Origin of the sequence: uncultured Tateyamaria sp. (genome assembly GCF_947503045.1) — a bacterium.
Taxonomy (GTDB): domain Bacteria; phylum Pseudomonadota; class Alphaproteobacteria; order Rhodobacterales; family Rhodobacteraceae; genus Tateyamaria.
The window spans coordinates 393,135-450,805 of record NZ_CANNCF010000003.1 but is presented as its reverse complement, the minus strand read 5'-3'; the positions used below and the strand labels follow the sequence as shown (position 1 = coordinate 450,805).

Sequence of the window (57,671 nt, the reverse complement as noted above, 5' to 3'; positions counted from 1 at the left end):
TGTCACCGCTCCTCCACCAATGTCTATTCCCAGACGCTGCTGGCCTCGGTCATCGAACATGCGGGCGAAGATGCCGCGCGCGACTGGGCGCAAGGCGTGGTCAACAATTTTGCCCGCAAGCCACAGGGCGGTGACACCGACCAGTTGCGGGGGCTGGTGTCGGGCGAGTGCGCGATCTCGATCTCGAACACCTATTACTTTGCCCGCGCCATCCGCACCGAAGTGGATGGCCTTCCGGCTGACGCGCGCGCCAATATCGGCTGGGTGTTCCCCTCCCAGAACGGTGAAGGGGCGCATATGAACCTCTCGGGGGGCGGTGTGGCCGCCCATGCGCCGAACCGCGACAACGCGGTGAAGTTCCTCGAATACCTCGCCAGCGATCAGGCGCAGCAGTATTTCTCGGCCGGGAATGATGAATACCCCGCCGTGCCCGGCGTCGCGCTCAGCCCGTCTGTGGCGCAGCTGGGGCTGTTCAAACCTGACGATGTGGACCTGAGCGCCGTGGCCAAGAACGTGCCTGCTGCGCAGCGCATCTTTAACACGGTCGGCTGGGAATAATCCTGCCCAGCATTGAGTAAAAACAGGCCCGGGCATCGCTGTCCGGGCCTTTTCCTATGGCGCGACCCACGTGCCTTGCCAGTCCGTCGCTGCGGTGTAGATCGCGCGCCGGTGTTGCGTGCCAAGATGCACCAGATCCATCTCGACCATGTGGCAGCGCAACACGGCAAAGCGACTCCGTTCGCTGGGCTTTTCATAGGCATAGACCGACGGGATCGGCGTGCCGGGCACTGGCATCGTGCCATAGGACACCCGCGAGGCAGGTGGTACACGGGCCCATTGATCGTCGATCTCGGCCCCCGTCAGCACCTCGACATCTGCACTGATCCGGATTTGCACATCCGCGTCCGCCAGCCAGATATGCAGGCCCGCGCGGGGCAGAACACGCAAGGCTGCGATCTTGGGTGTTTCGATATCGGTATGCACCTCCAGCACGCTTTGCGCGCGCGCGGCATGGCGCAGCGCCACGGTGCGCACCTCGGGCCGGCCACCGGGTGAGACGGTGGCAAAGGTCGGCAAGCGTGCGGGCGATTTGGCATCCGCCACGCCCCGCTCCAGATGTTGCCAGGCCTCGTCCAGAAAGGCGCCCAGATCGTTTGGATCACTCATATCCCGTCATCTCCAGATATCCCCGGCCCGTGTGGCTGCCCGTGATGTCCACCGGCCCTTCCCAATAGTGGATCGACAGGTCCATCCAAGCGTCGCGGTTCATTGCATTCACCGTCACATCTACTCCGCGTTCAGGCAAGGTGACCTGCCAGCGTGTGGGCAGGCTGCGCCCTGCGACCTGCGTTTCACCCAGTGGACGGGCTGTAAATGCGCCGTCTGCATAAGGCGTCGTGGTGCCATCCGCTGCGATCCACGTGGCCGAACTGAAGGTCGTTCCATCCGTCTGGCGTAACTGAAACCCCATCAACTTGGTGCCCGCATCAAAGGACAGCGAAAACCAGTCCCAGCCGGTCTGCGTCTCGCTCAGCGGTTGCGAGGACCATTCGCGATCCAGCCATGCCTGCCCGCTGACCGCGACCTCACCATCCGGCAGGGTCAGCGTGCCGGTGATGTCAAAGAAAGGCTGGGAATAATAGTAACTTGCCTGCCCCTCGGCGGATTTGACCGAGTATCCATCTTGCCCGTGAAACACCAGCGGACCTTGCGCGGTCAGCGCCATGTCATAGGCGAAATCGGGGCCTTGGGCGGTCAGGATCAGAGTGTCGAAATCGGGGCCCTTCAGCACCCATTCGTCGATCCATGCACGGAACGGTGCGGCCTCGACACCCGCCTGTCCAATGCCGCCGCGGGCAAAGCGTTCGGTGGCCAGATGGGTGTCGGGCGTGGTGACAGCGGCATGGGCGAACCAGATCTGGGGCGAGGCCCAACCGTCGCGCTCGCCAGGCGCAAGGGCGGTGCGAAACAGTGTCCATTGCAACCCATAGGGCGTGCCATCCGCATCCTCGAGCGTGGCGGTCAGATACCACCATTCGATCCGGTACTCCGGGTGCGGGCCGTGATCGGCGGGAAAGTTAAAGGCCGGGTCGGGGGCCGGGTTGGTGAACTCCGCATCTGCCTCGGAACCCAGACCGGAAAAACCCTGCGCCATGGCGGCGAGCGGCCAGAGACACAGCAAGAAAAACAGCCTAGCGTTCATTGGCAAACACCTTGAGGAGGGCAGCAGGCGGCGTGCGGATCAGCCGCAGCGCGGGCCATGCAGCGGCCAGCGTGACGGCACCAAGTGCATAGGCCCCGAGGCGCAGATATTCCAGCGGAAACAGGAACATGGGCAGCTGCCAGCCAAACGCCTCAACATTGACGAGGGTCAACAGCACCCAAGCCAGCGCAAGGCCAAGCGGGATGGCAAAGACGAACACCAACCCCGCCAGACCCAAGGCGCGCAACAGCTCCAAACCACCAAGGCGGCGGCGCGTCACACCCATCGCCCAAACAGGCGCAAGCTGCGGGACGCGCAAGTCGGCCAGCGTCAAAAGGCTCATCAGGATGGCAAATCCAGCGACCCCGAGGGTCAGAACGTTGAGCGCGGCGGTAACCGTGAATGTCCGCTCGAACACCTCAAGGGACGCGGCCTTGATCGCGGCCTGATGGATCATGGCATTCTTGGCAATCCCGACCTCGTCCGCGATGCGCTGGCGCAAGGCTGTCACGTCATCGGTGCGTATCCCGTACTGACCGGGATAGCTGTCGGGATGCAAGGTTTCAAACAGCGCCTCGGACATCACCACCTGCCCTTGCGGATTGCCGTAATCCCCCACCACGGCGGCAATGGGCAGGGTGACGGTCGGAGCGACTTCGACCATGTCACCAACCCACAGATTGCCGCGCCGGGCCAGTTGTTCGTTCACGATCACCGCCGCGCCATCGGCAACGTCGTCCCAGACCTGCGGGCGCTCAGCCAGAAACACCCAGCTTACGCGATAGGTCGAACCGACGCGTACGCCGAACAGGCGCACCGATTGGCCCTCGATCTGTGTCGGGGTTGAGCGCAGGGGCAAGGCCTCGATCCCCTCGCGGGTCAGGAATGCATCAAGTGCGGCACTTTCCTGTGGCGTTTCGGCCTGTACAAACAGTTCCGGCGCAAGGCGCTGATCCAGAAACCCGACAAAGGTCAGCCGGAAACTCGACACCATGGTCGACACGCCCACATTGGCCGCGACCGCAAGCAACAGGGCCATCAGCGCGAGGCTGAGACCGGGCAGCTGTTGGCGGGTGTCGGCCCAGAACCACTGCCAGATCGGGCGGGTTGCACCCCGCTCGATCCACGCCAGCGCGCGGGCGGCAATGACGGGCAGGGCGAGCGCGCCGCCGATCAGAAGGCAGCCCAAAAGTGCAAAGGCGAGGATCAGTCCTTCGGCGACAATCACCAGAACGGCCGCCGCACTCAGCAAGACGCAGGCCACGATAGCCTGCGCACTGAACCGCGCCGCGCCCGACATCACCCACGCGCGCGGCCGCGCGCTGGCCAAAAGCGGCATACTCGCCACCTGCCAGATGCGCCCGGCCAAAGCGAATGCAGTGCCCAGCATGGCAAGCAGAAAGCCTGAAAGCCACCATTCGGGGCGCAGGGTCAGGGTGCCCGACACCTGTGCGCCGTAAAGTCCGCGCAAGGTCGCTGCCACGTCCGGCAACAGCAACGCCGCCATGAGATAGCCCAAAAGGATGCCGATCACCGCCCCGATGGCCGCCAGCGCCAGCATCTCGACCACGATCAACCCCACCAGAACCCGCAGCGGCACCCCGAGCGAGCGGATGGTGCGGATCATCCCGCGCCGCTGTTCAAAGGCGAGGCCGATGGTGCTGTGCACGATGAACAACCCGACCGCAAAACTGAGCAGCCCAAAGGCGGTGAGGTTGAGGTGAAAGCTGTCGGTCAGTTGCGCGACATCCGCGACCTGCTGCGAGGGTTGCAACCTGAGGTCCGGGGCGATGCTGGCAAGATCGGGTTGGACGAGGGGCTGTTCGGGCAATAGAACAAGGGTCGAAAGATCATTGCGTCCTGACAGGCGCTGGACGGCGCCGATGTCCCCGATAGCGATGCCGGGTGCGACGGTGTCGTCGATGATAACCTGCGCCAGATCCCCCAGAGCCCGCGCGCTGTTTCGGTTGGCAAACAGGCGTGTGTCCGGCCCGGTCGTAAACAGGCTCGTGCCCTCGGGCGGGGTTACACCACCAAGGCCTGTGGGGGACGTCACCGGGTCAACCCCGATCACGCGCACGTCGTTCAGGGTCACGTCCAGAACCGGGGACACCAGCCAGCCCGCGCGTCTCAGGACCACAAACGTCTCTTGGGCAATGGCATCGCCCTGTCGCGGGATCAGACGATCGAATTGACCCTCGCCCAATGTGGCTGCGGCGGCATCATAGCTGGCGCGCGCTTCGGAGTTGATGGCCTGCACGCCCGACCACAACCCCGTCGCGATGGCCAGACCTGCCAGATAGGCAAACAGCTGGATCGGGTTGCGCCGCCAATGGGACAAGAGGGCCACAAGACAGGTGCGGATCATACCACCTGCCCACCGGCCAGATGCAGGGTCCGCCCCATCCGCGCCGCGATTTTTGGCGAATGGGTCACGACCAGCAGGGATGCATCGCTCAAGGAAACCAGTTCCAGCATTTGGTCCAGCACTGCATCTGCGGTCTGTTCGTCAAGGTTGCCTGTGGGTTCGTCGGCCAGCATCAGCTTTGGCTTGGCGGCCAGTGCACGGGCGATTGCGACACGCTGTTGTTGTCCGCCCGACAGGGCCTCGGGGTACTTTTTCATGTGATCGGCAAGGCCGAGGGCCTGCACCAGCCGGTCGATATAGGGCTGATCCACGCGACCCGACAGGGCAGCCTGAAACGAGATATTTGCCGCAACGCTTAGCGATGGGATCAGGTTGAACTGCTGAAAGACCAGCGCGATTTCAGTGCGCCGAAACGTGGCGCGCGCGCTGTCATCCATCGCCGTCAGGTCCTGCCCAAGGACGCGCACCGCGCCGCTGTCCGGCGCTTCCAGCCCGGCCGCAATATGCAGCAACGTGCTTTTGCCACTACCGGATTCACCTGTCAGAGCAAGTGTTTGGCCGGCGCCAAGCTCAAGGCTGACCCCGCGCAGAACCGGAACTCTGGCCGCACCGTCACCATAGGACTTCTTTACAGAACCGATCTCAAGCAAAGGCCATTTCTCCTCTGTAAACCACAGGCAAGGCGACAGCCGCAGGCTGACAGGGCACGGACCACCACCCTTGCGCGCGCAGCAGATATGGACAATGTGGCGATTTGACTGGTCCTGCAATCTCTTGCGCGGATGTGCGGCGCCGACCACGGCACAGGAAAATCGCCCAGAATCATTGACCTCACCGGTTCGATATTCCCCCATGGCGCAACCAAAGAACGGAAAATCCATGACAAAACGCTCGATCCTGACATTTGAAACCTATGACGACTGGGATGTTGTCCCGATGGAGGCCGAATACACGGTCTACAACTTGCCCCATGGCGCATCGCTGGACAGCCTGCCGCAAGAGGCGTTCGACACGGTCGAGGCATTTGCCTTTCGCGGGCACGACCATCTGGGGGCGGCCGTCATGGATGCCTTTCCCAAGCTTGGCATGATCGCAAATTACGGGGTGGGCTATGACACGATTGACGTGGCCCACGCCACGTCGCGCGGCATCAGGGTCAGCAACACGCCGGACGTGCTGACCGAAGATGTGGCCGATCTGGCCGTGGGCATGCTGATTGCTGGCGCGCGGGGTATGACCGGAGCCTCTGACTGGATCAGGTCGGGCAACTGGGCCAAGAACGGTGCCTACGGGTTGCAGCGCAAGGTGTCGGGCAGCCGCGTCGGCGTTGTCGGACTGGGCCGGATCGGGCGGGCCGTGGCTGAGCGTTTGGTGCCCTTTGGCTGCGATATCCACTATTTTGCGCGGTCGCCCAAGGACACGCCCGGCTGGACCCACCACGGCGACATCGTGAGCCTTGCAGGCGCTGTCGACAGCCTGATCGTCTGCGTGTCGGGCGGGCCGGAGACCATCGGGATCGTCGGCGCAGAAGCGATTGCCGCCCTTGGTCCGGATGGATTTCTGGTCAACGCCTCGCGCGGCACCACGCTGGACGAAGGCGCGCTGCTGGATGCGCTGGAAAGCGGCGGTCTGGGCCGGGCCGCGCTTGATGTCTTCCTGAACGAGCCCGACTTAGACCCGCGCTTTCTTGCGCTCGACAACGTGCTTTTGTCGCCGCACCAGTCGTCGGGCACGGTCGAGACGCGCAAGGTCATGGGGCAGTTGCAACGCGACAATCTTGCGGCCTATTTTGCCGGAACCCCATTGCTGACACCCGTCAACTGATCCCGCCCAAGGAGAGCATGCATGTTTGGCACCATTGAAGGCACCGGTTTCGAAGTGCTCGACCCGCGGTTCGAGGCCTGTTTCATCGGTCACGTCAAGGTCGAGCGGCTCTGGACCGGCGGGCGCTGGGTCGAGGGGCCAGCTTATTTCGCCGCCGGGCGCTACCTTGTCTGGTCCGACATTCCCAACAATCGCATGATGCGCTGGGACGAAACCGACGGATCGGTGTCGGTGTTCCGCGAACCGTCCAACAACACCAACGGGCACACGGTAGACACCCAAGGCCGCCTTGTGTCCTGCGAGCATCTGACCCGGCGCGTGACGCGCACGGAATTTGACGGCTCTATCAAGGTGTTGGCGGACAGTTTCGAAGGCAAGCGTTTGAATTCGCCCAATGATGTGGTGGTAAAGTCGGATGGCTCCGTCTGGTTCACCGATCCGAGCTATGGCATCCTGATGGATTACGAGGGCGAGCGGGCCGAAAGTGAGATCGGGGCCTGCCATGTCTATCGCTGGGATCCTGAGACCGAAGGTCTGACCCAGGTCACCACCGACTACGTCAAGCCCAATGGCCTCGCCTTTTCCCCCGACGAATCCGAGCTGTTCATCGCCGACACCGGAGCCACGCACACGCCCGGCGGACCCAAGCACATCCGGCGTCACACGCTCAGCGCGGACGGCACATCGCTGACGGGCGGAGAGGTCTTTGCCGAGTGCACGGCGGGTCTGTTTGACGGGTTCCGCTTTGATCGGGACGGGCGCATCTGGTCCTCCTCCGAGGACGGGGTGCATTGCATCGACACTGATGGCACGCTGATCGGCAAGATCCACATCCCCGAGATCGTATCCAACGTCTGTTTTGGCGGGCCCAAGCTGAACCGGCTGTTCATCACCGGCACAACGTCACTGTACTCGGTATTCCTGAACGTGAACGGCGCGCGCTGAGACTGCTTAGCCCAGCAGCGCGTCCACTTCGGCCCGCTCCGGCATTGACGGAGCGGTGCCTGCCCGGGTCACGGAAATGCCTGCCGTCGCGCAGCCGTATTGCACGGCCTCAACCGGCGTGCGCCCCTCGGACAAGGCCGCGGCAAAGGCACCGTTAAAGGCATCTCCGGCCCCCGTGGTTTCCACAACGGGTCCTGCGTTGACTGCAGGTACCAGCCCGTGTCCATCCAGATAGGCACCCTGTTCGCCCATGGTGATGATCGGGGTCTTCACCCCCAGATCGCGCAAAGCAGCGCAGGCGCGTGCTGCATCTGCCGCGTCCCGCACGGCGATGCCGGTCAGCGCCTCGCACTCGGTCTCGTTCGGAGTGACGTAGTCGCACAAGGCGAGCATGCCCTCGGGCAGGGGGGCTGCGGGGGCGGGGTTGAGGATGGTGGTCACGCCTGCGGCCCGGGCAATTTCAAGGCCCCGCATCGCCGCCTCCATCGGTTGTTCAAGCTGGGTGACAAACACATCTGCCCCCGCGATCAGGCCCGCATGCGCGTCAATGTCTGCGGCGGTGATCAGTGCCGCCGCACCGGGTGAGACGATGATCGCGTTATCCCCTGTCGCCTCGTCGACAAAGATGAAGGCCGCCCCGGTGTAACTGCTGGCGCGCTGCCTGACATGGGCGGTCACACCGGCCCCGGCCCATGTGTCCAATGCCAGCCGCGCGAAATCGTCCTGCCCGAGCTGCGAAATCATATGCGTGTCCGCCCCGATCCGGGCGCAGGCCACGGCCTGGTTCGACCCTTTGCCGCCGGGCCCGAGGGCAAAGGCGTTGCCCATGACCGTCTCGCCCATCCGGGGCATGCGCGCGGCGCGGTAAGCGGTGTCAGCCACGAAAACGCCAAGAATAACGACCCTTCCCATGGCTCAACCCTCGTCTGGCGGGATGACACCCTTGCGCAGGGCAAAGCAGCCGTAAAACCGCCGCTCGCCGGTCTGGATCACCGCATAGGCCTGTTTGGCGCGGTCGTAAAAGGAGAAACGTTCGATGCCCATCAGGGTCGGCCCTCCGGCGGCGGTGACCTCGGCCTGCACCTCGTCCATGACAGGCAGGAGTGTATCCGGTTCATCCACGACCTCCATCCGCGCGGCGGCATCATCAACGAAAGTGTCGATGGGATAGAGCGACAGAACAGCCCGGACCACCTCGGCAGCCGGGCGGTCGATGCGCAGCACTTCGCCCAGCACCGTTTCGCGTGCGACGCTGTCGGCGGGAAAGTTGGTATCCGAGATGATCAGATCATCCCCATGGCCCATCGCGCGCAGCGCATAAAGCACATCGGCGTTCAGTAACGGATCAATTCCCTTGAGCATGTATCTTCCCCTGTTTGGTTACGGCATGAAATCAGTGACGGCCTGCGCCAGATGCGCGCCAATTGCGGCGTGGCTTTCGGCGCTCAGATGGATGCCGTCGACCGGATCGACCCTAGCCACCGCATTGGCATCGGCAAAGCCAAACCCGTGGGCCGTTGCGATTTGCGACAGATGGGCGGGCAGCGCAGCGGAGGTCTCGGCGCATCCGGTGAATATCGGGGCAAGGCACCCGGCCTCGACCGCCTTGACCGGGGCGACCAGCATCACCTGTGGTGGCGCGCCGTCCGGGCCGCTGTCAGAGCGGCGCACATCCAGCGCCAGCCGCTGCACCCCAAGCGCGATGTCAAAGGCCGTAAGGCCGAACCGCGCCTTGAGATCATTGGTGCCCAGCATCAGCAGCACGAGATCAATGGGGCGATGGGTTTCCAAAAGGGCGGGCAGGGTGCGCAGGCCGCTTTTGTGTTCGCCCTCGATCGGGTCCTCAAACACGGTGGTGCGGCCCGGGTGCCCTTCGGCGATCACCTCCCAATCGGGGCCTAGAGCCGCACCCATGACCGAGGGCCAGCGTTCAGCCCGCGCAAGGCGGCGGCGATCCCCCATATGGCGCATCGCCAGAGTCCCATGGGTGTTGCTGTCGCCAAAACACAGGATGGTGCGCGGGGCCATCCTGCCTAATCCAGCCGCTGGCCGGTGTCGGCGTCAAAGACGTGGATGTGGTCGGGATCGGGTTTGAGGTGGATCGTCTCGCCGGGGGCAAAACTGTGGCGTTCGCGAAATACGGCCGTGACGTCCTGCCCCTCAAAGCGCAGAAAGACCATGGTTTCGGCACCTGTCGGTTCGACCACCTTGACCTGCATGGGAACGCCATCTTCGGCCAGGATCAGGTGTTCGGGGCGCACGCCCAGCTTGACCGCGCCACTGCCTGCAGGGCCGGGCAGGTGTTGTGGGCCAAGGGTAATGGTGCCATCGCTGCGCTCAGCGCGCAGCAGGTTCATCGAAGGTGCACCGATAAATGTCGCGACAAAGTCGTTGACCGGGTTGTCATAAAGTTCGAGCGGCGTGCCGATCTGCTCGATCCGGCCCCCTTGCATGACTACGATCCGGTCGGCGAGCGTCATCGCCTCGATCTGGTCATGGGTAACGAAAACCGTAGTCGTCTTGAGGCGCTGATGCAGTTCCTTGATCTCCGTACGCATCTGTATGCGCAACTTGGCATCAAGGTTCGAGAGTGGTTCGTCAAACAGAAACACCTGCGGGTCGCGGACAATGGCGCGGCCCATCGCGACGCGCTGGCGCTGCCCGCCGGACAGATGGCGCGGCTTGCGGTCCAGATAGTCGGTGAGGCTCAGGATCTCGGCGGCTTCGCGCACGCGGGCGTCAATCTCGGCACGTGGAGTTTTAGAGACCTTGAGGGCAAAGCCCATGTTTTCGGCCACCGATTTGTGCGGATAGAGCGCGTAGGTCTGAAACACCATCGCGATGTCGCGCTGCGAGGGCGGCAGGTTGTTCACCACGCGCTCGCCAATGGCGATGGTGCCGCTGTCGATGGGCTCAAGACCCGCAATCATGCGCAACAGGGTGGATTTGCCGCATCCAGAGGGGCCGACAAGGGCGACGAATTCGCCATCGGTAATGTCGACATTCAGCCCGTGAATGACCTCGACCGCGCCATAGGACTTGCGGATATATTCAATCTTGACGCCTGCCATGCCCGGATGTCCCCCACCTCGACTTTGGATGCTAGACAATGCGGTTTGCCCTGTCCACGCCCATTGCATCAGTTCAGTTGACTTGGGGTAAGGATCGACCATACTCGGATTCTCGTGGGGGAGCGGCCAGTCACAGCCTGTTCATAAATAAAAGTAATTTCCGGCCTGATCCGCAGCCTGCGCCAAAAACGATCAAATGTTTTATTGGGAGGATAAACGTGAAAGTCGAACTCTATAATTACATCCGCGCTGCGCAGAAAATGAACCGCCGCCAGATGCTGAAAGGGTCAGCGGCCCTTGGTGCGGCGGCGATGATGCCAAAGACGGCATTGGCCGATGGGCACAGCAATGTGCGCGCCGAGATCCTGAAAATTCCGGGCGTGGGTGCGGGATCGCCCACCGACAGTGACTGGCAGAAAGTCGGCGAAATGTGCCTTGGTGCGACCAAGGGAAACGTCGCCGAGGGCGAGTTCGCGGGGGTCGAGTTGACCTTCATGGGGCTCAACAACCAGAACCTGCACAACTTCCTGTTCCGCGGGTTCCTGAAGCCGTGGGAGGCCTATACAGGCGCCAAGATCAACTGGATCGACCTCGCCCAGGCCGACTATAACGCGCGCCTGCAGCAATCCATTGCCACCGGCACGGTCGATTTCGACATCATCGAAATGGGCGCGCCGTTCGAGGGTGACGTGCTGGGCAAGGGCCTGGCCTCGGAGATGCCGGATTGGGTCAAAGAGCAGATCGACATGGACGATTATGTGGATTACCTCAAGGCCCCCGTCGGTACGTGGGATGGCAAGACCTATCGCGTGTCGATCGACGGCGACTGCCATACGTTTGCGTATCGTAAGGATTACTTCGGTGACGACGGCATCGGTGGCGCAGAGGTTCCGACCACGTGGCAGGAAATCAACCAAGTCTCCAAGGACCTCGTCGGCAAGGAAGACCCCCTCACAGGTCTGCCAGCCCATGGTTATCTTGATCCACTGAAAGGCTGGGGTGGTTTCGGCTTCTACTTCCTCGAAAATCGCGCCTCGGCCTATGCCAAGCACCCCAATTCACCCGCATGGCTGTTTGAACCCGACACGATGAAGCCCATGGTCAACAACCCGGCCTGGGTGCAGGCGATTCAGGACGTGATGGACCTGATCGAGGCGGGCGCCTACCCCACCGATCAGATCAACGCAGACCCAGGCACAACCGCCTTCCAGCAGTTCCTCGCAGGCACCGGCTCCATGCTGATGTGGTGGGGTGATGTGGGATCATCCGCACGCACGTCCGACACTTCGGTGGTCGGCGATGTCGTCGGCTTTGGCGTCAACCCGGCCTCGGACCGCGTTTACAACGCCCAATCCGGCGCGTGGGAGGACACCCGCAACGAGGCCCCCAACATGGCCTATATCGGCTGGGGCGTTTACGTCATGGCCACGGTCGAAGGCGACGAGAAGAAGAAGAAGGCAGCATGGTCCGCCGCTGCCCATCTGGGTGGCAAGGACCTGTCGCTCTGGGCTTCGGCCTATCCGTCGGGCTTCCAACCCTACCGCAACTCGCACTTCCAGTTCGAAGAGTGGGAAGAGGCAGGCTATGACCGCGCTTACGTCGAGGACTACCTCGGCTCCAACGCGGACAGCTACAACCACCCGAACGCGGCGATCGAGCCCCGGATTCCGGGAATTTTCCAATACTATTCGGTTGCCGAGGACGAGTTGGCCAAGGGCTATGCCGGTCAATATGGCTCCGCTCAGGAAACCGCGGATGCGATTGCAGCGGCGTGGGAAAAGATCACCGACCAGATCGGGCGGGACAGCCAGATTGCGGTGTATAAGGCGTCGTTGGGACTGTAACGACGGTCTGAGAACCAGGGAAAGGCGCGGCTGCGAGGCTGCGCCTTTTTCATTCATGTTACAGCGAGAGCGGAGAAATCCCCCCGGCAAAAGCCGCAAGGATCGGGGATGTGAGTGCAAGACCTGCACGCAGGTAATCACCCGCGCCCTCGGTCAACCCGCGGGCCTTGCGCCAGGTCCCCACGTCCAGCGGTTCGCCCGTCGGGGCGTCATTGGTTGCCCGTTCGGCCAGTGACTTCACACGCGAGTCCAAAATAAAGGCGACGGGCAGGTAAAAGCTGAGGATCAGCAGACTGAAATAGGTGCCTGTATAAAGCGCGGCGGACAGCAACAACGCGCCATAAGCTTCGCGCTCAGCCTCTTGCACAAGTTGCAGCGGCCAGTAAATCCAACTGGTCGCATAGAGCATGCCAAAGGTCAGAACGAGCCCGGACAGGTACAACTGCTGGCGCATCTGCTTGAGGTTGTCGGCAAGCAGCGCGGCCTGCTCTTCGATGGTCCTGCAGGGGCGGCTGTTCAGGCACAGGATCATACCGACGATCATCGCCCCAAGGGCAAGCCCTGCGAAAATGTTGACCACGTCCACGACACTGCTGAACATGGCAATGACCGGGGCCTCGCCACAGGTGCCAAGCAGCCAGACATCATCTGCCGAACCACAGCCCCGCAGCGTGCCGCGCGCCATGACGCCCTCGTAGACGGCTGATCCCAACCGGTCATAGACCTGACCGCCGTCGATATCGCCGAACCCGCGCAGGGCGGGCAGTGCGGTCAGCAAAAGGATGAAGGCAAAGGTAATGAGTGCCGCAACCCGCGTGCTCTGCGCCATGGGCCGCACCAGCGTACGGGCCAACATCACGGCAGCAAGCACCGAAACGGCCCCAAAAAACCATGTCGTGGCCAGAAAGCGATAGCGGCCCGCCGCCTCCACCCAGTGGCGTCCCTCTTGCAGAATATCAGCGGGCACATCGAGGTCGGCAGGCATCAGATGATCGCCGATCAGCGAATGGGTCGCATAGATGGCAACAGGCACCAGAACGATTGCAAACAGGTGCGGTTCGACCCGACGGGCGGGCGTCTCTGTCATGATCTCAGCCATGGGTTGCCGTATAGCACGGATTTTTCGCGTTCGGGAGGACTTGTGCGTGCATGGCCCCGTCAGTCCGGGGTGCATTTCTTGGGCCGCGTGACTGGAACGGCAACCGCCAACATTGAATTTGCCCCCTTAACAGCTCAGCCGACCCTCGTTAACGTCACATCATGAGCACGACCGAAGGCGACCTTCTGCACACTGTCACGGCCGACAATATCTCGGACAGCCGCCGCCGTCTGGGCAAGATGATGGTGTGGGGTGCGGCAGCGCTGTGCGCCGGGTTGGCGATCTGGCAGATGATGTTTGAAACCGGACGCGTGGCCTCAGGTTTCGAGACATGGCGGCCCGTGCTCTACGCATACGTCCTCTGGGCTTTTTGCTTATGTGCCGCTCAGGTGATCGTGAATGGAGAAAAGGGCAAGCGCACGCTGTTCGTGCTGCCCGCCGCGCTTTTCGTGATCAGCCTCGTTGTCTTCCCGCTGCTCTTCGCGCTCTACATCTCGTTCACCGACTGGAACCTTGCCTCGCCCAACGGACCGCAACCCAACGGTTGGGACAATATGGTGCAGATGTGGAACGATGGGTTTTACTGGAACGCGTTGAAAAACATGGTCTATTACGTGTTGGCGGTCAGCGTGGAATACGTGATCGCCTTTGGTCTGGCCCTGCTGCTCAACGCGCAAATCCGGGCGCGCAAATTCTTTCGGGTGGTATTCCTGTTGCCGCTCATGCTCAGCCCCGTGGCCGTCAGCTGGATGATCGGCAAGTCGATGCTCGAGGTCCGCTTTGGTCCCATTTCCCGCGTCATCCGCGAACTGGGGTTCGAGCCCAGCTTTTTCGGCTCGCCCGAGATTGCGCGGTTCATGATCATGGCGATGGATGCATGGACCTTCATCCCTTTTATGATGATCATGCTGCTGGCCGGGTTGCAGGCCTTGCCTTCCGAGGTCATCGAAGCCTCGAAGGTGGATGGCGCCTCGGGCTGGCAAAGCTTCAAAGAGGTGATCTTTCCCCTCATGCTGCCGGTGTCGGTGACAGCCGTGGTGATCCGCATCATCTTTAAACTCAAGCTTGCCGATGTGATCATCAACGTCACCTCCGGCGGGCCCGGGGGTGCGACGGATTCGGTGACCAGTTTCATTTTCCGTGAATACCGGGATCGATCGAACGTCGGCTACGGCACGTTGCTTGCCATGGTCTACCTCGTTCTGATCGTGATCTTCGTGACCCTTCTGCTGAAACTGGTCAGCCGCTGGATGGAGCGTCCGGCATGAGCGCGGTCATGAAGGATCACGAGGGCGAGGCCCGCATCCGCACCAAATGGTGGGCCAGTCGGGTCGCGATCTATGCCGCGCTCATCACCTGGGCGATCATCTGCCTGTTCCCGATCTTCTGGACGATCACCACCTCGTTCAAACTGGCGCCGGACGTGATGAAGGGCAACCTGATCCCGTGGTGGGATTTCTCGCCGCGCTGGAAGGGCTGGGAATCCATCGGCATCTCGCCCCGCCTGATCGGAGAGGTGTCGACCGTGCGCGAGGAATTCCTCAAGCGCTTCTGGAACAGCACCGTCGTGGCCATTTCGGCCTCACTGCTCGCGGTGATCCTCGGCTCTCTCGCGGCCTATGGGCTGTCGCGGTTCAACTACCGGTTCGGGTTCATGCGAAATTCGGACATCTCGTTCTTTTTCCTCAGCCAGATGATCCTGCCTCCCGTGGTCCTCGCCCTGCCGTTCCTCGTGCTCTACAAATCGCTGGCCCTGCTGGACAGCCGGATTGGGCTGATCCTGCTTTACACGCTGATGGTGCTGCCCATCGTGATCTGGATCATGCGGGACCAGTTTCAGGGGATCCCGGTGGAACTGGAGGAGGCGGCCCTTGTGGACGGCTTGGGCATCTGGGGATCGTTCTTTCAGATCGTGCTGCCCATCGCGCTGCCGGGGATGGTGGCGGCGTTTATTCTGAGCCTCGTTCTGTGCTGGAACGAATACTTTTTCGCGGCCCTTCTGACGGCCACCAATGCGACGACCTTGCCGGTGATGGTGGCCTCGCAGACGGGGTCTCAGGGGATCAACTGGTGGTCGATGGCGGCGCTCTCTTCGGCGGCGATCCTGCCGCTGGTGATCGTGGCGATTTTCCTTGAGAAATACATCATCAAGGGGATGGCAGCCGGGGCGGTGAAGTAGGGGCTGAAAGAGGTGTCCCACGCTGGGACATATTTCGGAGTCAGGGATTTCAATGGGTTACAGAGGCGTTTTAACCGTTTGTTCAGGTTTGTGGAGGCCGTGGAGCGCGTTTCATCGTCGACTCCTGTCGCGTGATGCGGGCATCTGCTGGGTGAGGTGCGAAAGGCCTCTTGGCAGTTGGAGCGACCGCGGAACAGACGTCTTTTTTCTGATGGAGCATAGATAAATGTCGAAGATTGGCCGCTTGGCTATCGTTCTTTCCATCCTGATCGGAACACCGGCCTCGGCTGAGGAGATCGGACCGGAAGCGGCCTCGGAGCGGCTGATAGGTGCTACGTGGAGCGGCACGAATGCGGACGGATCAGAATTCTGGTTTTATCACGCTGGCGACGGTCGGTTTAAGTCCCGGTTTGTGCAACGCTCCAAAGCCGCCTTTGACGCCGGAGGGGAATGGAAAATAGCCGGCAATACGATCTGTTGGGCCTGGGACGGATGGGAAACCCATTGCTATGAGACGTTTGTTCTTGAGGGCGACGCACTGTCGATGACGCGCACAGATGGGGTGATCCATACAGGGACTGTAACCCTCGGTGACACCGAGGCGCTGAACTGAGGATCCGTTGAAACGGGCAAGATGTCTGGATTTGGACGTGTGCGTGTGGCGGCCTTTCCAATCAAATCTTGATTAACCGCCCGCATCTTTGCGAACGGGAGCCGAACCATTGCCAGTCCGCGGGATGGCGCAGGTGCGCTGTTTCCCGGGCGGTTTATGGATCGAGGATATTGCGTCGCTGCCCTGTCGCGCCAAGCTGAGCCATATCGCCAGCCCGTCATGCCAAAAGCATGCCGATCTATCATCGGCGCACTTTTGGGGCGACAGGGCAGACTGGCAATGGATCGGCGCGCTTCGCGCTTGAGTCCGATCTATGTGCTGAGTGGTGACATAGCTAAAGTCAGCAAAGAGCCCCAAAGCTGACATCATCTGGAGCACTGCATTTGGTTCAAAGGTCGGCAAACCGGCCATTCGTTTCGCCGGGCACAAAAAACTGAACTGAGGACGCACCGGGCCTTCCGGCCGGATTGGACCCTCAGTTCCCGAAAGTTATGCCTTGCGTAAAGACAATAGTCTTCTAGTGTCGTGCTCTTTGCCTCAAGCTAGGAATACTATTTTATGACTACTTTTATCTCACGATGCACTGTGCTGCTTTGTTTTACACTGGCTGCGTGCACGGTACCCGAAACCCAATCGCAATCCTCACCGCAACCAACCGGAACGTCTTCGATCGAGTCTGCCAGAAATGTTTTTGCTGGCAACTCCTTCACGTTCTCACTGCCAGAAGCTCCGGGTGCGCAGATGTCCCTCTACTTTAGAGCCGATGGTCAATACCAAGGTTTCGTGGTCTCAGGAAAAGACGAGGTGCTATTGCTGGGCACTTGGGCACCTTCAAAAAGCGCACTCTCACAGGGAAACATTTGTATCGACCAAGCAACCTACGCGATGGACATCAGTCGCACACGCGTAAACAAAGTAGGTTCGAATGCTGCTTGCAGTTGGGAGCCCAGCGTCAAAGAGGATGGAAGTGTTTCGGTGTTTAATCGAACAGGCAACCGGGCGGCTCGACGTAATTGGCAATATGGCAAACCAACAAAAGGTTGGCCGCAGAACGCGAAGTTTTCCTCGATAAGACGAAAATTTGGTGTCTAGGAAACCAAGTAAATTTTTCTGATTGTCCGCGGAAGCAGGTAGAGCCTCCCTTTCGGTAAGATTGAAAAAAGATAGTTGGCGGCCTTTGGTTTTTCCTGCCGTTCGCTGCAGCTTGCCTAAGGTCCGCTGTGGGACGGAAAGCGGTCGTTGAACTGTTCTGTGTGAACGGCCGAAAAGTCCCGCAAAGCTGACCTTTGTAAGTATTTTGAAAACCCAAACCCGCCCTGACCCGCGCGCCAACGTGAACCGGGCCATCAGCAGCCCGTGGGGTGGCGAGCCGACTTGGCCGCTACAGCGCTTTATGGCTGCCAAGTACATCTTCCCGATCCGCCGTTCGCGACGGAAACCATATCGCCATCCCGTCATGCCAACGGTATGCCGTCCTGTTTTTGGCGCACGTGCGGTGCGACGGGACGGGCTGATCCCTCTCGGCAGATTTGGCCAAAGCCAAACCGCCTGCCTGGCAGTGGATTGCCCGGCGCCTTCGGCTTGAGACCGGGCTGGGTGGTGCGTTGTTGGAAACCCGCCCTACGGGTATGTGTTGGGCCTGCGACTAGCCTAACTCTGCCGCGATATCCTTGGTTTGTGCATAGAGGCGGCGGAACAATCCATGCGCTTCGTCATAGACTGCGCTTGGCTCTGCGCGGATTGTCTCTACCGCCGGGTTCCATTTCGCTATGTCGTCGCGCTCCACCAAGCCCACCGCGAGGGCGGCGAGGAACGCGTCGCCGTAGCTTGCCCCCGTCGTCTTTTCGCAGACGATCTGGTCGATGCCGGTGATGTCTGAGGTGGCTTGCAGCCACAGCGCGTTCTTGGTGCCGCCACCCACGGCCAGCAGGCGCCTGGGTCGTTGGCCCAGTTCTGCAAACGTGTCGGTCACGTGGCGGGTGCCGTGGGCGATGCCTTCGATCAGGGCGCGGTAGAGGTCGCCGCGGGTGTGGGTCAGGTTCAGCCCGAAGAGGGCGCCCTTGGCGTGGACATCGTGGATCGGTGTGCGCTCGCCCGAGAAATAGGGCAGCATCAGCAGGCCATTTGCGCCGGGGGGCGAGGCTGCGGCCTCTTGTGCCAGGGCGGGGAACGCGTCGGTTGGGTCCAGATCGCGTGCGATCTGGTCGCGGAACCAGTGGGTGAGGGTGCCTGAGGTCGCAAGCCCCGCCATCGAGGCATGTTCGCCCTCAAAGAGCCACGGCGCGTACCAGATGCGCGCATCGGCCAGGCGGGTGGCGGCGCGCAGGATGATGAAGATGGTCGAGCCGTACATCATCATCATGTCGCCTGGGGCATCGACGCCGACCGAGAACGCCTCGGCCGCCGCGTCGATGGTGCCTGCGGTGACGGGTGTGCCTGCTGCGAGGCCGGTTTCGGTGGCGGCCTGTTGCGTGATCTGCCCGGCGATCTCGTTGGACCAGAGGAGGCGCGGGAGCTTGTCGAGGGCGATAATGTCGTCGGCCAGATCGTCGACCCAGGTTTGCGTTGTCACGTCATAGAGCGGCGAGAAATTGGCTGCGGTGTAGTGGTCGATGACGACCTCGCCCGTGAGGCGCTGCACGAGGAAGCTGGTGGAGGTGAGAATATGAGCGGTCTGGGCGTAGAGTTCGGGGCGGGTACGTTTCAGCCACAGGATTTTGGGGCCCACCGATTGCGAGGTGAGCGCGTTGCCGCAGCGCGCGATGATCGTGTCCTCGCCGATGCGGTCCGTCAGTTCGCGCACTTCCGCCTCGGCCCGGCCATCGACGCCGTAAAGCACCCCGTTCATCAGCGGTTTGCCGGCGCTGTCCACGGGCAGCATGCAGGGGCCGATGGCGCTGGAGGCGACGCATTTGATCTCGGTCGGGTCGATGCCGCTGTCGGCCAAGAGCGCGCGTGTGACGTGTACGAAATCGCCCCACCAGTCTTCTTCGGGTCGGTGTTCGGCCCAGCCGGGGTGCGGCACCAGCATCTTGTGCCCGTGTGCGGCCTGGGCGTGGATGGTGCCGGTTTCATCGACCAGAACGCCCTTGGTTTCATAGGTGCCGATGTCGATACCAAGCGTGTAGGCCATCAGGTGTAGTCATCCCTGTCGAGTGAGAATTCGGGGGTGATGGCGGTGAGGGCGGCGTCGAGCAACTGCGTCAGCGCCACCAGATCGTTCAGATCGCAGACTTCGCGCGCTGAGTGGGAGTAGCGCATCGGGTAGCCCACATCGATGGAGGCGACCCCGCCGCCGACCAGTTGGACGTAGGACAGATCCGTCAGCACGCCGACTTGCGCGCTGCGTTGCAGGGGGATGTTTTGTGCCTCTGCGCTGCGTTCGAACAGGGCGACCATCGCCGGGTGCGGGATCACGCCGTTGAGCGTGCCGCGCCCGTGGAAGGAATAAAGGCTGATGCCCGGCCCGCCCCCCAGCACCATGTCGCCGCGCGCGGCCATGTCGGGCGTGTCAGTGGCGAGCATCAGGTCGAGCTGGATGGCGATATCGGGTTGCAGGGATTGGGCGAGGGGCAGCGCGCCGCGCAGGTTGAACTCTTCGAGCACGGTGAAGGCGAGGTGGACGGGCGGGCCGCTTTTGCGCTCCTTCAGGTGGCGTGCGAGTTCGAGCAGCACGGCGCAGCCTGCGCGGTCGTCGACGCTGGTGCCCATGATGCGGTCACCTGCGAGCGCCGTGGCGCGTGGGGCGTAGATGACGGGCGCGCCGATGCGGATGCCTGCGGCCTCGACTTCTGCAGCCGAGGTGAGGCCGGTGTCGACGTAGAGGTCGGCATAAGGCGTGACGGTGTATTTCTCGGCCGGGGTGGTGGCGTGGTGGCTTTTGTTGGCGATGACGCCGGGGACATCGCGCCCTTCGCCGACGCAAATCAGCACTTCCTGGGCGGCGAGCGCGCGTTCGGGCACACCGCCAAGCCGTTCAAGGCGGATGAGGCCGTCGGCTTCGATCCGGCGCACGACAAAGCCGAGTTGGTCCATGTGGGTGAAGAGCATCACGCTGGGCCCTGTCCCCGGGAAGCTGGCACAGAGGTTGCCGAGGCGGTCTGTTTGGGTGGTGATCCCCATGGCTTCCAGCCGCGTGCGTATGGCGCGGCGTATGCGGTCCTCGTGGCCGGACAGACCCGGCACCAGCATCAAATCGAGCAGGTCGGTTTTGATCCGTTCCTTCATCCGCGCACCGCCCGCACCCGGTCCATGAAATCGCGCGCCCGGTCGGGGTCGATGGCGTTCCATGTGTCGCCGTCCACCTTGAGCGATGAGCCGACGATGCAGCCATCGGCAATGGAGAGCACATCCGCTACCGTATCGTGCTTAACCCCTGTATTGGCCATCACGGCGATGTCGGGCAGGACGGCCTTGACCGCCTCGAGGTCCGACAAAGCCGCCGCCTCTCCGGTGATCTGGCCGGACACCAGAACGGCATCGGGGACCGAGGAAAACACAGCACTGCGCGCGCGGTCGGGCAGGGGGCGTTGATCGAGGCTGTGGGCGAATTCAGCCGAGACATTGAACAGCATCGCCATATCCGCGCGCCCCAAGCGGTTGCGATAGCGCATTGCCGCACCCGCATCCGGGGTCCACGCCCCCATGTCGGAGGCATAGGTGCCGGTGAAAATCTCGCGCACGAAGGCGGCTCCGGTGGCTGCGCCCAGGGCGACACTTGCCATCGGGTCCCACAGCACGTTCACACCAAAAGGCACAGTGGTCTCGGATTTCAGCGCGCCGATGATCGCCGCCATGGTCGCGGTCGAGGCGGTGTCGACCTTGAATTCGTAAGGGCGGTCATTTTCGTTGCCGAACATCACGGCATCAAAGCCTGCGGCCTGCAGCGCAAGCAGGTCGGCGCGGGCGGTAGCCACGAGGTCTAGGGCCGGGTCATAGAGCGGTGTGCCGGGCAGTGCGCCCAGATGCACCATCCCGATGACAGGCTTTTTCTGCCCGAACACCCGTTCGAAATTCGCTGTCATGACGCAGCCTCCCCCCGTTCAACTTTATGGTCAGGTCCCTGTTCACGCAAAGGAAATGTGGGTTAGTGTCCGCGACAACACAAAGGAGAGACAGATGGCTTTGAAAACGCGGCACTGGGATCGGTTGGGCAATGGCGGGGTGACGTTCACCGAACTGGGGTTCGGCACTGCGCCTCTGGGTAATCTGTACAAGGCGATCACGGACGAAGAGGCGCGCGCCACACTGGATGCGGCCTGGGACGGGGGCGTGCGGTATTACGACACCGCGCCGCTTTACGGGATGGGGCTGTCGGAAACGCGGCTGAACCCGTTCCTGCGCGGCAAGCCACGCGATGAATATGTGCTATCCTCAAAAGTCGGTCGTCTGATGCAGGCCTGCGCGCCCGAGCATCGGTCGGGGATCGGCAAATGGTTCGAGGTGCCCTGCCGCCGCGAGCAATATGATTATACCTACGACGGGGTCATGCGCTCGTTCGAGCATTCGTTTTCGCGCCTTGGGGTGGACCGGATCGATATCCTCTATGTCCATGATCTGTGCATCTTTTCCCATGGCTCCAAGGAAGTGTCCGACATGCGGATCGAGGAGTTTTTCGGCGGGCGCGGTTATGATGCGATGGTGTCCCTGCGCGATCAGGGGGTGATCAAGGCCATCGGCGGCGGCATCAACGAATGGGAGGTGTGCCAGACGCTGGCCGAGCGGGGCGATTTCGACCTGTTCCTGCTGGCCGGGCGCTATACGCTGCTGGAACAGACCGCGCTGGACAGCTTTCTGCCCCTTTGTGAGTCGCGTGGCATCGGGATCGTGACCGGCGGGCCCTATAATTCTGGGATTTTGGCCACGGGCGCGCGGCAGGGGGCCTATTACAACTATGATCTGGCACCGCAAGACGTGCTGGACAAGGTCGCCGCAATCGAGGCCACCTGTGCCGATCACGGTGTGCGGCTGGTCGATGCGGCCTTTCAGTTTCCGCTGCTGCACCAGGCCCATGTCACGGTCATTCCCGGCGGGCAGGGGCAGAGTGAGATAGCAGGCAATTTGCAGGCTGCTCAGGCGGAGATTCCTGCGGCCCTCTGGTCGGACCTCAAGGCCAAGGGGCTGCTGCGAGAGGATGCGCCGACGTGAAAATCGACGCCCATCAGCATTTCTGGCAGCCCTTGCGCGGTGATTATGACTGGATGCCGCAGGACAATGCGGTGCTGAACCGGGCCTATGGCCCTGCGGATTTGGCACCTGTTCTGGCGGAACATGGGATCGAGGGCACGGTGCTGGTGCAGGCCGCTGCCAGCGTGCATGAGACCGAGTATATGCTGGGCCTTGCCGATGCCGCGCCCATGATCAAGGGCGTGGTGGGTTGGGTAAATTTCGAGGATCCCGGCGATTTCGCGCATCTGAAGCGTCTGGCTGCGCATCCCAAGTTTCTTGGTGTGCGTCCGATGATCCAGGACATTGCGAATGTGAACTGGATGCTGCGCGATGACGTGCAATGGGCTTATGCGGCGCTGATCGATCTGGACCTGACCTTTGACGCGCTTGGTTTCCCTCGGCATCTGGGGAATTTCCTGACGCTGGTGCAGCGCTATCCCGAGATGCGCGTGGTCTATGATCACTGCATGAAGCCGCAGATACGTGACCAGCGCGCAGGGCGCGATGCGTTTTCCGAGTGGGCGGATGGCATGTCGGCGCTGGCGGAGCAGACGCGCGGATATTGCAAGTTTTCCGGCCTTGTGACTGAGGCCGATGATGGGTGGGATGTGGACGATCTGCGCCCCTTTGCTGCGCATGTTTTGCAGGCTTTTGGGGCGGAGCGTGTCATGTGGGGGTCGGACTGGCCGGTGTGCCGTTTGCAAGCGGAATATGGCAATTGGCATGGGCTGGCGCAGAGGCTGACCAGCCATTTGACCGAGGCCGAACGGGTCGAGGTTTTTGGCGGGGCGGCGGCGCGGTTTTACCGGTTGGATTGAGCGTTGAGGAAGGTTGCGACCTTTTTGGCGCTGAGCGTTGCGCGCGCGACATCGTCTGAGGCGACATGCAGCGCGGCGGCGGCTTGGGCAAAGTCGATCGCCTCGGGGAGTGTTTTCCCTGCATCGACCTGCGCGGCCAGCGCGCCGACGAACATGTCGCCTGCGCCGTGGCTTGAGTGCGCTTTGACCTTGGGGGCCGGGTGGTCGTTGCCCTCGAACACCACGCCTTGCGCGCCGAGCGTGGTGAGAATTTTCGCAAATCGGGTTTCGTTGGAATAGAAATCGGCCTCGACCCGGTTCAAGATCAGCAGATCGATCAGTCCGATGAGGTCATCGGGCAGGAGTCGTGCGGGGGCGGCGTTCAGCCAGACCTGCGCGCCTGCATCGCGGGCTTTTTGTGCGATGGCGAGGTTTACGGCCTCGGGGATTTCATTTTGCAATAGGACGAGCGTGGTGCCGGTGGGGATGTGGATCTGCTCTGCGTCGATGTTGAGGTTCGCGGCTGAGACGATCACCGCGCCGTAGTCTCCGTCGGCATTGAGGATCGCCGCGCTCATCCCGCTGGGGCCGGTGTCGTGCTGCAACTGGCTGAGGTCGATGCCGCTGGTCTGCAATGTCTCGCGCAGCATGTCGCCGAAACGGTCTGACCCGGCGCGGCCAGCGAAGTGGGTGCGGCCCCCCATGCGCGCTGCCGCCAGCGCCTGATTGCCACCCTTGCCGCCAAAGACGTAAGTGACGGCGCTGCCGGTGACCGTTTCGTCCACGCGCGGCAGGTGGGGTGCGCGCAGCACCACATCGAGATGCAGCGATCCGACGACCAGAACGCTCATCGCAGCATTGCGCCTTGCACGATGCGCATGGCCATGGGGGCGTCTTGACGGGCGATGGCGGCGGTCAGATCGGCGTTGGCCACAAGCCCATCAGCGATGCTGCGCAGGCGGGTGACCACCTCGATATTGGTGCGGGCCTCCTCTACCGGGTCAAGGCCGGAGTGGTCCGGGAATGTGTCGAAATAGAGCGCGCCGTCATAGCCGATGCGGGTCAGTTCCACGAGCAGTTCGACGGTCTGGATCGGGTGCACCGCGCCCACCATCAGCCCGTTGTCCCACTTGCCGTAGCCGTCGTTCAGATGGACCCCGAGAATGCGGGAATGGCGTGCGACGAGGGCGGCGGCGAAGGCGGGCATTTCGTCGGCATAGAGCACATGGGCGAAGTCGAGCGTGACGCCGGTATTGGGGCGGCCCACCTCTTTGATGGCGAGCAGAGTGGTGGCGGCATCGGGCATCAGGGCAAAGGCGCGGGGCTCATTCGGTTTGTATTCCAGCGCGATGTCGAGGGCCGGGTTGTGATCGGCGACCTCGGCCATCGCCTCGATCGTGTGGGCCCAGGCGCGGGCGTAGTCCATCTGGAAGGAATAATCGAACCCGTCCTGCCCCATCCACAGGGTCATGAGGTTCCCGCCCATCTCGGCCAGCACGTCAAGGCCGCGCTTGGTTTCGTCAATGGCGGCGCGGCGGATCGTGGCGTCGGGATGGGTGAAAGCGCCAAGTTTATAGCCGGGATCGGTGTAATAGCGCATCGCCATGCCATTGAGCACCATGCCGTTGTCATCAAGTACGCGCACAAGGTCGCCGGGACGGTCCTGTTCGAAATGATCGGGATAGTTCAGATCGGCCGCATTCAGCCCGGCGGTGGCGGCGCGGGCCAGCAGATCGGCGGTGGTGATCGTGTTCTTGCCAGGCCAGTACGCGCCCGCCCCGATCTTGAAGGCATTGAGACGGGCGGCAAAGCGGGGCGTGTTTTTCTCTGTCATGCCAAGACCCTAACCGCAGGGGCGATCATCTGTCACTAGCGCCCGCCATCCGGACAGACAAATCGCGCGCTGACGCCAAGCCCTCCGGAAATCAGGGGGATTGTCGCCGATTTCCCGTCATGGTTTACTTTGCCGGTATTGTGACGTTGGGGGGTAGGCAATTGGCCGGTATTGATATCAAGGAAGAAAAGAAGGCGCTTGGCGCACTGTTGGGAAAAGCGAAAAGCAAGCCGATCAACTTTGCCTTCCTGATCGGAAAAGACGGCCCCATTTTTGAAGCCGATGTCACCAAATCCTCAAAGGCGCTGTGGACCGCTGGCAAGAAAAAGGGCGGTGGCAAAGGCGCGTGCGGGTCGATGCATTTTGCCAATTCCTGCCTGACGCTGACCTGCGAGGACGACCCGGCGCCGGTCCTCGACAAATCCTTCAAGACCTACCTCAAGGAACGCGGTCAGCAGATCAAATTCAACTTCTTGGGTCCCAAGGATGCGGCGGCGCCGGACGACGCTGCGGAAGCCGAAGTCGAAGCAAAGGCACCACCGGCCCCCAAACCCGCGCCTGCGCCCGATCCGGAACCGGCCCCGAAAAAGGTTGCGGAAACGCGCGTAGAGCCGCCGGCCAAGGTCAAGGACGCGCCGGTCGAGACGCAGGTTGAGGCGCCTGTTGTGGCCGAGGAGGACGACGAGCCGGTCTCTGGCATCGACGTTAAGGAACTGGTGGCCAAGGCGCGCAAACGTCCCATGAATGCCGCGTGGCTGATCGGCAAAGAGGGTCTGGTGTTGCGTGCGCATCCGCGCATGCCTGTCGATGTGGTGCGTCGCAAGGCCAAGGAGGCCGGGGGTGGCACCAAGGGTGCGGTGGGCGTTCTGACGGTACAGGGCAAGATATTGCTGCTGACCTGCGAGGACAAACCGCCCCAGACCTTTGCCAAGCTGGCGCAGAAAGACCTGATGGCCCAAGGGGTTGCCATGAAGGTGCGCATTGCGCTGCCGGATGGGACGACACAAGACGGCGATGTCGAAGAGGTGCCGCCATCCCGGCTGAACAAAGCGCAATTGCAAGGTGATCTGAGCGAAATCAAGGGTTCGATCGAGGCCAATGCCGAGGCGCTGACACCCGAGCAAAAAGCCAAGCTGGATCAGGCCCTTGGCAAGATCGACACGCTGGTGGCCCAAGGCAAGGGCGACCTGGCCGAGACCTATCTGGCGCGTGCTGCGGGTGCTGTCGAGCAGCGCACAGGTGCCCCGGTTGTGCTGGCCGCGCAGCCCGCCCCGGTCGAAGGCGAGGGGCCGAGCCGTTTTGAAAAGGAACTGGCCGCTGCCCGGTCTGCCTATCGCGGGATCGTGGACAAGCTGAACGACAAGCAACGGGCGATGTTCGAACAGTTGTTTGCCACCATCGACGGCGCCATCGGCACGGATGATGAGCGGGCCGCCAAGACCCTCAAGCTGCTGCAGGACCGGCTGGTCAACGTCAAGATCGCCAAGCCCAGACAGGTCTACAAACCCGTCAGCCTGTTTGATCAGGGCCCGACGCTGGTTGAAAAAATGGCCGATCAGGTGTCGAGCGCAGACAAGGCGCGCATTGATGCATGGGCCGAAAAGTTCGGCAATGCGGAAAACGGCTGGCAGTTGTGGGATGATGAGGGCGGCGAATATCTGGCCGAGGCGCTGAACGGGAAGTCGGACCTTGGCACGCTCAGTGAGGCGCAGATGGTCTATCTGTCTGACCGCGTGGCGCAGATGTGGAAACGTGCCGGGAGCGAGGAAAACGTATCCGAAGCGGTGTCGGGGATCGAGGACAATCCGCAAGCCCGCAAGGCGCTGGCCATGGCCTTTGCCAATGGTGAGGCCGGCGATGCCCGTCATTTCGCGCGCGGCGGGACGTTGCTGAGCGATCCGGATGCGTCGCGCGCCGAGGCGGGCATGTTGTTGCAGGCCATTGATCTTGATCCGGCCGCAGCTGTTGAGGCTTTTCAAGGGGTTGAGGGCTATCTGGGCCGCTATGCGGCGGGTGTGGACGGCGACAGCCTGTCGCGTGATCGCCAAAAGGCACTGCTTGATGTCGTGGGCGATGGCAGCGTTGATCCGGTGGCCGCCGACAAGATGGTTGGCGCGCTTTACATGGCGACCACGCCCGATGATCTGGACAACGACGCCTATCGCGCCTCGATGGCCAAGGCGCTGGCACAGGTCAATGGCGGCGATGATCCCGAGGCGACGGCCAAGCGCCTTGAGGCGATCATGGACAGCGATGCCGTGCAAGAGATGATGTGCGGCGAAAAGGTCCGCCCGGACCTCAAGATGTGGATATTGGCGCAGGCGGCGGCCGATCCGAATTTCACCGTCGAGGCCCTGGCGGATGGCTGGGAAAGCGAGATCGTGAGCCAATTGGCGGCGGGCCCGATCATGGCGCAATACGAGGGGCGCGGGACCGAGCCCAAGGAGCTGCCCACCGGCCCCGGTCAGGATGCCGCCCTGCGCAACACCATCGGGCAGGCGTTGGGCCTGTCACCGGACAACCTGCCCGGCGAAAACGAGACGGAGGCCGAGCGTGAGGCCCGCCGCGAGGCCGGGCTGAACCACGACTATTACGGGGCCAATCCCGCACTTGATGCCATTGCAGGCATGGTCAAGACGCAGGGCGGCGATCCGGCCAAGATGTCCGTTATTCCGGTGGTTGTGACCAACAAGGAAATCGGCGTCATAAACACCAAGGTGTTCCGCCTTGAACGCGATGGTGGCCCTTGTTTCGTCGACACCAGCGGCAAGAAATACGATGGCGTGGACAAGTGGCTGAGCCTCAATGAACTGCCGCCGGGCAAGATGACCTATCCGGACGGGCTGGTGCTGGGCGCCAAGATGGTGACGGTCAACACGCCCTGTGTGAAGGACACGATCTGGGAGTGGATCGCGTGGGTCGGCGACGGTGTCGCACTTGGGGTCGGCATCACGGTCGGTGTGGTCGCCATCGCGACCACAGGCGGGCTGGCCACGCCGCTGGTTGTTGCGGGTGGCGGTGCGGCCCTCTGGCAGGTCGGGCGCGCGGGCGAGCGGCTGTATGATGATCACCAGCGGGGCACGGACATCACCGATCTCAGCAATCCCAACGTGCGTGGCAACTGGCTGGAGGCCGGGGCAGGGGCGCTGTCGATCGGGGCGATGGGCGCGGCTGTGCGCTCGGCCCGGCTGGTCAGTTCGGGGGCCAAGGTGTCCTCGACCGCCGCCAAGGGCACAGCGGCGCTGCAGTTGAGCGCGGATGCGATGGACGCGACGGCCATGGGCGATCAGGCGCTGCAGCTTTACACCCATTGGGACAATATGAGTGGCGGTGATCGCGCGACGCAGTTGCTGAGCATGGCATTCTGGGGCGGCATGGCAGCCGTCAGCACCCGCGCCAGCGGCGCGCAGATGAAGGATGCCACCAGTTTCAACAAGATGGCCAACATGGCCGAAACGGGATCGCCCTATCCGGTCAACACGCTGCCTGACATGGCGCCGGGTGAAATCCGGGTTGCCTATGACATGGATGGCGGCAAGCTGGGCAATGTGCGGATCGAAACCGGGGCGGGGCCGGTCAACAAGGACATGCTGGACCTGCACACCGGTGTGGGCCGCCAGATCGAGGCCTCGGGTGCGCTGACGGCACGGCTGAAAGACCTGTTGGGCGACACCCCGGCCCCCAAACGGGGCACGGCAGGTTGGGAAGCCAAGCTGGAAATCGACAAGATCGCCAGCGAAAGCCAGATGCTCGCCAAACGGCTGGAAACCGAAGGGGCGACCCTCACCCCGGATGAAATCGGGCAGATCAAACTGCGCCAGCAGGAACTGGCGGCGGCCACGCAGCAACAGGCGCTGCGCCTGCAGGATGCCAAGGGGGCTGGCTTTATCGCCTCGCCGACCACCGGTGATGATCAGCGGATCAAGCTGGGCTGGCCGGAGCCGCCCAAGGGCAACGTCTGGGTCGCGAGCGCGGATGGCAAACCCTATGTGCGGCGCACCAAGGGCTCGGACAGCGGACGCATGTTCTTTGACGAGCGCAACAAGACGTTTATCGCCTATGCCGACCGCCCCGATGTGGGGATGACCGTTGTGGGCCATGGTGACAACGAAATGACCATCCTGACGCGGGACGGCGGCGAGACCGCCGAGGCCCACGCGGTTTTGCGCAAATACCACAAGAACGCCAAACGCAGCGCCGAAGAAACGAGCGCGCAGACCAAGGTCGGCAAATCGGGTGAGGACGGCGATGAAGGAGGCCACGTGATCGGGCACCGTTTCGGGCTTGATCAGGGGATGGAGAACATGTTCCCGCAGGACGCCAATTTCAACAAAGGCGCCTACAAGACCATGGAAAACGAGATGGCGAACTGGATTGACCTTGGTCAAGACGTGCATGTCTCGATCAAGACGTCAAAATACGACGGCGACCGCCCGTCCAAGGTCGAAGTCAGCTATGTCGTGAAAGACCCCAAGACCGGCAAGGTCGTCTATTCCCGCCAAAAGCGCTTTTCCAACGATGACAAACAGGTCTACAAACGACTTTCGCGGGATGACATGGAAACGCGCGTCGAAATGGCGAATGAAACCGGAGAATAATACATGGCTGATGCAGTCTCTGCCGATCTGACCATCGAAGTTGGTGAAATGGTCGTGGAAAATTTCCAGGTTCGCGACGACAGTTGGCATGGCCTGGCACTGGTTGGGACCTTTTTTGAGGGGTCCGAGGAATGCTCGGGCTATCAGTATTTCGCCGATGGCAGTTTCGAGGCGGGCGGCATGAACAACTTTGGTGATTTCCTCGACAAGCTGCTGGAATTGCGTGAGCACATGGCTGAGAACGGCGAAGGCACATTTGTTCAGTGCCTGATCCACGTCACCAAGCCGGACTATGCGCTGCGCATTCAATACGAATACGACAATCCCGAACGCTGGTGGCCAAGCGGGCCGTCCGCAGACATGAGCGAGTTTGCCGAGCAATTGCGCCCCGAGGGCGTTTGAACGGGTTTGGTTCGGTGGTGGGGATTTAGCCTGCCGTGTCGTGGGTCTGAACGGCTTGAATCGCGCAAAACGCGACCGAAATCTGCGATCTGAATACTCTAAAGATTGATGCGGTTTTTGTGTTCCCTGTCACGCCTCGGCGTCCTAGGACTGATGGCCTGTGGAGCACTCGCAAACACCGGTCCAGTGCATCGCCACAAGTTCAAGCGTAGCAATATCGCCCGAGTCGTGGTACGGTTCCCGTCATATTAGAATTAAACTTATTGTTTTGAGGTCTGAATGGGTAGCAAGGATCAGGCGCCTTTTGATGCTAAGGATTTCATGGCGCGGGCGCGAAAAAGCCCTCTCAACTGCGCGATGCTCACTGCAAAATCCGGTTTGATTATCGAAGCCGACCGGCGCAGGCCGGTGGCCGCAATGCGCAAGGCGGCCAAGGCGGCGGGTGGCTCGGCCAAGGGTGTCTGGGGCACAGTGCAACTCAACGGCAAAGTGCTGGTGATAAAGTCCGAAATCGGCGCGCCGGGTGCTTTTGACAAAACCGTCAAGAAACACTTTGCCGATCTGGGGCAGAGCCTGCAGGTGCAGATCGAGGCCGTGGACCCCAATGCCTCTGCTGACGACGAGGTTGAGGAGAAAGAGGAAAAACCAAAGCCCGGTGCCAAGGCCAATGGTGCGGGTGCTGAAGATGCGAAAGCGGAGGCGAAACCCGGTGGCTTGGCCAAAGGCCCAAAAGCGGCAGAGGATGAGGCCGCGCCAGATGCGGAGACCGGGGAATATCCCGAAGACCCTGAAGACCCGGATGACGCAGAAGACGTAGCCGCCCATGAGGGCGGTCTGAAGGAGATCATCGCAGCGGCGCGCAAGAAACCGTTCAACTTTGCATGGCTGGTCGGCAAGGAAGGCATGATCCTGAAGGCCCATCGCCGCAAGCCTGCGGCCATGTTGGTTCAGCAAGCCAAAGCCGAAGGGGCAAGCGCGCGCGGGGCGTGGGGCAAGTTGAGCGTTGAAGGCAAATGGGTTGTTCTGAATTGCGAGGACGATCCCCCCGGCAACATGGTGCAATTGGCCAAGCAGCACCTCAAATCCAGCGGCGCGACCCAAGGGGTGCTGGTGCGCAGCCCGCAAGGTGAGGCCTCGGCCGGACCTGAGGAAGACGAAGAGGTCAGCGCAGAAGACGTCGCGGCCGTTCTGATGGCCGAATACAATCTGATCGAAGGCCCCCTTGATGAGATCATTGCGGCGGCTGACAAGGGCCCTGCCAAGAAACTGGAAGGCCTCAAGGCAATGTTTCGCGCCGCGATGGAAGCGGGCGATGCCAGCAAGGCGCAAAAAATCCTGACGCTGATCAAGCAGACCGCAGGTCTCAAGGATACGCTGAGCACCCCCGTTGTCACGCCACCCAAAGACGTGGCGATGAGCGAAGATCAGGTTCTTGAAACCTTAAAAACATCGCTGCGCGGGCGCGTGGATGCGGTCAGCCCGGCAGCGCAGTCCGCCGAGTTCGATGAAGAGAAAAAGGCGCTGCACGCCCGCATCACCGGGGCGACGGATACGGCGCAGATCGAAGTGCTTTCGGAAGATATCGGCACGTTTGAAGATCGGTGGCGGAACGGGGCGGATGATGCCGCGCCTGCGCTCCAGGGGATGAAGGGCAAATCCGTAGAAGAGATTTTGGGAATTTCCGAAGACAAGGCCCTTGAGTTGCAGCAATGGGCAAAAGACATGGCCATGGCCGAAGAAGGGGTGCTTGGCGACGAGGTGGGCGGCGAAAAGCTTGCCGAAGCGCTCAAGGGCAAATCCGACCTTGGCGCCCTGAGTGATCAGGAAAAGCAATATCTCGTGGTGATGACGGCAAACTCCTGGATCGAGGCGCCAGCGGACCCCGATAATCCACTTTTGACCGTGGAAAGCCGTGTGGGCGAAAATCTTGAGGAACTGACCGCATCCGTCAAGGGCGACCCGGATCTGTCCGGTCTGGTGGCGGGGGCCTTGTGGGCCTCTCATGCATCGCGCGAAACCTTTGTGGGCACCTATCAGGTGATTGAACCGGCGCGCGATATCTCGCACGAAATCATGCTGACGGCGCTGGATCTTGATCCCGAACTCACCACCAAAATGATGATGATGCGCTATGGCCCCAAATCTGTGGCCCAACTGGCCATGGGTGACGCGCAAAAGCAGATCCTGACGGTGGATATCGACAATCCGGACATTCATGAACGCAATTTTGACGCCCTGTCCGAAGAGCGCCGCAACGCGCTGCTGACGCAGATTGGCAGCGGCAAATATGACCCGCAAACCACGAACACCGTGACATCCTACATGTTTGATGCCGCGGACGAAGACGATGTCGACAGCCTTGAATCCCAGCGCGCCATGGCCGACGCGCTGACCCGCACATTGTCGCAGAGCATGGGCATGAAGGGGAGGGCGGCTTCCAGGACAAAGGACCGTATTCGCGACGTTATCGCGACTGATGGCGGGCAGGAGTTGCTGTTCAACCGCGCCATCAACCCGGCCTTGCGCAACTGGGCGCTGACCGAGTTGACTGCCGTTCCGGGCAAGTCCTTTCCCAACCCGATTCAGTTGGAAAACGGTTGGGAAAGCAACGTCATTGCAGAGGCTTACGGCAAAAAGACGCTGGAGCTGGCAAAGACGCAGTTTCCAGAGCCCAAGGCGCTGGACCTGTCCAGAAAAGAAGCGACGGTCAATTCTCTGGGTTCCTTGCTGGGCATGCAGGCCGACGTCGTCATCCCCGAGAACGAAACCGAAGAAGAAACTATCGCACGGCTCAAGAAAGAGGAAGATTTCGCCTATTACGACGCGAGCAAGCCACCGATGAGCAAAATCATGGGTCATGTGGCAGCCTCGGGCAAGGACCCGGCCGAAGTCACGCCGATCCCGGTTTCGGTCACCAGCAACGAGTTTGGTGCGGCCATGTTCCGCGTGCTGCGGATCGAGACGGAGAAGGGGCCTCATTTCATAGACGACAAGGGCAATCGTTATCTGGATGTCGCGACATGGGTCACCAAGAACGAATTGCCGCCGGGCACGATGTGCTATCCGGCCGGTCTCGCGCTGGGTGGCGCCCCCAAGACAGGCCCGACACCCAAGAATACCACTGGTGCAAAAGTGCTGGACGCCGCGGACAAGGCGGCGGTGGCCATCGGCGTGACGGCGGGCATTGTGGCCATCGCAGCCTCGGGCGGGACCGCGACGCCGCTTGTGGTCGGGGCCAGTGTCGCGATGGGGGCCACGGGGGTCTATTCTACCGCGCGGTCCGTCTCGGCACTCGATACCAAGAGTGAATTGGGGCACGACATCTGGGATGCCGGCGATCCGGAGATGCGGGGCATGTGGCTGGATCTCGGATCAAATGCGCTGTCGATCGGCGCCCTTGGTGGCGGGGTTGCCCTGACCAAAGGGGTGATTGCGGGGCGCAGTGCGGCAAACCTTGTGGCTGGCATGCAAGTGGCCGGGAACCTCGTTGATGCCGCCGCGATGGCCAACACCATTTCGACCCTGTCGGTTAAATGGGACAAGATGACAGAGGCCCAAAAGGCGCAGGCCCTTTTGTCGCTGTCCTTTCAGGCCGGAATGGGCACCGCCGCGCGTAAGAAAAGCGGCGGGACGCTGGCGGATGATTTCAGTTTCACCCGCACGCGCAACCAATTGGAACATGGCACGCCGTTCAATCTGGAACGCGACACGACCCTGCCGGAAGGCGGCGTCAAAGCGACGTGGGACCCGCATCCAACCACGGGCGAGCCGACAAATATCCGCCTCGCCTACAATTCCGACAAGATGCCATCGCGCGAAATGATTGCGCTGCATGGCAGGGCCGCTGCCAGTATGGAAGCGTCCCTGAGCATGAAAACCAAGCTGCTGAACGCCTTCAAAGGCAAAAAGCCCGCACCGGCAGGCTCGGCAGCCTGGGAAGCGACGGAGGAATTGAAGAAATTTGCCGATGAGACCCAAGGCATCATCAAAAAACTGAACAACCCCGACCTGTCCCCGGAAGACAGGATCATGCTGGAGGCGCGCATTGACGAGATCAATGTCGAACTGATCAATCAGCGTGCGCGGTTGGACAAGATCACTGAGCCGGGAAGTGGCCTTGTGGCGGCCCCGCAGACGGGCGCGCAGCAAGCCGCTGCTTTGAAATTCCCCGATCCGCCCACGCCCAGTGGCCGGGGCAAGGCCGACTACATTTGGGTGGCGGGCAATCCCGAACCCCATCTGCGCCCGCTGCATGATGATGTGCCGCCCTGCCGCCTGGAAAACGGCAAATTCGTCTACAAGATCAATCGCGGATGGACGTCGGACACCGAGACGGATTTCAACTGGTACGCCAACAATCCAGAGCCAAATGCGAAATATGAATATGAAAACGGCGCAACCTACAGCACGGATGACAAGGGGCGCACATCATCCCTGACCGCAAGACTGCGCGATGATCCATGGGACCGCGACGAGTCGACCCAGCGCGCCATCGGTCAGGTCGGAAAGGCCGGAAATCCCGGCGAAAGCTATGATGGCGGGCATCTCATCCCGCGTGAATTGGGGGGGGCGCCGGGCAAGCTGAATGTCGTGCCGATGCAGAGTTACCTCAACCAGCATGGTGAGTGGCGCAAGATCGAACGCAGTTGGCGTGACATGGTGAAGGGCGGCAAGGATGTTCAGGTCAAGATTGACGTCGAATACTATAAGTCCGGCAATGCGGCGCGGCAGGCGACACCCAAGAGTTTTACTGTGGTCACCACAATCGACGGTGTGCCACAACCGGCCAAAGTCATCAAAAACCTGAGCAGTGGATAGGATTGCCATGACATCCGATCAGGACATCGTTCAAGAGATGGGAAATCTGCTGGGCCAGCTTGCGCACCCGGCAGCGGAAGCGCTGATTTTCCGTGGCAAAGTCTATCCGGAATTCAACGAAGGCTTGGCCTATTGGGTTGAAAAGGACGGCCAGGAGAAGGTGTTTGGCAGCCCCGGATCAGAGATGCCTTTGGCGTTGATCAAGGACATGCTGTCGCTGGCCGAGGATCTACTGGCGACCCCGGTGTTTCAGGCCAGCCCGTTTACGCATTTCACGCTCTCGCTGGATCGGGATCTGGATCTCGAGATGGATTTTGCCGATATCCCTGTGTCGCAGAACTGGGACAATCTGTTCATGAAACCGGTCAGCGCGCTTACTCTCGAAGAAGCGCGGGAGAAATTCATTCCGGAAGAAGACTGGCAATCGCGCCATGACGCTGTCGCGGCGGACTGATCGCTATCGGCACCTGCGACACTGGCCTATCCGAGTATTTGATGCTGCGCGCTTGTGCTCTTGATAGCAACCTGCGCGCAGCATTTCCATCAGACCGAGCGTGTGATCCCGCCATCCACCCGGATGTTTTGCCCGGTGATATAGGCGCCGCCGTCGCTGGCGAGAAACGCCACGACGCTTGCAATCTCACCCAATGACGATCCGTAGCGGCCCATCGGGATCATGGACCGAAACTCTTCCTTTTCCGGAAGGCTGTCGATGAAGCCGGGCAGCACGTTGTTCATGCGGATGTTTTCGGCCGCGTACTTGTCGGCAAACAGCTTGGAATAGGCGGCGAGACCTGCGCGCATGACGCCGGATGTCGGAAAGACCGGGTTGGGCTCAAACGCGGCAAAGGTCGAGATGTTGATGATCGCGCCGCCGCCTTGTTTTTGCATGATCGGTGTGACAAGCCGGGTGGGGCGCACGGCATTGAGGAAATAGACCTCCATGCCTTCGTGCCAATCCTCATCCGTCAGTTCCAGAACTGGCGCACGTGGGCCGTGGCCGGCCGAGTTCACCAGCACGTCAATGCGGCCCCAATGGCTCATCGCGGCATCAACCAGCTTTTGCAGGTCGGCCTCGGATTTGTTGGTGCCGGTGACGCCGACCCCGCCAAGTTCTTTGGCGAGTGCCTCGCCTTTGCCGGAGGATGACAGGATGCCAACATTGAAGCCATCGGCGGCGAGGGCGCGTGCGCTGTCTGCGCCCATGCCGGACCCGCCTGCGGTGATCAGTGCTACTTTGGTCATGGGGTCGTTCCTTACTCTTTTGCGACGTCGTCTGTGTTCAGGTTCAGGTGGTCCATTTTCGATACAGGCATATTCGGCGAACTGTTCCGCGTTGTCCTTTGGACGCAACCCAAGATGGCGGCCTTGGCATTGTCAACCCGGGCGCGGCGCAACTTGTCGCGACAGGCCGCGTGTTGGGTGTGTGGGCAATGTCCATCGATTGGAGGTCATCGCGCATCTTTGACCAGGGTTCGCGCAAGCCAGCTTCAAGACGGCCCGCCGCGCCGGTCGGGACGGGTTTTTCGTCAGTCAGGTCTTTCTTTTGAGTTTGGCCACCGAAACGGCGATCCGGTCCATGGCCTGACCAAGCACGTCCATGGAGGCCGCGGTCGAGATGCGGAAAAATGGCGAAAGTTCATAGGCGCTGCCCGGCACGGCGGCGATCCCTGCATCCTTCAGGATATAGGCAGTGACCTCGGCATCATCGCTCAAGGTGTCGCCGTCCGGGGTTGTCGCGCCAATCAGGTCTGCGCAGCCGATCAGCCCATAAAATGCCCCACCCGGAGGGTCGAGCGTGAGGCCGTCAATTGCCGCGATCCGCGCCACCACCAGATCGCGCCGTTCTTCAAAGGCCTTGCAGAATGCGCGCACGTCATCCTGAGGGCCGTTCAATGCAGCGGCGGCCGCGGCTTGCGCGATGGCACAGGCACCGGAACAAACCTGGCTTTGCACTTTGGTCATTGCCGCGATCAGCGGCTTGGGGCCAGCGCCATAACCGATCCGCCACCCGGTCATCGCATAGGCCTTGGAGACGCCGTTGACGGTCAGTGTCCGATCTTTCAGCGACGGGCACACGGCGGCAAAGGAAGAAAAGCTGCGCCCGTCAAACAGGATGTGTTCGTAGATTTCGTCGGACAGGATCAGCACATGCGGGTGCTTTTCCAACACTGCGCCAAGGGCCTTCAGATCGTCGTCGGAATAGACCGCACCGGCCGGGTTGGACGGCAGGTTGAGCATGATCCACCGCGTTTTGGGCGTGACCGCGGCCTCGAGCTGCTCGGGTGTCAACCGAAAGCCCACGTCGGCCGGGCATTTCAGCGCCACGGCCTGCCCACCCAAAATCAGGACGATGTCCTTGTACTGGCCGAAATAGGGCGCGCACATCAGCACCTCGTCGCCCGGTTCCAGCGTGGCCATCATGGCATTGAACAAGACCTGTTTTGCACCGTTCGAAACGATGACTTCGTCCAGGCCATAAGTCAGGTTGTTTTCGCGCAAAAGCTTTGCCATCACGGCCAGACGCATCTCTGCGGTGCCGTTTGTCGGTGGATAGCGGGTCTCGCCCCGCAGGGCGGCCTGATGCGCGGCCTCGACGATATGCGCGGGCGTGTCGAAATCGGGCTCGCCGAGCCCTAGGTCGATGACATCCTCGCCCCGCGCCTTGGCTTCTTTTGCCGCCTGACTCACCCAAGCCGAGGCAGACGGTTTGACGGGATCGAGACGGCTGGATGCGAATTTCAATGTATTTCCCCTTTCACTTGCGCCGGTAGCGTGTCGGGTGCCTCGGCAAGCAAGGATGCATCCGACCCGCAGGCCACAATGGTGGAACCTACGTTCAAAAGCTCTGACGCAAAACCCGTGTGTGAAGAGGAATTCAGGGAAAGCGAGCGGATGTGCAGGGTCTCTTCGGTATCGTCAGGTTCTTCGGGCAGCTGATGGGGCACAGCATTGAATCCCTTGCATGCCGAATTGAATAAGGCGGCCACCTTATGGTGCGGCCCTGGCTTGAAAAGTATTGCAAACCTCGTCTTGAGGATGTGCGTCCTTCGTTCAAGCTCCGTGAGGGCGTCGGCGCATGTATCTCGTTCTGAAAACCGTTCATCCGCGAATGTGAGCCGTCTTTCAGGAACATCGCGTGCAAGGCGACGCTGTTCAAATCGTACAGGGTTCTGTGGCAGCTGGTGACGAACGGTTGTGACCTGCCGAAACAAAGCCAATTGCAGCGCGGCAATCTCTTGATACATAGGAGTGCTGTGGCTTCTGGCGTGTGGCAGGCGCAGTCCAACTTGAGAGGCATATGAAATGAAATCGGCCCTCGGCTTTTCACTCGCACTGGCGTTTTGCGCAACGCCCGCCCTGTCAGAACGACTCACCGATGTCGCGTTCCAGCAGATCAGCGAGACCGTCTTTGGCCCGGTCATCGACGCCTTTGACATCCCCGGTATGGCGATCGGGGTGACCTACAGAGGCGAAACCTACATCTACACATATGGGGTCGCTGTCCGCGAAACCGCGCAACCGGTGACGCCGGACACCCTGTTCGAGCTTGGGTCGGTCAGCAAGCTGTTCAGCGTCGCCTTGGCGGGCCTCGCCGATGCGCGCGGGGTGCTGTCGTTGGAGCGCCCGGTGTCGGACTGGATGCCTGACATCAAGGGCAGCGCCTTTGATACGATCACGCTGTACGATCTGGCTGCCCATGCCAATGGCGGCTTGCCGTTACAGGTTCCAGCCCAGATCAGGACCGACGCCGATCTGACGCGATGGCTGGCGGATTGGACGACGGATGGGGACCCACGGCACATTCGATCCTATTCCAACCTGAGCATTGGATTGCTGGGGAAGATCACCGGCGAAGCCTTCGGCAGCGATTATGACACCGCCCTGAAGAAGGAACTGCTGCCCGCGCTTGGCCTTGAGAGCACGTATGTGACAGTCCCTGAAGCCGCGATGCAGCACTACGCCTTCGGGTACGACCGGTTTGGCGACAGCCCGGTCCGGGTCGGTCTGAACATACTGGATGCGGAGGCCTACGGGCTAAAATCTTCGCTGACTGATATGATCCGGTTCCTCGAGACCCATCTTGGCCTGCACCCCATATCGGCAGAGGTTGCCGCCGCACTCGCCCGGACCCGCGCGGCGCGCTATGACACCGCGCACTACGCACAGGCGATGGTTTGGGAAGAATACGTGTGGCCCGTGACGGCCGAACAGCTTGCGGCAGGAAACAGCCGCCAGATGGCGCTGGCTCCGCAGCCGATCACAGAGCGCGATGCGCCGCTTGAGGGGCCGATGTTCCTCAACAAGACCGGGGCAACAAATGGGTTTGGGGCCTACGTGGCCATGGTGCCCGAAGAAGAGATTGGCGTTGTCGTTCTGGCCAACCGATACTATCCGAACCCGGTGCGGGCGCGGGCGACGCTTGAGTTGATAACGGCGATCCTCGACGCAGAGTAGCGTGAAGGGGGGCTTTGGCCCGCACGCCGCTTGGCGGTCGACCGGAGAGACTTGTTGGTAACCTAACTTGACGACCCCAGACCTATGAAATACTACCCGAACCTGTTGAGCGGGCGTTGTGTAGTGGTAAGACCTTAGCCTTCCAAGCTAATGACGCGGGTTCGATTCCCGCCGCCCGCTCCATCCTCACATTTTCGCCGAACCGGACCCCTGCGGCCGCCGGTCCACTTGACCTTACACTTCCATTGCGGCCATCTGCGGTGCAAGTTCAACGCCGGAGACCGCATGACCGATACCACGACCCCTCACACGCCCCCGGTTTCGGGCAATGAAGAGCGTGAGAAGTCCAAGAAAATCGGTGCATTGCGCGAGCTGTTTCCGTTTGTTCTGCCCTATTGGCCGCTGCTGGTCGCCGCGACGTTTGCGCTGGTCAGCACGGCGATCATCTCGCTGACCTTGCCGTTGGCGGTGCGCCGGGTGATCGACAATTTCGGCACCGAAGACCCGCGTATCCTCGATCTCTATTTCATGGCCGCCATCGGAATAGCGGCCCTTTTGGCGGTTGGCACCGGCGTGCGCTATGCGCTGGTGACGCGGCTGGGCGAGCGGGTTGTGGCCGACATCCGCAAGGCGGTGTTTGACCGGGTCATCGGCATGTCGCCGCGGTTTTATGAAAACATCATGACCGGCGAAGTTCTCAGCCGGATCACCACCGACACCACGCTGATCCTCAGCGTCATTGGCTCGTCCGTGTCCATCGCGTTGCGCAATGCGCTGATCTTTGTCGGGGGGCTGGCGCTGATGCTGCTGACCTCGGCCAAGCTGACGGGGCTTGTGCTGCTGATCGTTCCTGCGGTCGTGATCCCGATCCTTGTATTGGGGCGGCGGTTGCGGGTGCTTGCCCGCGAAAACCAGGACTGGATCGCGGCCTCTTCGGGGCGGGCATCCGAACAGCTGACGGCCGTGCAGACAGTGCAGGCCTTTACCCACGAGGCGGCAAGTCGGGCGATGTTTTCGGATGTGACCGAGGCGAGCTACGGCTCGGCCCGGCGCCGCATCACCACCCGCGCGGCGATGACGGTGATCGTGATTTTCCTGACCTTTGCGGGCATTGTCGGCGTGCTGTGGATCGGGGCCAATGACGTGCGTGCAGGCCTCATGTCGCAAGGCGCGCTGATCCAGTTCGTGATCTACGCGGTGATGGTGGCGGGGGCCGTGGCCGCCCTGTCGGAAATCATCGGTGAATTGCAGCGCGCGGCAGGGGCGACCGAGCGGCTGGTCGAGTTGCTCCAGACCCGCGATGACGTGTCAGACAAGGAAAACCCGGTGGCAGTGCCCAGCCCCGTGCAGGGGCAGATCACTTTTGACAATGTGCGCTTTGCCTACCCTGCGCGGCCCAAGATCAACGCGCTGGATGGGGCCAGCTTTGATATTCGGCCCGGTGAAACCGTCGCCTTTGTCGGTCCCTCCGGTGCGGGCAAGACGACCGTGATCCAGATGCTGTTGCGCTTTTATGATCCGCAAGAGGGGCACATTCGCCTCGACGGGATCGATGTGGCGGACATGGCGCGGGAGGTCTTTCGCCAGAACATCGCGCTGGTGCCGCAGGACCCGATGATCTTTGCCGCTTCGGCTGCGGAAAACATCGCCTTTGGTCGTCCGGGCGCGACACGGGACGAGGTTGAGGCCGCGGCCAAAGCGGCGGCGGCCCACGACTTTATCTCGGCCCTGCCCGAGGGGTATGACAGCCCGCTGGGCGAGCGGGGTGTGATGCTGTCGGGTGGGCAGAAACAACGCATCGCCATTGCGCGCGCCATTCTGCGGGACGCGCCCGTGCTGCTGCTCGACGAGGCGACAAGTGCGCTGGATGCCGAAAGCGAACGGGCCGTGCAGGACGCGGTCGACAGCCTCAGCCAGGGGCGCACCACGCTGATCGTCGCACACCGTCTTGCCACCGTGAAAAAGGCAGACCGGATCATCGTTCTGGATAAAGGCCGTATCGTGGCCCAAGGCCCGCATGACACGCTGGTTTCGCAGGACGGGCTTTATGCGCGGCTTGCCCGGCTGCAATTCACCGATGGCATTGCGGCCGAGTGATCGTAGGCTGACCGGCACTATGTGACCCTCGGTCACGTGTTCTGACGCCGCGTCCCGAGCGTCCAATCTATCTTGCAAAGCTTGAACAATCTCGCGATGCACCGCATCTTGACGACAGGGAAGTTTGCGCCGTCACAAAACAAAATGGCGCGCCAGGGAGGATGCCAATGAGTTTTGCCGGGATCGCGGATCGCGACGCCATCGAGAATGAAATGCCATGGGACGAGCGCGGCTTTGCCACCACCCTCTACGGCATGCTGAGCAACACGGCGGGCAAGTTCCCCAGCCACAAGGCGATCAGCTATCAGATCTTCTCTGACCCGCAGTCCAAGGCCGAGACGCTGACCTGGACGCAGCTGAAGGATCGCACCACGCAATGCGCCAACCTTCTGCGCAGCCTGGGGATCGGGCCGACGGACGTGGTGGCCTATGTGTTGCCAAACGCGACCGAGACCGTGATTGCATTGCTCGGTGGGGCCACGGCAGGCATCGTCAACCCGATCAACCCGCTGCTGGATGCCGAACAGATCGGCGCCATCCTGCGCGAAACCAATGCCAAGGTAGTGATCACCCTGCGCCCGTTCCCAAAGACGGATGTGGCGCAAAAGACGGCCGAGGCGGTGGCGCTGGCCCCCAACGTCAAGACCGTGCTTGAGGTTGATTTGCTGACCCATGTGTCGGGCCTGAAATCCTTCATCATCCCGCTGATCCGGCCCAAGATGGAGCAGGCGCCCGGCGTCACCTACAAGGCGTTCAACGCCGAAGTGGCCAAACAGCCCACCACGCTGCAATTCGAGGACATGCAGGAAGATCGGGTGGCCTGCTATTTCCACACCGGCGGCACGACGGGCATGCCCAAGGTCGCCCAGCACAAGTATTCGGGCCTGGTCTACAACGGCTGGTGCGTGCAGCGGCTGCTGTTGACTGCGGATGACGTGGTGATGTGCCCGCTGCCGCTGTTCCACGTTTTTGCCTGCCATCCGATCCTGATGGGGGCCCTTGCCTCGGGTGCGCATGTGGTCTTCCCCACGCCGCAGGGCTATCGCGGGGACGGCGTGTTTGACAATTTCTGGAAGCTGATCGAGCGCTGGAAAGTCACGTTTATCATCACCGTGCCTACGGCGATTTCGGCCAAGATGCAGCGGCCCATCGATGCGGATATTTCGACCATCAAGACGGCCTTTTCCGGCTCTGCCCCACTGCCGCAAGAGCTGTTCAAACGGTTCGAAAAGGCCACCGGCGTGAACCTGATCGAAGCCTACGGAATGACCGAGGCGACCTGTGCCGTCTCGGTCAACCCGCTGGATGGCGTGAAGAAAATCGGCTCGGTCGGCATCGCGCTGCCCTATACGCAAGTGCGGATCTACAAGACCACGCCTGATGGCCCGATCGAGGCGGATGTGGATGAGGTCGGTGAAATCTGTATCTCGAACCCCGGCGTTTACGCAGGCAATACCTATACGGAGGCGGACAAGAACGTCGATCTGTACTATGCCGACACTTTCCTGCGGACCGGCGATCTGGGGCGCATCGACAGCGACGGCTATGTGTGGATCACGGGCCGGGCCAAAGACCTGATCATCCGGGGTGGGCATAATATTGATCCGGCTGAGATCGAAGAGGCGCTGCTGGGTCACGAGGCGGTGGCCTTTGCCGGGGCCATTGGTCAGCCCGATCTGCATGCGGGCGAAGTGCCTTGCGCCTATGTGGAACTGGTTGCCGGGGCGTCGGTGACACCGGATGCGCTGATGGCGTTCTGCAAGGAACATGTCCTTGAACGCGCAGCACAGCCCAAGCACATGACCATCATGGGTGAGTTGCCCAAGACGGCCGTGGGCAAAGTGTTCAAACCCGACCTGCGCAAGGAAGCGATCACGCGGGTCTATAACGAGACGCTGAACAAGGCTGAACTTGAGGCGCGCGTCGTGTCCGTTATCGACGACAAGAAGCGTGGATTGGTGGCACAGGTGGAGCTGAACGGGGCCACACAGGCGTCGGTTCAGACGGTTCTGGGCGACTTTGTGCGCCCCTGGGAATTGGCCAAGGCCGCCATCGCCGCCGAATGATCACGACATAAGAGGGGTGTGCAACCCAGCGGGTTTGCGCGCCTTTTTCCTTTGTCCGCGATGACGTGAACGTGACTGCGGTGATTGCGGGTTTGCCGCTACTGTGTGGCGCAACACAAGGACCCGTTCGACATGCCCAAATCCCGCGCAAAACCCCGTAAATCCAAGACAAGTGCCGCGCCCGCCGCTGCCCCGCAGACCCGGCGCAGCATGCTCAAACTGGCAGGCGGCGGTGTACTTGCCGCAGCCGGGGCCGGAGGCGTCGGGCTGTGGGGTGTCAGTTCCTTTCGCGCCTATGCAGCTGAGCATGACCTTAGCCGTGTCGGGCAGGGCAACATCGCGATTGTCCAGATCCATGACCCGCAATGTCCGACCTGCACCGCCCTGCAGAAACAGACCCGCGCGGCCCTGCGCGATTTTGACGATTGCGGGATGACCTATCTGGTGGCGGATATCAAAACGCCTGAGGGAGCCGCTTTTGCCCGCAAATACCGCGTGCCGCATGTGACGCTGTTGCTGTTTGACGGCGCCGGGGAGTTGCGAGAGACGCTGCAGGGCATGCAACAGGCCAGCCAGCTGGCGCAGGCCTTTGCCGCACACAAGGCTGCGGTGGCCTGAGGCCGATCAACGAACAGATAAAAAGGTGCGGCGCCGGGCAAGCCCGACGCACGCCGTGAGTGATGCGAAACCTGCGTGTTTTGGGACCTATTCCGCCGGGAACGTCTCGCCAGCGTAGGTGTTGCGCCGGGACTTGAAGAACGCATCGAGACAGAAGCGATCCTCTTTTCGGAAGGCAATCATCACCGCCGATCCGCAGAGCGCAATCACCGTGGGGTAAAACAGGTGCTGCATCCCGGCAATCTTGTCCATGGGCAGCCACAGGGCAAACGGGTCAAGCAGGGCGGACCAAATGGTCATCGCGGAAAAGCCGGTGACCGCAAGCTGGGCCAGCACCGCGTAGATGCGGAAGAGACCAAACACCACCAAAAGCCCGATGATAAGTTCGACATATCCAAAGGCGTATTGCAGGTCGTCACCGGGAAAGAGCCCGAAATAGAACTTTTTCTGAACCTGAACACCCATGCCGGGTTTGACGATCTTGGCGAGCCCCCACCAGACCAGCAACATGCCAAGACTGATGCGCAAAGCCATCAAAGTCAGTGCCTGCCGTGTCGAAACCTGTCTGTCCATAAGCCTATCCTCTTGTTGCTCATGTCCTGACTAGGTTCCAGACGTTAACGCAGGGTTGCCGCCCACCCGGCGCAAGCCTGTCAAAGGCAGATTTCAAGGTTCAATGACCAAGAAAGAGCAATAGATTTTAGTCAAAGCGCGCCGGAAAAGCGGCCCGGGCAAGGGCCACGGCGCCAGATAGCGACGCGGTCAGTTCCCCGCACTCTCCATCTTGCGATGCGCAATCACGTCCTCGAGCCAGCCCAGTTTCATCTCCGGCACCGAACTCAAAAGCAGGTCGGTATAGTCGTCAAAGGGCGGTGTCAGCACCTCGGACTTGGTGCCGTAGCGCTGGACGCGACCCTGATACATCACCGCGATACTGTCGGCGATGGCCCGCACTGTGGCGAGGTCGTGGGTGATGAACAGATAGGCGACGTCTTCGATTTTTTGCAGCTGCAACAGCAGCTTGAGGATGCCGTCGGCCACCAGCGGATCAAGCGCCGATGTGACCTCGTCACAGATGATCAGCTTGGGCTTGGCCGCCAGTGCACGCGCGATGCAGACCCGTTGTTTCTGCCCCCCGGACAGCTCTGCCGGATAGCGATCCTGAAAGCCGCTGCCCAATTCGATTTCGTCCAGAAGTTCCTGAATACGCTTCTGTTTTTCGGCCCCCTTGAGGCCAAAGTAGAACTCAAGCGGACGTCCGATGATCGTGCCCACGGTCTGGCGCGGGTTCATCGCGGTGTCGGCCATCTGGTAGATCATCTGCAATTCGCGCAGGTCTTCGCGCGAACGCGAGGGCTGATCGGGGCTGAGCGTGCGATCGCCGAACGTGATCGTGCCCTCCCGCGGGGGTAAGAGGCCGGTGATAACACGGGCGAGGGTCGATTTTCCGGACCCGGATTCGCCTACAACGGCCAGCGTTTGACCGGCGCTGATGTCGACGGTGACGTCATGCAGCACGTCGAAATTGGTGCCTGCGTAGCGCGCGGTGATCCCTTGTACACTCAGGATCGGTTCGACCGGTTCCTTTTCGACATGTTTGATGGACCGGACCGAAACGAGGGCCTGGGTGTATTCCTCTTTCGGGGCGTTGATGATCTCGTCGGTGGTGCCGTATTCGACCATCTCGCCCTGGCGCAGCACCATGATGTGATCAGAGACTTGCGCCACCACGGCAAGGTCGTGGGTGATATAGAGGGCAGCCACGCCAGTGTCGCGGATCGCGTCCTTGATCGCCTTCAGCACGTCGATCTGGGTGGTTACATCCAGCGCGGTGGTCGGTTCGTCAAACACGACGAGGTCCGGTTCGGGACACAGCGCAAGGGCCGTCATGCAGCGCTGCAATTGCCCACCCGAGACCTGGTGGGGATAGCGCGACCCGATGTTGTCGGGATCGGGCAGGCCGAGCTTGGCAAAGAGATCGCGGGCGCGCTGTTCGGCGTCGGACTTGGAGAACTTGCCCTGCAGCACGGCAGCTTCGATCACCTGTTCCATGATCCGCTTGGCCGGGTTGAACGAGGCGGCGGCGGATTGCGAGACGTATGTCACCTCGGCCCCGCGCAGGCGGCGCACGTCGCGCACGGAGGATTGCAGCACGTCGCGCCCGTTGACCATGACCGTTCCGCCGGTGAGCTCCACACCGCCCCGCCCATAGGCCATGGCTGCGAGGCCAATGGTGGATTTCCCGGCGCCGGATTCGCCGATCAGCCCCAGCACCTTGCCCGCCTCGACGTCGAAGTCGACGCCGTGCACGATTTCGATATCATGGGGTTTTTCACCGGGGGGATAGACGGTCGCCCCGATCTTGAGGCCGCGCACTTGCAAAAGAGGTGTGGTCATGACTGGCCTCCGTCGGCGCGTGCTCTGTTTGGCTGCGCCAAAGGCGCCCACCCGCCGACCCTGGCAAGAGTGCATATTTTTGGAACAATGAAGGTCATCCGCGTCCCCCTTTGAGCGATGTGGTGCGGTTGAGGACCCAGTCGGCGATCAGGTTCACGCTGATGGCCAGTGTGGCGATGGCGACAGCCGGGTAGAGGGCGGCGCCGATGCCGAAGTTGATCCCTTCTTTGTTCTCTTTCACGATGCCGCCCCAGTCTGCAAGCGGGGGCTGTACGCCGATTCCGAGGAAGCTGAGTGTCGAGATGAACAGCACCATGAAGATGAAGCGCAGTCCCATTTCGGCCACCAGTGGCGAGAGCGCATTGGGCAGGATTTCGCGGAAGATGATCCATGTGAGTTTTTCGCCGCGCAGGCGTGCGGCCTCGACATAGTCCATGACCGAGATGTCCACGGCCACGGCGCGCGAGAGGCGGTAGACCCGTGTGCTGTCGAGCAGCCCCATGATCACCACCAGTGTCACCACCGTGGCCTCGATCGAGGACAGGATGACGAGCGCGAGGATCAGGGAGGGGATGGACATGAACAGGTCGACAAGGCGGCTCATCACCTGATCGACCCAGCCCCCGGACACGGCGGCGATGAAGCCCAGCACCGCCCCGGTGGTAAAGCTGAGCATTGTGGCCAGCGTGGCGATCAGGATTGTGGTTTGCCCGCCATAGATCATGCGCGTCAGCAAATCCCGTCCGATCTGGTCGGTGCCCAGCCAGTGGTCTGCTGAGGAGGGCTCCCACACATCACCCACCGCTTCGGCCATGCCGTAGGGGGCGATCAGGTCGGCAAAGATTGCCGCGAGGAAATAGGTCGCGGTGATCGTGAGGCCGATGGCGGCGGAGAGGGGTATGTTTTTGAACATCTGTGCTCTCCAGTTATTTGGGGTGGCGTAGGCGTGGGTTGGCCAGAATGGACACCACGTCAGCGACAATGTTGAGGATGATGTAGACGGCGGCAAAGATCACGCCGCAGGCGAGCACGACCGGAACGTCTCGTTTGACCACAGCGTCAACCAGATATTGGCCCATGCCGGGATAGGCGAACACCACTTCAACCACGACAACCCCGACCACCAGATAGGCGAGGTTGATCATCACCACGTTCACAATCGGCGCGATGGCATTGGGAAACGCGTGTTTGCGGATGACGGCGAAGGTGTTGAGGCCTTTGAGTTCCGCCGTTTCGATATAGGCCGATTGCATCACGTTGAGGATCGCGGCGCGCGTCATGCGCATCATGTGGGCCAGCACCACCAACGTGAGGACGGCCACGGGCAGTGAAATGGCGTGCAGTTGATCAAGCAGCGGCATGCCGGGCGAGACGGAAGCAAAAGAGGGCGCCCAGAACAGTTTCACCGCGAAGAAGAAGACGAGGATATAGGCGATCATGAATTCGGGCAGCGAGATCGAGGCCAGCGTAATGCCGGAGATCAGCTTGTCCGGCCAGCGGTTCTGATAGCGCACGGCGATCAGGCCTAGCAGGATGGCCAGCGGGACCGAGATGATGGCGGCCCAGAAGGCGAGGAACAGCGTGGCGCTCATCCGGCGGGCGATCTGTTCGCCGATGGGCAGCTTGTTGGTCAGTGCGATGCCCATGTCACCGGTAAAGATGCCGCCGAGCCATTCGAAGTACCGTGTGAAGGCCGGGCGATCCAGCCCCATTTCGGCGCGCAGGTTGGCGAGGTTTTCTTCGGTCGCGCCCTGGCCGAGGACGGCTTGCGCGGCATCTCCCGGCAGGACTTCGGTCAGGCCAAAGATCAGGGCAGAGGCAGCCAGCAGCAGCAATAGCCCGATGCCGAGGCGTTCTGCCACAAGTTTCAGGATGGGGTGCATGAGGATGAACCTGTTCTGCTAAAAATGTTTTGGCGCGATGTCAGTGCCAGCGGGCTGCCGCCAAAAGGGGTGCTCGGCCGATGCGTGTAAACAGCGGGCCAGTATGCAGGCTGCGCGATCCGCTCGCTGATTGTCGAGGCATTCATATACATGTCTAAAAGCAATCGGGCGGCCCCATGTGGGGCCGCCCGATTCTGTGCTTTTAAGCCTTCCAGGTCTTTTTGAACGCGTACCAGTTCATCTGCGGACCGTTGGGATCGCTTTCCCAGCCTTTGACGTTGGTCGAAACGGCGTCAACGAAGTCGTTGAACATCGGCACGATCAACCCGCCTTCTTCGTTCAGCATGCGACCCATCTTGGAGTAGATGTCCTTGCGCTTGGCCTCGTCGAGTTCGGCGCGCGCCTCAAGCAGCATGGCGTCGAATTCGGGACGTTTCCAGCGGGTGTCGTTCCAGTCTGCCGAGGACAGGTAGGCCGTGGTGTACATCTGGTCCTGCACCGGGCGACCGCCCCAGTAGGAACAGCAGAAGGGCTGCACGTTCCAGACTTCGGACCAGTAGCCATCATTGGGCTCACGCTTGATTTCCAGCGGGATACCGGCGGCTTGGGCCGATTGCTGGAACAGGGCTGCAGCATCGACCGCGCCGGGGAAGGCGCCATCCGCTGTCCGCAGGATGATGGGCGAGCCATCATGGCCGGATTTCTTGTAGTGCTCGGCCGCTTTTTCGAGGCTGAATTCGCGCTGCGGGATGGTTTCGTCAAACAGCGGGTAGGCTGCGTTGATCGGAATGTCATTCCCGACCGAGCCATAGCCCTGCAGGATCTTGTCGACCATTTCCTGACGGTTCAGCGCATATTTCAGGGCCAGACGCAGGTCCAGGTTGTCAAAGGGCGCGGTGTCGATATGGGCGATGAACACATAGTGACCACGACCGGCTGTCGACAGCACGTCGATTGTGGGCGCGCGGTCCAGCAACTTGGCGATCTTGGGCTCGACCCGGTTGATCGTGTCGACCTGACCCGATTGCAGCGCCGCTGTACGGGCGGTTGCGTCGTTCAGCACGATGACTTCGACCGTGTCATAGTGGGCCGTGACCGTCTGGTCGCCGCCCCAATAGTCGTCGCGCCGCTTGCCGATCATGCGCACGCCGGGCTCGTCGCTTTCCAGCGTGTAGGCGCCGGTGCCGATGGCTGCGGTTGGATCGTCAAAGCCGCCATTGGGCTGGATCATCAGGTGGTAGTCCGCCATCAGGTAGGGCAGGTCGGCGTTGCCAACGGCCAGTGTGACTTCGAACACGTCGCCATCAGTGCGCATGGATTCGATGCCCTGCACAATGCCGAGGGCGCCGGATTTGGAATCTTCGTTGGAGTGGCGCGCCATGGTCTGCATGACGTCTTCGGCCGTGACAGCCTGACCATTGGAGAATGTAATCCCCTGACGCACCTTGAAGCGCCATGTCTTGGCATCCGCCGTGCCTTCCCAGCTTTCTGCGACCAGACCGGTCAGCGAGCCGTCGGCTTCGACTTCGACAAGGCCTTCGCCCCAAAGCTGACCACCGGCGATCGGCACGTCAGAGGCCCATGTGGCGGGGTCCTGGCTGTTGGTGGATTCGCCACCCTGCACACCCATTTTGAAGGTGCCTCCCGCAACGGGCGTTGCATGGCCGTCGGCGCGGGCCGCATCGGCCAGAAGGGTGGACGCAACGGCGGCGCTCACACCCAGTGCCGCAGCGCGGCTCATGAATTCACGGCGCGTCATTGCGCCCGCTGTCACGCGTGCGGACAGCTTTTCTAGTTCTTTCGACATATGGTGTCTCCCGGTTGGATCATACCCGCGTCTTGTGCGCGGTATTCTTGATATCGCCCAGAGCCTAAGCATTTGCCGCCTGCTCGCAAGAGTTAATGCCGGAATCCGGCACGACGATTTCGTGACATCTCATGGGCTGCGGTTACAGCAGATCGCGCTCGATTTTGTCCTCAAGGGTGCGATGATAGATGCGTATATCGTTCTCGAACGCTTCAAGTGTCGCGCTGAGGTGAAAATGGGTCGCATCCGACCACATTTCGCAGGCCGTCTCGGTGCGCAGCCGGATATCGCCCCGCTCAAGCTCGTCGCTCCAATGGCATGTTCCACGTGCCGAAAGGGGGTCATCGGGATGGATCGACCAGCGCTCGCGCGCGATTGATCCACTCATCAGCCCGTGGTCGAGGTCGCGGATTCTGCCGAAATCATCCTCGATGATCAGGCTGGTGATGCCGGAGACCATATCGGTTTCCTGACGGCGGATGTGGTTTTCCGCGCGCAATTCCTCGGTTTGCCAAGGGGCCGCGGCATCAGGGGGTGGAAAGGTCCACTCGCCTGCATCTTTCAGTTTCTGAACAGACAGGGACCCGGAATGCAAATCGAGGGTCGTCGGGGTTGGGGCGGGCCAGATCAGCGGCCAGTAGGCAGTCGAGATGGCCACGCGCAGCTGGTGCCCTGCTGGCACCGTGTAGGCGACATGATCGAGCGTCAGGGTGATGTCCTCGCGCTGGCCAGGCACCAGTGGGCGGCCCAAATGACGGGCGAGGTTCAGCACGCCATAGGTGATCCGGGTCGAGGCCCCGTCGGGATGCACGTGGTTCAGCCGCACCGCGATCTGCGCCACTGGCGCGTCGGCGCTGACGGTCAGGCGGATCACGGGCGCGTCGGTGACCGACAGGTCCGCCTCCAGCGCCGGGCTGTCAAACGTCGCACTCGATGCATCGTCGCGTCGCTGGTCACCCGGCAGCTCCGGGCCCAGCCAGATGGCGCAGTATTCGCCTGCATTCGCACCCGTGTCCTGCGGAGACGTGACGACGCGATGCAGCGTGTCCTGCACAGGGCCGAGGCCTGCATCGGTCAAATACCAATGCTGGGTCTCTGTCTGCGCATCGGCCAGCCAACGTCCGGGCCGGTCCGTGTACCACGTCGCCGGGCGTACCCCGTCCATCAGGTAAGTGCGCAGGTCCGGGTCATCCTCGACCCCGGTCTCGACGTCCTTCAGCCATTTGTCCCACCAGCGCAACGCCTCTTGCAGGAAGCCGATGCGCGGTTCGGGCACGGCGAAATGGGGGTATTTGTGGACCCATGGCCCGATGATCCCCTTAGCACCGGGGATGTTGTCGACGATCTGCGGCACCGCGTTCTTGTAGGCATCCCCCCAGCCGCCGACGGCCAGCACACGCGCCTTGATCGTGTCATAGCTTTCGCAGACCGACCCATGCTGCCAATAGGCATCGCGCGCTTGATGGCGCAGCCAGACGGAAGGCAGGAACGGCTCAGCCTCCAGCCGCTCCAACCACATCTCGCGCCAGTCCGGGCGCAGGGCAGGGTCGGGCGCGCGCGATGAATAACTCCACATCGTTGCACCCCAGCCGAGGTTTTCATTGAGCAGGCAGCCGCCCTTGTAGTGGATGTCGTCGTTGAACCGGTCCACGGTCGAACAGAGTGTGATGATCGCCTTGAGCGGGGCGGGGGCCATGGCGGCGACCTGCAGGGAATTGAAGCCACCCCAGCTGATCCCCATCATGCCGACATGGCCGTTGCACCAATCCTGCGCAGCCACCCAATTGATCACCTCGACGGCGTCGTCCAGTTCGGTTTGGGTATACTCATCCTCCATCAACCCGTGGCTGTCGCCATTGCCGCGCATGTCCACGCGCAGGCAGGCATAGCCGCGTGCGGCGAAGTAAGGATGGGTGAGGGCGTCGCGCGCGCAGGTCCCGTCGCGCTTGCGATAGGGCAGGTGTTCAAGGATCACCGGGACCGGATCATCCCCCGCATCCACGGGCCGCCACATGCGGGCGGACAGGCGGGTGCCGTCAGACATGATGATCCCTAGGTCCGGGGTCTCTTCGATCTCGCGCAGGGTGTTTTTCATCGGCCCACGGTTTGCTGTGCACTGCGCCGGAGTCAAGCCCGCCGGTTCAGTCCTTGATCGCGATCAGCAGGTCGGCGACATTCGTACCCGTCGGGCCGGTTGTGACCAATGCACCGCGTGCCTTGAGCCATGGGTAGGCGTCCGCGCGGGCCAGAGCATCGGCGGCGCTGTCGTCCCATGTTGTGCCATCGATCAGCGCGCCCGCCGCATCCGTGGGCCCGTCGGTGCCATCGGTGCCTGCCACCAGAATGCGCAGACCTGTCGTTCCTGCGATCTCGCGCGCGAGGGTCAGGGCCAGCGCCATATTGCGCCCGCCCTTGCCGGGGTCGGGGGGCAGGATCACCACCGGCTCGCCGCCCAGCACCATCAGGCCTGCAGGGGCTGAAAGCAGTTGCGCGCGTAGTATGGGGATCAGTTCAGAAAGCTCGCCATAGAGCGTTTCGGCGTTCTGGGTGACGGGCAGGGTGCTGGCCGCTGCCACCGCGTCGCGCGCGATGGTGTTGCTGGCGACGATATGCGGGTGAAAGTCAAAGGGGCAGTCGGCGGGCGCATCCGCGATGCCCGACCCAATGGTGGCCAGCGCATCCCCTTCGACGTCCGACAGGGCGAGCGTCGTGACCCGCGCACCGCCAAATCCGGCCAGCAGCTTGCCCCCCTTGATCTGCGAGCGTGACGCGCGGTGCAGGTTCATGGCGGCAATCGTTGCACCTGAGGCCAGCAGCGCGTCGGTGCTGCCCATCACATCCTGCAGGCTCAGACCGTCTGCAGGCACTTCGGCCAAGGCGGAGGCGCCACCCGAGACCAGCATCAGCAGATGGGTGTCCGCAGCGCAGTCCGCGATCTCTGCCTGCAAGGTCAACCCTGCCGTGAGCGAGGCGGCGTCCGGCACAGGGTGGGCGGCCTCATGCACCCGGGCGTGGGATGGGGCGCCTTCGGCATGGTCATATTTGGTGACAATAAGGCACGGGACATCCGGCCACGCCTCGCACGCAGGTTGGGCCATGGCCACGGCCGCCTTGCCCACCGCGACGATACGGTCCGGTCTGGGCACAAGACCATCCGCAATCGCACGGGCGACAGCCACATCACCTCGCACGGCCCGCACACCAGCCTGCCAGAGGGACAGGATATCGTCGGTCTTTTCCATGGCCAAATCCTCTGTTTGTCCGGGTCTACAAGGCGAAACGAGTCTCAATCGCCACAACATCTACCCGGAGACGCGCTAAATTGTGACCCGAGGTCAAAAAGACTCTATCCCTTGATTCGCGATTCCGCTATGAAGTAGCCAAGAAAATTGTGTGAGCACGGCGAATAATGCTGGCCGCACGTAAAACATTGGATCGCGAAACGCGGCCAGAGGCGAGAGTGGTGTTGGTATGAAAGCGATTGATTTCGTTGTCCGCGATGGTGCGGGCGCTTTGCAGCGTGGAAATGTTCCTGTCGATCAGGACACAACGGTGGCGCTGACAAGTGGGCAGGAAGTTTCCTTTAATCTGAGGCAGATCGACCTAGCCGGTCAGCAGCGCAACGGTGATGACCTGATCATCACTCTGGTCGATGGCCGCACGATCACTCTTGAGAACTATTTCAACGATGCGGGTCCGACAAACCGGCTGTTCATCTCGGCGGATGGCTATCTGAACGAGGTTGTGTTTGTCGAAACATCCGATGGCGCATTGTTCGCGCAATACGGACCAACCGAGCAGTGGGGCAAGTGGAGCCCGTCGGACGATCTGATCTATCTGGGCCGGACCGAAGTTGCGGCTGTCGGCGTCGGCGAGGAGGAAGAGGTGAGCAGCCTTGCGGCGGGCCTGCTGGGCGGTCTTGGCGCCCTTGGTGGCGGCGGGGCAGCCGCGGCTGCGGCAGCCGTTGGCGGCGCGGCCCTGCTGGGCGGCGGTGGCGGCGGTGGCGAGGGCGGCGACGCCCCTGCAGGACCCGCAGCCCCGACCGTGGACAATGTGGGCACAACCACCGAAATTGGCGGTGACGATACGACGACCCATGTCTTTGTCGTCTCGGGCACGGGCGAACCCGGCGATACAGTCGAGGTCACTGCAGGCGGGTCCGTTCAGAGCACAACCATCGACGAAAACGGCGCATGGTCCGTGACATACGAGGGGTCGACCTTCCCCGCGGATGGCACAGCGGAAACAAGCGTGGTCTTCACCCATGGTGGCGGCGGCGAAACAACCCTTGCCGGCCCTGTCTTTGTCATCGACACAACCGGCCCTGATGTCGCTGTGACCACGGGCGTGGAAAGTACGGGCCACGTGGTGAACGGGGCAGAGCTGTCGGACGGCGTGACGCTGACCGGCACGGGCGAGGCTGGAGCTGCGCTTGCCATCACCATCGCAGGTGTCACGCGCAATGTGACGGTGTCGGAAACCGGCACTTGGACGGCCACATGGCAGTCCGGCACACTGGCCGAGGGCGAATATTCGTCGGATGTGACCATTGTCGCCACGGATTCCTTTGGCAACACCACTACGGTCACGGATGTTCTGGTGGTCGATACCATCGCGGAACTGTCCCTTGTAACGGCCACGGTCGAAGGCGACGGCGTGATCAACGCCGAAGAGGCTGCAGACGGGGTCACCCTGACCGGCAGTGCACAGCCCGGATCAACGGTTGAGGTGACCTTCAACGGCGTCACACAGCCCGCAACAGTGGACGGCTCGGGCGGCTGGACGGCGACATTCCCGCCATCGGCCATTCCATCCGGCGAGACCGAAGTGACGGTCACCGCCGTTGCAACCGATCCGGCGGGCAACAGCTCGTCCGCGAGCGGCACCGTGACGGTCGATACCCTTGTAAACACGTTGCAATTCACCTCGACCTCGGGCGGAGCGGACGGTGTGATCAACGCCGCCGAGGCCGCCTCGGGCCTTGTTGTGACAGGCCTCACCGAGCCGGGCTCAACCGTTGTGGTCACGATGGGCGACGCGGTCACCACTGCCGTGGTCGCCGCCAACGGGTCCTGGACCGCGACCTTCTCGAGCGCTGCGATCACTCCGGGCACCTATTCGACGCAAGTGACAGCCACTGCGACGGACGCCGCGGGCAACACGCGCAGCATCAATCAGGCCGTGGATGTCGACACCGAAGCGAGCATCCTGACCATCGCAGGCCCGATCGAGGGCGATGACGTCGTCAACGGGGTCGAAGCCAGCGATGGTGTTGTGCTCAGCGGCAACTCCGATCCCGGCGCGCTTGTCAGCGTCACGATGAACGGCGTCACCCATCAGGCCGTGGCCAATGGGGCGGGCGTCTGGCAGGCCTTCTTTGCCGCCAATGAAATCCCCGAAGGCACCTATCAGGCGCAAATTTCGGCCACCACCACGGATGCGGCTGGCAACACGGCCACAGCCAGCGACACGGTGCAGGTGGACACGCGGGTGGACAACCTGTCCCTTTCTGCGGATGCTATCGAGGGCGACAACGTCATCAACGCGGTCGAACAATCCGACGGTGTCGTGCTGACCGGCACAACCGAGCCCGGATCGACCGTTCTGGTCACCATGGGCGCGCATACCGTGCAGGCCATCGTGGATGCGCAAGGCAACTGGCACGCACCCTTCACACCGGCGCAAGTGCCCTTGGGCGAATACACCACCGATGTCAGCGTCACGGCCACGGATCTGGCGGGCAACGTGGCTTCGGTCAGTGACACCGTGCGGGTCGACACGCTGGTCAACGAGTTGAGCATTCAGGACACCGTGACATCCGATGACGTGATCAGCGGCGCCGAAGCGCGCGGCGGCATCTCGCTCGGTGGTCAGGTTGAGGCCGGATCGACCGTCATGGTCGATTTCAATGGCACCGTGCTGGCAGCCGTGGTGGATGCGCAGGGCAACTGGTCGCTGGCCATTCCGCCCTCGGCCATTCCGGCGGGCACCTACGATGCGGCGATTACGGTCATGGCCACGGATTCCGTTGGCAACACCGACACGATCAGCGACACGCTGGCCATCGACACCGAGGCCCCCGACGGCCCCGTTATCGCCAGCTACACCCGCGCAGGGGACGGCATCCGCGGCATTTCGACCGAGCAAAGCGATGGCGATCTGAGCGTGGCACAGGTCAACTCCAACGGCACGATCAGCGATGTGGCGGCCACGCAAGTCGACATCGATGTGCTGAACGAGACGAACTTCCAGTTCGCAAGCAACGTGCCCGACGGATCGCATCTGATCGTGAATTCGACCGATGCAGCAGGAAACACCAATGGCACCTACGTGGTTCTGGACGACGAAAGTGCCAACAGCGCGATTGATTTGTCCAACCCGGCGCTCGGCAACTACCAGATCGAGGCGGTCGAGCTGCAATTCGCGGAAGAGGCCAACCTGACCATCACCGAGGCGCAGCTTTTGGGGCTGTCGGATGCGACCAACACGCTGACTATCCATGGCGGGGCGGACGACACGGTGACCATCGCCGGGGCCAGCCGCACCGGCAGCGTGAACATCGACGCACAGACCTATGACGTCTATTCGCTGGGCGCCGAAGGCACTGTCATCTTGGACGATGATATCACGGTCAACACGGCTATCGCTTAAGAAACAAACGAAATTATCACTGGGCAAGACCAACAAAAACAAAAAATCGAGCATTCCAGAAAGACAAGAGGCGCGGACCGGATCTCCGCAACCGCGCCCACCCTCACAACGATAAAAACCCGAAACGGGACCGGACTATGAGGCAAGGTGGTATCAAGTTGGCGACAGTGTGTGTCGCGGCAAGCTTGCAGGCAGGGTGCATGGGCAGCACGGGCGGCGTGCCATTCGTTTCGCGAATGAACACGGGCGCGAATGTGACAACCGCGCAGCCCAGTGCCGCGCTGCTCCAGACTCCGACAAAGAACGACGAAAAGCTGAACAGCGATAGCGTGGTGCTGCAGGGGCTGTTGAACCGCGCCTCTGTTTTGCCCTCGGGCAGTGCCTATGAGCGCGTGACAACCGGCGTTCTGGCCGCCAACGCGCGCGCTGCGGAAACCGAATTGCGCGCCGCCCGCCTGCGCGCCTCTGCCGCGTCGAAAAACTGGCTGCCCACGATTGGTCCGCGCGTCAGCCTCAACTCGCTGGGTGACATCATCAGCCAGATCGTTGTGGATCAGGTGATCTTTGACAATGGCCGCAAAAAGGGCGAGCGCGCCTTTGCCAAGGCCGATGTCGAGGTCGCCGCTGTTGCATTGGCCGAGGACACCAATGACCGCGTGGCAACCGGGCTCGACCTCTATCTCACCGCCGCCGAGGGGCGCGAGGCCGCCCATTTGCACCGCGCCACACTGCGCGAGATGGAGCATTTCGAATACATCATGTCCGAGCGGGTCCGGGGTGGGGTCAGCGACATGTCTGACCTCAACGTGATCCGCCAGAAACTGTCTGAAATCCGCGCCTCGATTGCAGCAAGCGACGAGGCGGCGGCGACCGCATTGGCCGAGTTGAACGCGATGTCCATCGCCCCACAAAACGATGTGCGCGGGCTGGA

Annotated in this window: 45 protein-coding genes and 1 tRNA gene (2 of these 46 cut by a window edge); 22 read left to right on the top strand and 24 right to left on the bottom strand. The window is 61.8% G+C overall.

Annotated features, from left to right (window positions below; translation table 11 throughout):
- Positions 1 to 558 carry the 3' portion of a Fe(3+) ABC transporter substrate-binding protein gene (locus tag Q1A89_RS15950; RefSeq protein ID WP_299730392.1) on the top strand. 474 nt of this gene lie to the left of the window's left edge, so only the last 558 of its 1,032 coding nucleotides appear in the window; its start codon lies beyond the left edge, outside the window; it ends in the stop codon at positions 556 to 558.
- Between the two features lie 54 nt (positions 559 to 612).
- Here the strand turns inward: Q1A89_RS15950 and Q1A89_RS15945 are convergent, their stop codons facing one another.
- Genes Q1A89_RS15945 through Q1A89_RS15930 form a run of 4 tightly spaced genes read right to left on the bottom strand, consistent with a single transcriptional unit; the run spans position 613 to position 5,221 of the window.
- Positions 613 to 1,167, bottom strand: a complete 555-nt coding sequence (locus tag Q1A89_RS15945; RefSeq protein WP_299730389.1) for a pyridoxamine 5'-phosphate oxidase family protein — start codon at positions 1,165 to 1,167, stop codon at positions 613 to 615.
- Entirely contained in the window at positions 1,160 to 2,203 is a 1,044-nt protein-coding gene (locus Q1A89_RS15940) for a lipocalin-like domain-containing protein (protein WP_299730386.1), read from the bottom strand. The genes Q1A89_RS15945 and Q1A89_RS15940 overlap by 8 nt, the downstream gene beginning before the upstream one ends.
- The gene (locus Q1A89_RS15935; protein ID WP_299730382.1) at positions 2,193 to 4,571 is read right to left on the bottom strand and encodes an ABC transporter permease; all 2,379 of its coding nucleotides are present in this window, start codon (positions 4,569 to 4,571) and stop codon (positions 2,193 to 2,195) included. Before Q1A89_RS15935 ends, Q1A89_RS15940 begins: the two co-directional genes overlap by 11 nt.
- Positions 4,568 to 5,221 (bottom strand): ABC transporter ATP-binding protein, encoded by a 654-nt coding sequence (locus Q1A89_RS15930; protein WP_299730379.1) that lies wholly within the window; start codon positions 5,219 to 5,221, stop codon positions 4,568 to 4,570. The genes Q1A89_RS15935 and Q1A89_RS15930 overlap by 4 nt, the downstream gene beginning before the upstream one ends.
- Positions 5,222 to 5,450: 229 nt before the next feature.
- On the opposite strand from Q1A89_RS15930, the gene Q1A89_RS15925 reads away from it, so the two are divergent.
- Both Q1A89_RS15925 and Q1A89_RS15920 read left to right on the top strand, forming a co-directional pair.
- Positions 5,451 to 6,395 (top strand): 2-hydroxyacid dehydrogenase, encoded by a 945-nt coding sequence (locus Q1A89_RS15925; protein WP_299730376.1) that lies wholly within the window; start codon positions 5,451 to 5,453, stop codon positions 6,393 to 6,395.
- A 21-nt stretch (positions 6,396 to 6,416) separates the two neighbouring features.
- Entirely contained in the window at positions 6,417 to 7,340 is a 924-nt protein-coding gene (locus tag Q1A89_RS15920) for an SMP-30/gluconolactonase/LRE family protein (RefSeq protein WP_299730373.1), read from the top strand.
- Between the two features lie 6 nt (positions 7,341 to 7,346).
- Here Q1A89_RS15920 and rbsK read toward each other — a convergent pair whose 3' ends face one another.
- Genes rbsK through ugpC form a run of 4 tightly spaced genes read right to left on the bottom strand, consistent with a single transcriptional unit; the run spans position 7,347 to position 10,411 of the window.
- Positions 7,347 to 8,252 (bottom strand): ribokinase, encoded by a 906-nt coding sequence (rbsK, locus tag Q1A89_RS15915; RefSeq protein WP_299730370.1) that lies wholly within the window; start codon positions 8,250 to 8,252, stop codon positions 7,347 to 7,349.
- Between the two features lie 3 nt (positions 8,253 to 8,255).
- Entirely contained in the window at positions 8,256 to 8,702 is a 447-nt protein-coding gene (locus Q1A89_RS15910; protein ID WP_299730367.1) for an RbsD/FucU domain-containing protein, read from the bottom strand.
- A gap of 18 nt (positions 8,703 to 8,720) precedes the next feature.
- Positions 8,721 to 9,368, bottom strand: coding sequence for an SGNH/GDSL hydrolase family protein (locus Q1A89_RS15905; protein ID WP_299730366.1), 648 nt, complete (start codon positions 9,366 to 9,368; stop codon positions 8,721 to 8,723).
- Between the two features lie 5 nt (positions 9,369 to 9,373).
- Positions 9,374 to 10,411, bottom strand: a complete 1,038-nt coding sequence (gene ugpC / locus Q1A89_RS15900; protein ID WP_299730365.1) for a sn-glycerol-3-phosphate ABC transporter ATP-binding protein UgpC — start codon at positions 10,409 to 10,411, stop codon at positions 9,374 to 9,376.
- Positions 10,412 to 10,629: 218 nt separating this feature from the next.
- Here ugpC and Q1A89_RS15895 point away from each other — a divergent pair, with 218 nt between their 5' ends.
- A complete protein-coding gene (locus Q1A89_RS15895) occupies positions 10,630 to 12,255 on the top strand; it encodes a substrate-binding domain-containing protein (RefSeq protein WP_299730364.1) in 1,626 nt (541 codons plus the stop codon).
- Positions 12,256 to 12,313: 58 nt separating this feature from the next.
- Here Q1A89_RS15895 and Q1A89_RS15890 read toward each other — a convergent pair whose 3' ends face one another.
- Positions 12,314 to 13,342 (bottom strand): hypothetical protein, encoded by a 1,029-nt coding sequence (locus Q1A89_RS15890; protein ID WP_299730362.1) that lies wholly within the window; start codon positions 13,340 to 13,342, stop codon positions 12,314 to 12,316.
- A gap of 173 nt (positions 13,343 to 13,515) precedes the next feature.
- Here Q1A89_RS15890 and Q1A89_RS15885 point away from each other — a divergent pair, with 173 nt between their 5' ends.
- From Q1A89_RS15885 to Q1A89_RS15865, 5 genes are all read left to right on the top strand, one after another.
- Positions 13,516 to 14,622 carry a sugar ABC transporter permease gene (locus Q1A89_RS15885; RefSeq protein WP_299730359.1) on the top strand — a complete coding sequence of 369 codons (1,107 nt, stop codon included), beginning with the start codon at positions 13,516 to 13,518 and terminating at the stop codon, positions 14,620 to 14,622.
- Positions 14,619 to 15,533, top strand: a complete 915-nt coding sequence (locus tag Q1A89_RS15880; protein ID WP_299730356.1) for a carbohydrate ABC transporter permease — start codon at positions 14,619 to 14,621, stop codon at positions 15,531 to 15,533. Before Q1A89_RS15885 ends, Q1A89_RS15880 begins: the two co-directional genes overlap by 4 nt.
- Before the next feature lie 226 nt (positions 15,534 to 15,759).
- A complete protein-coding gene (locus Q1A89_RS15875) occupies positions 15,760 to 16,146 on the top strand; it encodes a hypothetical protein (RefSeq protein WP_299730353.1) in 387 nt (128 codons plus the stop codon).
- Positions 16,147 to 16,270: 124 nt separating this feature from the next.
- A complete protein-coding gene (locus tag Q1A89_RS15870) occupies positions 16,271 to 16,450 on the top strand; it encodes a hypothetical protein (protein WP_299730350.1) in 180 nt (59 codons plus the stop codon).
- Positions 16,451 to 16,704: 254 nt separating this feature from the next.
- On the top strand, positions 16,705 to 17,238 hold the full coding sequence (locus Q1A89_RS15865; protein ID WP_299730347.1) for a hypothetical protein: 534 nt from the start codon (positions 16,705 to 16,707) through the stop codon (positions 17,236 to 17,238).
- A 553-nt stretch (positions 17,239 to 17,791) separates the two neighbouring features.
- Here the strand turns inward: Q1A89_RS15865 and Q1A89_RS15860 are convergent.
- Genes Q1A89_RS15860 through Q1A89_RS15850 form a run of 3 tightly spaced genes read right to left on the bottom strand, consistent with a single transcriptional unit; the run spans position 17,792 to position 21,170 of the window.
- Positions 17,792 to 19,279 (bottom strand): FGGY-family carbohydrate kinase, encoded by a 1,488-nt coding sequence (locus tag Q1A89_RS15860; RefSeq protein WP_299730344.1) that lies wholly within the window; start codon positions 19,277 to 19,279, stop codon positions 17,792 to 17,794.
- Positions 19,279 to 20,436, bottom strand: a complete 1,158-nt coding sequence (locus tag Q1A89_RS15855; protein WP_299730341.1) for a M20/M25/M40 family metallo-hydrolase — start codon at positions 20,434 to 20,436, stop codon at positions 19,279 to 19,281. The genes Q1A89_RS15860 and Q1A89_RS15855 overlap by 1 nt, the downstream gene beginning before the upstream one ends.
- Positions 20,370 to 21,170 (bottom strand): BtpA/SgcQ family protein, encoded by an 801-nt coding sequence (locus tag Q1A89_RS15850; protein WP_299730338.1) that lies wholly within the window; start codon positions 21,168 to 21,170, stop codon positions 20,370 to 20,372. Before Q1A89_RS15850 ends, Q1A89_RS15855 begins: the two co-directional genes overlap by 67 nt.
- Positions 21,171 to 21,264: 94 nt before the next feature.
- Between Q1A89_RS15850 and Q1A89_RS15845 the strand changes: the two genes are divergently transcribed.
- Both Q1A89_RS15845 and Q1A89_RS15840 read left to right on the top strand, forming a co-directional pair.
- A complete protein-coding gene (locus Q1A89_RS15845) occupies positions 21,265 to 22,293 on the top strand; it encodes an aldo/keto reductase (RefSeq protein ID WP_299730335.1) in 1,029 nt (342 codons plus the stop codon).
- Entirely contained in the window at positions 22,290 to 23,132 is an 843-nt protein-coding gene (locus Q1A89_RS15840) for an amidohydrolase family protein (RefSeq protein ID WP_299730333.1), read from the top strand. The genes Q1A89_RS15845 and Q1A89_RS15840 overlap by 4 nt, the downstream gene beginning before the upstream one ends.
- Here the strand turns inward: Q1A89_RS15840 and Q1A89_RS15835 are convergent.
- Both Q1A89_RS15835 and Q1A89_RS15830 read right to left on the bottom strand, forming a co-directional pair.
- Complete coding sequence (locus Q1A89_RS15835) at positions 23,117 to 23,962, bottom strand: PfkB family carbohydrate kinase (protein WP_299730331.1); 846 nt, start codon at positions 23,960 to 23,962, stop codon at positions 23,117 to 23,119. The two genes, Q1A89_RS15840 and Q1A89_RS15835, sit on opposite strands and share 16 nt — an antisense overlap.
- Positions 23,959 to 24,945 carry a sugar phosphate isomerase/epimerase family protein gene (locus Q1A89_RS15830; protein ID WP_299730328.1) on the bottom strand — a complete coding sequence of 329 codons (987 nt, stop codon included), beginning with the start codon at positions 24,943 to 24,945 and terminating at the stop codon, positions 23,959 to 23,961. The genes Q1A89_RS15835 and Q1A89_RS15830 overlap by 4 nt, the downstream gene beginning before the upstream one ends.
- A gap of 161 nt (positions 24,946 to 25,106) precedes the next feature.
- On the opposite strand from Q1A89_RS15830, the gene Q1A89_RS15825 reads away from it, so the two are divergent.
- The 4 genes from Q1A89_RS15825 (at position 25,107) to Q1A89_RS15810 (ending at position 35,217) form a co-directional block, all read left to right on the top strand.
- Positions 25,107 to 29,543: a DUF4781 domain-containing protein gene (locus Q1A89_RS15825; protein WP_299730326.1), complete on the top strand. Its 4,437-nt coding sequence runs from the start codon at positions 25,107 to 25,109 to the stop codon at positions 29,541 to 29,543.
- A 3-nt stretch (positions 29,544 to 29,546) separates the two neighbouring features.
- Complete coding sequence (locus Q1A89_RS15820) at positions 29,547 to 29,945, top strand: hypothetical protein (RefSeq protein ID WP_299730324.1); 399 nt, start codon at positions 29,547 to 29,549, stop codon at positions 29,943 to 29,945.
- A 357-nt stretch (positions 29,946 to 30,302) separates the two neighbouring features.
- Positions 30,303 to 34,763 (top strand): DNA/RNA non-specific endonuclease, encoded by a 4,461-nt coding sequence (locus tag Q1A89_RS15815; RefSeq protein ID WP_299730322.1) that lies wholly within the window; start codon positions 30,303 to 30,305, stop codon positions 34,761 to 34,763.
- A 7-nt stretch (positions 34,764 to 34,770) separates the two neighbouring features.
- Positions 34,771 to 35,217 carry a hypothetical protein gene (locus Q1A89_RS15810; protein ID WP_299730320.1) on the top strand — a complete coding sequence of 149 codons (447 nt, stop codon included), beginning with the start codon at positions 34,771 to 34,773 and terminating at the stop codon, positions 35,215 to 35,217.
- A gap of 89 nt (positions 35,218 to 35,306) precedes the next feature.
- Here Q1A89_RS15810 and Q1A89_RS15805 read toward each other — a convergent pair whose 3' ends face one another.
- From Q1A89_RS15805 to Q1A89_RS15795, 3 genes are all read right to left on the bottom strand, one after another.
- Positions 35,307 to 36,008 carry an SDR family oxidoreductase gene (locus Q1A89_RS15805; RefSeq protein ID WP_299730318.1) on the bottom strand — a complete coding sequence of 234 codons (702 nt, stop codon included), beginning with the start codon at positions 36,006 to 36,008 and terminating at the stop codon, positions 35,307 to 35,309.
- Positions 36,009 to 36,296: 288 nt separating this feature from the next.
- Positions 36,297 to 37,508: a pyridoxal phosphate-dependent aminotransferase gene (locus Q1A89_RS15800; protein ID WP_299730316.1), complete on the bottom strand. Its 1,212-nt coding sequence runs from the start codon at positions 37,506 to 37,508 to the stop codon at positions 36,297 to 36,299.
- Positions 37,505 to 38,011, bottom strand: coding sequence for a hypothetical protein (locus Q1A89_RS15795; RefSeq protein ID WP_299730314.1), 507 nt, complete (start codon positions 38,009 to 38,011; stop codon positions 37,505 to 37,507). Before Q1A89_RS15795 ends, Q1A89_RS15800 begins: the two co-directional genes overlap by 4 nt.
- A gap of 58 nt (positions 38,012 to 38,069) precedes the next feature.
- Between Q1A89_RS15795 and ampC the strand changes: the two genes are divergently transcribed.
- The 5 genes from ampC to Q1A89_RS15770 all read left to right on the top strand — a co-directional run bounded on the left by ampC (position 38,070) and on the right by Q1A89_RS15770 (position 44,002).
- Positions 38,070 to 39,221, top strand: coding sequence for a class C beta-lactamase (gene ampC, locus Q1A89_RS15790; protein WP_299730312.1), 1,152 nt, complete (start codon positions 38,070 to 38,072; stop codon positions 39,219 to 39,221).
- A 109-nt stretch (positions 39,222 to 39,330) separates the two neighbouring features.
- Positions 39,331 to 39,404, top strand: a tRNA-Gly gene (locus tag Q1A89_RS15785).
- Between the two features lie 102 nt (positions 39,405 to 39,506).
- A complete protein-coding gene (locus Q1A89_RS15780) occupies positions 39,507 to 41,318 on the top strand; it encodes an ABC transporter transmembrane domain-containing protein (protein WP_299730309.1) in 1,812 nt (603 codons plus the stop codon).
- Positions 41,319 to 41,485: 167 nt separating this feature from the next.
- Positions 41,486 to 43,384: an acyl-CoA synthetase gene (locus Q1A89_RS15775; RefSeq protein ID WP_299730306.1), complete on the top strand. Its 1,899-nt coding sequence runs from the start codon at positions 41,486 to 41,488 to the stop codon at positions 43,382 to 43,384.
- 132 nt (positions 43,385 to 43,516) lie between these two features.
- Positions 43,517 to 44,002, top strand: coding sequence for a hypothetical protein (locus Q1A89_RS15770; RefSeq protein ID WP_299730304.1), 486 nt, complete (start codon positions 43,517 to 43,519; stop codon positions 44,000 to 44,002).
- Positions 44,003 to 44,089: 87 nt separating this feature from the next.
- Here Q1A89_RS15770 and Q1A89_RS15765 read toward each other — a convergent pair whose 3' ends face one another.
- The 7 genes from Q1A89_RS15765 to Q1A89_RS15735 all read right to left on the bottom strand — a co-directional run bounded on the left by Q1A89_RS15765 (position 44,090) and on the right by Q1A89_RS15735 (position 53,331).
- Positions 44,090 to 44,575 (bottom strand): DoxX family membrane protein, encoded by a 486-nt coding sequence (locus Q1A89_RS15765; protein WP_299730301.1) that lies wholly within the window; start codon positions 44,573 to 44,575, stop codon positions 44,090 to 44,092.
- 189 nt (positions 44,576 to 44,764) lie between these two features.
- A complete protein-coding gene (locus Q1A89_RS15760; RefSeq protein WP_299730298.1) occupies positions 44,765 to 46,399 on the bottom strand; it encodes an ABC transporter ATP-binding protein in 1,635 nt (544 codons plus the stop codon).
- Positions 46,400 to 46,493: 94 nt separating this feature from the next.
- Positions 46,494 to 47,312, bottom strand: a complete 819-nt coding sequence (locus Q1A89_RS15755) for an ABC transporter permease (RefSeq protein WP_299730295.1) — start codon at positions 47,310 to 47,312, stop codon at positions 46,494 to 46,496.
- 13 nt (positions 47,313 to 47,325) lie between these two features.
- Positions 47,326 to 48,282 (bottom strand): ABC transporter permease, encoded by a 957-nt coding sequence (locus Q1A89_RS15750; RefSeq protein ID WP_299730292.1) that lies wholly within the window; start codon positions 48,280 to 48,282, stop codon positions 47,326 to 47,328.
- 202 nt (positions 48,283 to 48,484) lie between these two features.
- Positions 48,485 to 50,089, bottom strand: a complete 1,605-nt coding sequence (locus Q1A89_RS15745; RefSeq protein ID WP_299730289.1) for an ABC transporter substrate-binding protein — start codon at positions 50,087 to 50,089, stop codon at positions 48,485 to 48,487.
- 142 nt (positions 50,090 to 50,231) lie between these two features.
- The gene (locus Q1A89_RS15740) at positions 50,232 to 52,184 is read right to left on the bottom strand and encodes a CocE/NonD family hydrolase (protein WP_299730286.1); all 1,953 of its coding nucleotides are present in this window, start codon (positions 52,182 to 52,184) and stop codon (positions 50,232 to 50,234) included.
- A gap of 46 nt (positions 52,185 to 52,230) precedes the next feature.
- Positions 52,231 to 53,331, bottom strand: coding sequence for a DUF4147 domain-containing protein (locus Q1A89_RS15735; RefSeq protein ID WP_299730283.1), 1,101 nt, complete (start codon positions 53,329 to 53,331; stop codon positions 52,231 to 52,233).
- Positions 53,332 to 53,560: 229 nt separating this feature from the next.
- Between Q1A89_RS15735 and Q1A89_RS15730 the strand changes: the two genes are divergently transcribed.
- The gene (locus Q1A89_RS15730; RefSeq protein WP_299730280.1) at positions 53,561 to 56,740 is read left to right on the top strand and encodes an Ig-like domain-containing protein; all 3,180 of its coding nucleotides are present in this window, start codon (positions 53,561 to 53,563) and stop codon (positions 56,738 to 56,740) included.
- A 236-nt stretch (positions 56,741 to 56,976) separates the two neighbouring features.
- Positions 56,977 to 57,671: the 5' portion of a TolC family protein gene (locus tag Q1A89_RS15725; protein WP_299730277.1), read on the top strand. 541 nt of this gene lie beyond the right edge of the window; only the first 695 of its 1,236 coding nucleotides appear in the window; the start codon lies at positions 56,977 to 56,979; its stop codon lies beyond the right edge, outside the window.

Bases quoted from the DNA above. Each gene is read 5' to 3' on its own strand.
- Q1A89_RS15945 (WP_299730389.1), bottom strand. From the start codon at position 1,167: ATGAGTGATCCAAACGATCTGGGCGCCTTTCTGGACGAGGCCTGGCAA.
- Q1A89_RS15940 (WP_299730386.1), bottom strand. From the start codon at position 2,203: ATGAACGCTAGGCTGTTTTTCTTGCTGTGTCTCTGGCCGCTCGCCGCC.
- Q1A89_RS15935 (WP_299730382.1), bottom strand. From the start codon at position 4,571: ATGATCCGCACCTGTCTTGTGGCCCTCTTGTCCCATTGGCGGCGCAAC.
- Q1A89_RS15925 (WP_299730376.1), top strand. From the start codon at position 5,451: ATGACAAAACGCTCGATCCTGACATTTGAAACCTATGACGACTGGGAT.
- Q1A89_RS15920 (WP_299730373.1), top strand. From the start codon at position 6,417: ATGTTTGGCACCATTGAAGGCACCGGTTTCGAAGTGCTCGACCCGCGG.
- rbsK (WP_299730370.1), bottom strand. From the start codon at position 8,252: ATGGGAAGGGTCGTTATTCTTGGCGTTTTCGTGGCTGACACCGCTTAC.
- Q1A89_RS15910 (WP_299730367.1), bottom strand. From the start codon at position 8,702: ATGCTCAAGGGAATTGATCCGTTACTGAACGCCGATGTGCTTTATGCG.
- Q1A89_RS15905 (WP_299730366.1), bottom strand. From the start codon at position 9,368: ATGGCCCCGCGCACCATCCTGTGTTTTGGCGACAGCAACACCCATGGG.
- ugpC (WP_299730365.1), bottom strand. From the start codon at position 10,411: ATGGCAGGCGTCAAGATTGAATATATCCGCAAGTCCTATGGCGCGGTC.
- Q1A89_RS15890 (WP_299730362.1), bottom strand. From the start codon at position 13,342: ATGACAGAGACGCCCGCCCGTCGGGTCGAACCGCACCTGTTTGCAATC.
- Q1A89_RS15885 (WP_299730359.1), top strand. From the start codon at position 13,516: ATGAGCACGACCGAAGGCGACCTTCTGCACACTGTCACGGCCGACAAT.
- Q1A89_RS15880 (WP_299730356.1), top strand. From the start codon at position 14,619: ATGAGCGCGGTCATGAAGGATCACGAGGGCGAGGCCCGCATCCGCACC.
- Q1A89_RS15875 (WP_299730353.1), top strand. From the start codon at position 15,760: ATGTCGAAGATTGGCCGCTTGGCTATCGTTCTTTCCATCCTGATCGGA.
- Q1A89_RS15870 (WP_299730350.1), top strand. From the start codon at position 16,271: ATGGCGCAGGTGCGCTGTTTCCCGGGCGGTTTATGGATCGAGGATATT.
- Q1A89_RS15865 (WP_299730347.1), top strand. From the start codon at position 16,705: ATGACTACTTTTATCTCACGATGCACTGTGCTGCTTTGTTTTACACTG.
- Q1A89_RS15860 (WP_299730344.1), bottom strand. From the start codon at position 19,279: ATGGCCTACACGCTTGGTATCGACATCGGCACCTATGAAACCAAGGGC.
- Q1A89_RS15855 (WP_299730341.1), bottom strand. From the start codon at position 20,436: ATGGAACGCCATCGACCCCGACCGGGCGCGCGATTTCATGGACCGGGT.
- Q1A89_RS15850 (WP_299730338.1), bottom strand. From the start codon at position 21,170: ATGACAGCGAATTTCGAACGGGTGTTCGGGCAGAAAAAGCCTGTCATC.
- Q1A89_RS15845 (WP_299730335.1), top strand. From the start codon at position 21,265: ATGGCTTTGAAAACGCGGCACTGGGATCGGTTGGGCAATGGCGGGGTG.
- Q1A89_RS15835 (WP_299730331.1), bottom strand. From the start codon at position 23,962: ATGAGCGTTCTGGTCGTCGGATCGCTGCATCTCGATGTGGTGCTGCGC.
- Q1A89_RS15830 (WP_299730328.1), bottom strand. From the start codon at position 24,945: ATGACAGAGAAAAACACGCCCCGCTTTGCCGCCCGTCTCAATGCCTTC.
- Q1A89_RS15820 (WP_299730324.1), top strand. From the start codon at position 29,547: ATGGCTGATGCAGTCTCTGCCGATCTGACCATCGAAGTTGGTGAAATG.
- Q1A89_RS15815 (WP_299730322.1), top strand. From the start codon at position 30,303: ATGCTCACTGCAAAATCCGGTTTGATTATCGAAGCCGACCGGCGCAGG.
- Q1A89_RS15810 (WP_299730320.1), top strand. From the start codon at position 34,771: ATGACATCCGATCAGGACATCGTTCAAGAGATGGGAAATCTGCTGGGC.
- Q1A89_RS15805 (WP_299730318.1), bottom strand. From the start codon at position 36,008: ATGACCAAAGTAGCACTGATCACCGCAGGCGGGTCCGGCATGGGCGCA.
- Q1A89_RS15795 (WP_299730314.1), bottom strand. From the start codon at position 38,011: ATGTATCAAGAGATTGCCGCGCTGCAATTGGCTTTGTTTCGGCAGGTC.
- ampC (WP_299730312.1), top strand. From the start codon at position 38,070: ATGAAATCGGCCCTCGGCTTTTCACTCGCACTGGCGTTTTGCGCAACG.
- Q1A89_RS15780 (WP_299730309.1), top strand. From the start codon at position 39,507: ATGACCGATACCACGACCCCTCACACGCCCCCGGTTTCGGGCAATGAA.
- Q1A89_RS15775 (WP_299730306.1), top strand. From the start codon at position 41,486: ATGAGTTTTGCCGGGATCGCGGATCGCGACGCCATCGAGAATGAAATG.
- Q1A89_RS15770 (WP_299730304.1), top strand. From the start codon at position 43,517: ATGCCCAAATCCCGCGCAAAACCCCGTAAATCCAAGACAAGTGCCGCG.
- Q1A89_RS15765 (WP_299730301.1), bottom strand. From the start codon at position 44,575: ATGGACAGACAGGTTTCGACACGGCAGGCACTGACTTTGATGGCTTTG.
- Q1A89_RS15760 (WP_299730298.1), bottom strand. From the start codon at position 46,399: ATGACCACACCTCTTTTGCAAGTGCGCGGCCTCAAGATCGGGGCGACC.
- Q1A89_RS15755 (WP_299730295.1), bottom strand. From the start codon at position 47,312: ATGTTCAAAAACATACCCCTCTCCGCCGCCATCGGCCTCACGATCACC.
- Q1A89_RS15750 (WP_299730292.1), bottom strand. From the start codon at position 48,282: ATGCACCCCATCCTGAAACTTGTGGCAGAACGCCTCGGCATCGGGCTA.
- Q1A89_RS15745 (WP_299730289.1), bottom strand. From the start codon at position 50,089: ATGTCGAAAGAACTAGAAAAGCTGTCCGCACGCGTGACAGCGGGCGCA.
- Q1A89_RS15740 (WP_299730286.1), bottom strand. From the start codon at position 52,184: ATGAAAAACACCCTGCGCGAGATCGAAGAGACCCCGGACCTAGGGATC.
- Q1A89_RS15735 (WP_299730283.1), bottom strand. From the start codon at position 53,331: ATGGAAAAGACCGACGATATCCTGTCCCTCTGGCAGGCTGGTGTGCGG.
- Q1A89_RS15730 (WP_299730280.1), top strand. From the start codon at position 53,561: ATGAAAGCGATTGATTTCGTTGTCCGCGATGGTGCGGGCGCTTTGCAG.